The following is a 49,363-nucleotide window of genomic DNA, read 5'->3' as shown; positions in this document are numbered from 1 at the left end:
TGCCATGCCGCCCACCGGCGGCAGCGGGCGCACCGGATTCCAGGGCACATCCGCGGCGAACAGCTTCACCAGCGGCCGACCGGCAGTATGGCGCTCCAGCCGGTTCTCCAGCTCACGGGCCAGGCGGTAGGCCGGCCCCGGGCGCAGATAGCGCTGCACGTGGGGCTGCTGGCTCTCATGCAGCCGCTGGGTGTGGCGCGCCTCCCACTTGAAGCCCTTGCCCATCCACAGCAGCCGCTGGCTAACCGGAATCTGCCGGCTGCGCAGCGCGAAGCGCGGCAGGCGCTTCATGTTGCGACGGTAGCGCAGCACCATCCAGGCCTGCCGAGCCCGCCACAGCCCGAAGGCGGCAAAGCCCGCCGCCATGCCGTAGCCCACGCTGGGCGACAGGGCTAGGGACCAGGGCGCCATGATGCAGAGTACCGCACAGGCCAGGCAGACCAGGGCGGTGTTGAGCTCTACCGCCGGGCGCAGCAGCGCCTCCAGGGGGTGTGTCTGGTTCATTGCGCGCTCCTATTGCTCCAGCCCCTGAGCCGACACCAGCACCGGGTAGTGGGCCAGGCCCAGCCGCTGGGCAAGGTCGTCACCCGGCGTGGGGCGCAGCTCGAGCCCCGGTGCCGCCTCGCGCAGGCGCTCAAGCCCCTCGGGCGTGGCCACCTCGACGATCAATCCCACCGCGTTGAGCTCACGCAGGGTCTCCCCGCGGGCCTCCAGCCAGCGCAGCGACAGCGCATCGTCACCGACCAGGAAGAAGGGCGTCATGCGGCTAGGCAGCTCCAGTGGACGAAAGCGCACCTCGCCGGGCGATAACCGCTCGCTGGTCACCGGCAGCATATCCGCCTCGCTGAACGGCACCGGCGCACGCGTATCCGGGGTATAGCCCTCCTCCTCCGGCACGTCGGCCATGCCGATGGCCACGAAGTAGGGGCGGGCCGGCTCGCCGCCATGATCGGCGAGCACCTCCAGGGCAGGCCGCTCGGCCGGGGACATGCTCGGCATCTTTTCCGCCTGGGCGCCGGCGGCAAGCAACGCGAAGAGCCCACTGACCAAGGCGGGTAAAGCTCGGCAGCGACGGTCACGCATCAGGCACCTCCCCCGACGTATCTTCACCGCACTCCCCCAGGTACTCCTCCCAGGAGCCATGGGCCTCTTCATGGCAGTAGTCCATTGGCGGCTCGATCTCGCGGGGCTCGCGCCAGGCCGGTGCCCCGCAGTAAGGGCAACGATAGGGGGCAGAGTGAATCATCGATGGAACCTCCCTTAGTTAGCCGCCAGCTGCCGCTGGCGAGACGTTTTCAGCCGCTCGAGCTCAGTGGCAACGATGCGGCGGTAGCGGGCCGCCGGCTCTCCCCCAGCAGGACGGTGGTAGCGCCCGGCCGCCTGCACCCAGTCGCCGGTGGCATCGAAGTGGCCGCGCAGCAGGCGGGCCGCCTCCTCCAGGTTGGCGTAGGGATTCAGGGCATCACAGGGATGGGAAAAGCGCTTGCCGGCGCCGAACAGCTGCGGCTGCCAGCGCACGTTAAGCTGGGTGATCCCCACGTCTACGAGGCGGATCTCCTCGAGAGCCAGCAGCAAGGCGTCGCAGGCGGCCTCACGGGTCGCGAACTGGAAGCCCTCCCCCGCCACGTTCAGGGTCCAGGGCCAGGGCCGGCGCCCCACCTTCAAGCTGACTACCGATTCCGCCGTGGCCACTGCATAGAGCACTTCTGGCGGGACCTGGTGCAGGCTTGCGGCGTCGAAGTACGCAGGCGGTACTACGGTGGCATTCGCCAGCGATGACAACACCGCCAGGCTGCAGCCGAAGGCACAGCCCATCACCATGCGCCGATACGCTTTCAGCCCCCATATCGTCGCCCTCATCTCGGGTAGACCTGAGGCAGCGACCCCACGGCGATGCCACGCTCGGGGTCCGACTGTCCGTGATTCAGGGTAATGTCGCGTGCGCGCACGCGGTCGGCCGGCACACCCACACGTCGCGCCCAATCACGTATCACCGAATCGTCGCCGTCACTGTCGAGCACGAAGATGTCCATCTGCGTGCCCTGGGCCAACAGCTCGCGGACGGTGCTGTCACAACGCTCGCAGTCGTTCACTGCCACATGCACCGTCAAGCGCGCCTGAAGTGCACCTTCATCGGTGAAGTGAAAGGCATTGCGTGGCCTAAGCGTGAACTCATCCACCGGCATCTCGTTGGGGTAGAGGCGCTGCCAAGCCGCGTCATAGGCCCGCTGGAACGCCAGCTCGCGCTCGGTGCGGGCGCGTTCCACCTGTACCAGCAGCTCCGCATAGCGGCGGCGCTCCTCGGCGCTGCGCGCCTCGACGCCGAGTGCGGTGATGGGATCCAGGTTGGGCGACCAGACGCCCCGTGGCCCCTCCATCAGCGCCTCGTAGCGCTCCCAATCGCGCTCGGTCAGCCTCCAGGCCTCGGCCTGCTCCGTGCGCGTGCGAGTCCGCTCGCTCTCGAGCATCCGCTGCGCCTCCTGAATCACGGCGGAGGCATCGAGGCGGCTCTCCGGGGTGGTCTGGGCAGCGGCCTGGCTGGCCAGCAGCGTCATGGCAAGGGTCATTGTCACAACCGGCAAGACAGCAGGTTTCTTGGTGATCATCGCGAGATCTCCGGTGGCCTCAAGGAATCTGGACGTCGACCGAACGGCCATGGCGACTGAAGACGGCATGGGTGCCTCGGATCCTCGTCAGTTCCCAGCCATCCTGACGATCCCCGACTCCCAGCAGATGGACATCACGCAGGCTGGACTGACCGTTGGGCGAAACGCCCACGTAGGGGCGCCCGCCCCGGGACTCGACGCCAGTAACCTGGAACGGGGGCGACGGCGGAGCCGCTGGCCGCGGTGCCTGGCGGGCAGGTGCGGGGCGTGACGCCGCCTGTCGGCTCTGCTCTAGGCGCTCCTCCAGCATCTGGATCTGCTCGTTCTGGGCGGTAACACGCAGGTTGAGCTCGCCATCCAGGTGGCTCAGCGCCTTGGCCAGCTCGGCCAGGCGGAGCTCAAGCGGATCCCGCTGTTCCAGCTGCGCCTGTACGGCGGTGATGGCGGCGGCATTCTCCTGCTCTCGCTGCTCGGCTCGCTCGAGACGCTGATCCAGCTCCGTTAGGCGCTGCTCCAGCGCCCCCTGCTTTGATTCCACTCGTGACAGGCTCTCATCCAGGGGCCGCAACGCCTGCTGAATCTGGGACTGCACTAAGGATTCCACCGGAACCTCGTCGGGAACCGGTCTCACCAGCAGGGCCCCTGACACCACGGCGCCGACCAGGCTGACCGCCAGCAGGCCATAGAGGGCCTTCCTGCTGCCCTTCCCTGCTCCTCGCTTACCGCGGTGCTTCGCAGAGGAGGCAGGACCAATCGGCTTTTGGTCTGGCGACAGCTCGGTGGGCTCACTCATCGCTCACCTCCGCCACCGTCACGCTGCTCTCGTCACGGCTGTCGTCGCCGTGCCCCGGCGCATAGCGGATATCCCGCACCTGGTAGCAGACCTCTCTGGCCACCGGGTCGACCTCCAGCTCCCAGGCGTCTCCGCCCAGCACCTGGAGGGCTTCGCGCAGCGGCATGGGGCCCAACCGGTAGTGGGCCGCCGGCAGCGGCTTGCGGTAGAGGGTGCGCTGGGCGGGACCTGGCGCGGGGCAGAGCGAATAGCCGGTATGACGCAGGGTGTGATGGAGCGCATCCTCCACGGTGGTGGTCATGGATGCCGGAATGCGCACGTCGATGGTCTGCTCCAGGAGGTAGCGCTGACCCAGCGAGGCCTGAGTGGCCACCAGCTGGTAACGCCCGGTGCGAATGACCTCAACGGAGGGCAGTTCGTCGCTGTAAATGTCCGGAGTCACGGCCTCGGTCATCGGCGGGTTGGGGCCGGTGACCACGGCCCGATGCCGCTCGCCGTCTACGTCGAAGTACGGCAGCGAAAGCACCAGAGAGTCGGCGTTCGAGGGTTCGGGAGCTTGTTGCGGCTGATGCGCACAGCCCGCCAGCAGCGTGGTGGCGATCAGCGCAGCGGTCGAGAGGGTGGAAAGGTTGAGCATGCGTTGCCTCAAGGGGTCCATTCAATGGCGTTGAGGCAGGAGGTTCTCGGGTTTGCGGGGGCGGGTCGATTGGAAAGCGTAATCAGGCGGGGAAACGAAAAACGCCCCGGAATGGGGCGTTCTTCGCAGGTTGGGAATCGTCAGTGCCGAGGCATGACGTGGCGGGGTCACTCCCCGCCAGGGTAGGGTCGATCGAAGCGCTGTGGATCAGTGCATGGCCGGCGAATCGAAGGAGCCGGCCGCTTCTCCCGCGTGGGCAGCAGCGTAGCTGTTGTCGGCTTCAGGCGGCTCCGCTGAGGCAGCGGATCTGACGTTGCTGGCACCCGGCTCGTCGCGGGGGGGCGCCTGGTAAACCATCTCGCCGTTCACCTTGATCCAGCTGATGAACAGCAGGCGGGCCTTGAGACTAACGCCGGTCTGGCCAGCCTTGTCGCCCTTGGAGTAGACGAAGGTGTCCGTCCAGAGGTCGCCCAGCTTGAAGCCCACCAGCACCTTGCGGCCCTGGTACACCGCCTGACGGCAGCGTTTGACGAGCACTTCGGCATCGCGGCCGCTGATTCGGCAGTCGAAGCGAGTGTAGCCTACATCGTCTGCGGGGCCATTCAGGGCCGCGATATCGCATGCCCAGAACGCTTCCCCACGCTTCGGTTTCACCTGCCGGATTCGGTTGAGGTAGCCCAGGCCGGTGATATGCAGGTCGAAGAAGCCAGTGGTGGCACTTTGGTGAGTAGTGGTCTTCATGTGTGTCTCCTCGGTGGATACAAATGAGCCCCAGGGAAACACTTCGCCCCCTCAGGGAAGTCGAATGGCTTCCCCGGTGGGCGGTAGATTCAGGCGTTGGCTCAGGTCATCAGCACGCAGTGGTGCCGAGAGCCGGCCAGAGTAGTTTTGCAGCAGTCGCAGGACGCCGTTGAGAACTCTTCGTCTCGCTCGCTATCGCCGACGGCTATGTAACTCTCGTCGCGCTGCGCTGCCGCAATGGAGAGACGCACCTCCCGCTCGCGGGCGGCTGCGCTCTCTTCATCCAGGAAGTGATCCAGCCCGGTGGCATCGTCATTAGCGATGATCATCAGGCAGTCGGCGCAGACCATGAAGTGGTCGTCAACAATCGTGGCCATGGGGCATTCCTCCAGATTCCAGGGGTCCGCCCCCCTGGGGAGGCATCTCCCCGAATGGGTGGTAGCAGTGGCATCCAGCCCTGGCGGGCGGCCTCGTCTCGGGATGCTCGAGGCCTTGGGAAATGGCGTGCCGCCAAGCGGCGCACCCTTGAAACGCCTGGGTGCCTGTGGTGTCTCGGTTGGAGCCGGTCGAGACCACCGGGCCGCCAGCGGCGGCACTTGCACACTGGGAGGCTGCCCGTCAGCTCGGCAGCATCTCCTCGATATCCTCACTCGCAAGACGCGGCACGCCACGTCTTGGGATTGAAGACCATAGAGGGCATCAACAGGGTCGTCGCCGTATCGACAAGTATCAGGATGTCCGCCATGCAACTGGAGCCAAGGCATGTCCCTCGTTGCCATGCTTCGCTCACGGTGGCACCCGAATCTCTTCGCGGACGCATTCGGTCGATCAAGCACAGATCCCTGTACAAAGGGCTCCCGTTGGTGATGCGGCGGGCTCCGCAGAAGGGCAGGCGTTTCCAGCATGGAAACGTCAACCGGCCTGCCCACTACCCTGGATCAAGGTAGCCGGCAGGCCGGTCGTCGTATGAGATAGGTGGCCAACCAACCAAGCTGGCCTGGGACTAATGAACCTCGAACCCCGACTGTTGATGATGCAGTGTGAGCCGTATAGGCGGGATGGGGCGTACTCGTCTCGCGAGGTGCGAATACTTTGGGGGATTGAGCGTTGGCGCTCAAAGGGCGTTGCGTGATGACCGTCAGCAACCAACGGGGTACGGCTCTCATTATTGAGCCTACCCCTCTTAGGGTCAAGATGATGACGCCTTGCGCCGGCTACCGACGTCTTTTCCTGGCGTCTTTCTCTTCGGCTGAGGCATCGTCACCGTGGACGCTCGCGCATGCTGCACCAGCTTCTCCACCATGCCGGCCTGACGGCCCATGAACTCCTGCAGCGCCAGGCGTCCTGCCGCAACGTCATCCAGCGCCTGCTCCCAGAGCGCCGTCATGCCGGGGTTGGTGATGACGGAAGGCAGCACATCGATCAGCTGCTGCCCGGTCGGCGTCGAGACCAGGGCACGCTTCTGCCGCTTGATGAAGCCCCGCTTCAGCAGCGTCTCGATGATACCCGCCCGCGTTGCCTCGGTGCCGATCCCGGCCGTCTCCTTGAGACGCACCTTCAGGCGCTCGTCGGTCACGAACCGAGCGGCATGCTTCATGGCAGCGATCAGGGTACCCTCGGTGAAGGGCTTGGGTGGTGTCGTCTGCTTGTCCAGCACTTCAAGCTGCCGGGCCTGGCAGCACTCCCCTTCGCTAAGCGACGGCAGCGGAGGCGCTTCCCGCTCCTCCTCACCCTCCTCTCCAACCGCCGCCCGGGGAAAGAGTTCGCGCCACCCTTCCACACGCACCTGCCGCCCTGAGGCCACAAACGCTTCGCCCTCCAGGTCCACTCGCAGATCGGTCCGATCATACTCGTGATCCGGCAGAAACTGGGCCAGGTAGTGGCGACGAATCAGGTCGTAGACGTTGCGCTCAGCATCATTCAGCTTGGTCAGGTCGCAGGCTGACGTCGGGATGATGCCGTGGTGTGCGGTAATCTTGCTGTCGTTCCAGACACGGCTCTTGCGGCTCGTGTCCAGGCGCTGGCGAAGCGCCGACAGCGCCTCGTCCGAGTGCAGAAGCAACGTCACGATGCGCTCGACATCCTCGTACTGCGACTCCGGCAGATACCGGCAGTCGGTTCGCGGGTAGCTGGTCGCCTTGTGGACTTCGTAGAGCGCCTGGGCGATATCCAGTACCTGCTGGGCACCGTAACCAAAGCGGCGCGAAGCCTCCTGCTGCAGCGATGACAGGTCCATCACCAGTGGCGCCGCCTCCTTCTTGCGGCTCGTCTCGAGGTGGCTGACACGCCCCTGCTGCCCGGTGACTCGCTGAGCCAGCGACCGGGCGGCTTCCTCGCTGATGCAGCGCCCCACGGCGTCCTGGATCGAGGCATCACTCGGCCGCCACCTCGCCTGAAAGGTCCCGCTCGACGCCTGCAGATGCGCCACGACTTCCCAGAAGGGCTGGGGAACGAAGTTGGCAATCTCCCGGTCGCGATCCACAACCAGGCGCAGTGCAGGCGTCTGCACACGTCCCACCGAGAGTACTCCCTGATGGCCCTGTCGCTGGGCCAGTACCGTATAGGCCCGGGTCAGGTTCATCCCGACCAGCCAATCGGCCCGGCTACGCCCAAGGCCAGCCAGATATAGCGGGTAAGTCGCCTCGCCGGGCCTGATGCCGGCCAGGGCCTTGCGGATCGAGGCATCATCTAGGGCCGAGAGCCACAAGCGGGTGACCTTCCCCCGATAGCCGCAGTGATCCAAGATTTCGCGGGCGATGGTTTCCCCTTCCCGGTCGGCATCGGTGGCCACTACCACCTCGGTCGCCTGGCCCAGCAGCTTCTTCACCACCCCGAACTGCTTGCGGCCGCTCTTCTTGATCTCCATCTTCCAAGTCGAAGGCAGAATCGGCAGCGCCTCCAGCGACCAGCGCTTGAGCGCCTGGTCGTACTGCTCCGGCGGGGCCTGCTCGAGCAGATGCCCGAACCCCCAGGTCACGACACACCCCTCGCCCTTCAGAAAGCCCTCACTGCGCTGGCCGGCACCGATCACGCGGGCAATATCTCGGGCCTGCGAAGGCTTCTCGCATAGGAATAGACGCATTGACACACCTCCCTCATAAGCATGGAGGGCAGCATGGCAAGGTAGTGGGAGGGAGCGAAGCAAGAAAGGGAACGATAGTAAAACGGCTTTGCATTGACGCCTTTAAGAGCTGGCCATCAGATCGGCGACGTCAATGACGTCGCCCAGGAGGAGCAACATCTGGGTGCCGTTAGAGCCGGCACCTCTGACGATGGGCTGAGGTAGTGCATGGCCACACAGCGCCCCCTAGCCTTCCTGGCGCTCCTCCGGGGTGCTGGCATGTTGCTCCACAAGCTGCTGATGGCTATGAGGGGCATCCATGATTACCTGAGCCACCCGGTGAGGTAAGATAGCGACCCGGTCTGCCTGTACCTTGAACGCCGTGCGCGTCTCGCCGTTCTGCTCCCAGCTGTCCTGAACCATCTTGCCCACTACTACAATCCGCATGCCCCGCTGGTACAGTCGCGACCAGCGCTCGGCATCACGGTGCCACCACTCCACATCGGCCCAGAAGCCACCACGATCCACGATCTCTCCGTCCTTGGGGACCAGGTTATCGAATCGCACATTGAGCCTGAGCAGCGTGCGGGGCGGCTGGTTCTCACGCACGGGGAAGGTCCGCACCTCCGGATCGCTGCCGATATTCCCCTCACCGTAGAAGCGTGTGCCCATAAGTCTCCTCCTTGGTCGTTATCGCTGAAATGAGACGGCATGCTCGATATCGGCCAGCGCCTTGCCGATTCGCTTGATCGACCAGTTGATCGTGGCCGCCTTGGCATTGAACACGCAGCGCTGCACCTCGAGATCGATGACGGACTGCCGTATCGCCTCTGATATGTCGTCGCGAGCCAGGAACGTTTCCAGCAGCCAAAGCCCCATGCTTCTCTGCCTGTTATCGCGCCACTGCAGTGTTCTGGCAGGGACGCCTGATTTACCCCATGGGGTCAGCCAGAGGTCGGTCGACTTCAGCAAGCCCCCATTCGCCTGCGAGGCTATATCGATCGCCTCTTGCCGCGCCGCTCTTGCCGACTCCTCCAGCTCGTCACGGAGCCTAATCAGCTCCCCCTTACCCTTAAAGGGTTTTAAAAAACCCTTTGCGTAGCTCTTGAATGCGTCGTTGCCATAGCTATTAGATGCGGTATCCAAGCTGCCCCCTCACGCACTTGCCGTGATGCCACTGGCATCACCTCGAAGTCCTCTTCGACATCGCCGCCCAAGTGATGCCACTGGCATCACCTCGAAATCCTCTCCGGCATCGCCGCCCAAGTGATGCCACTGGCATCACCTCGAAGACCTCCTCGGCACCGCCGCCCAAGTGATGCCACTGGCATCACCTCGAAGACCTCCTCGGCACCGCCGCCCAAGTGATGCCACTGGCATCACCTCGAAATCCTCTCCGGCATCGCCGCCCAAGTGATGCCACTGGCATCACCTCGAAGACCTCCTCGGCACCGCCGCCCAAGTGATGCCACTGGCATCACCTCGAAGACCTCCTCGGCATCGCCGGCCAAGTGATGCCACTGGCATCACCCCAGAGGACTCCTCGGCACCGCTGCCCAGGTGATTCCAGTGGAATCACGTCGAGGGAGCGTCTCCTGGCTCCCCAGCGGAAGGCGGTGAGTCTCCTTTCGACTCGCCTTCGCCACTGGCCACCCGGGAATCCGCCGGCTTGGCAATCGGCGGTGCAAACTCGCTGCGCCGTTTGCCGGAGAGCACATCGTCAGGCAGTGCACCGAACTTCTCGATGGCATTTCGGGCCTTGGCATTGTTGGCGGCAAAGTCGTCCCTGGTGGCGCCGCTGAAGCCGGGGTACTTCTGGGTGCTCGCGCAAAGGCTGCGCAGGAGGTGACCACCCACCCGGACGTACTCCTCCATCTGTCGACGGCCAATCAGGGCAATATGGTGGGCGAGCATGACGCGCCTGACGAACCGGTCGAAGTCGATCAGCAGGCGCAGGGCGAGCCAGCCGTGCTGGCCGCCGGTATAGACGGGAATCTTGAGGGGCTGCTGGTTGAGGTTCTCTTCCACGTCCAGCTCTGGCGGCAGCTGAGCCAGCAGGCTATCCAACTCCTGGAGGCGCTGGTCCAGCTGAGTTCGCGTCTCGGCAAGCTTGGCATCCAGCTGCAGCAGCCAGTGATCCGCGTATGGGTCATCCTTGGCGGCGTTCTGCTTGATCGCGCCGCAGATCAGCAGGAACTGCCGCATACCGATTATCTGCGGACGTCCTGTCTCGACGCCTCGTCCCTTCCAGATCCGTGCGGCGTGGTGGGTATGAAGCGTCAGCTCGATCTTGCTGCGCAGTGCTCCCAAGCGATCAACGGCCATGTCGCGTTGCCCTCATGCTGATGTGTGTCCGCGGTACGGCAGGCACTGTCAATCAGTTGAGGTGGGCAAGACAGGGGAATCGTTAATGGCCGCTGAGTGGGTTTTCCCCGCCTTATGGCCACAAACCCAGCGAGCGCAGACACTGCTCTCGGGCTGCTTGGGCTACCTCGGGCGAGGTGGTACTCGGCTCGGCACTCGACGGCTCCGCTGTCTGGTAAGAGGACGGTGACACGCTTCGAGCTGCCGGCCGCTTGGTGGCAGGGGGAATCCCCTGTGGTGCCCTTCCCGCCCGACGCTCCGCCTGAGCCTGGGCATAGCCGGTCGCCACGAACTCGCCGCCGATGGCTCGCTTGACCAGCCCTCGCAGGAAGCCCTTGGGGTTTCGCACCGAGCCACCGCTCATGCGCCCTGCCGCTTCGTCGAGAATCGCCTGCTGGGTGTCTCCGGCCAGGTCCGCCATGAGGAGCTGAGTGGCCTGACGCTCGCTCTCATCCATCGCGAGACATGCCGGCCAGTGCAGGTTCACGGCTGGGTTACCTGTAGGTTTTACACAGTGTGAAGTACGTACTGTACGGGAAGAACTGCCCGAGTTTTCATCGAGAACCGCCTCGACAGCCCGGTAAGCCTTTGATTCCATACTTAGTTCTCTCTGGAAACCAGGGCAGTTCTCTCGGCTCACTCGGCCGGGTTCTCGCTGAGAACTCGGCTGCCTGCCCTGGTTTTTGCCCTGGTTCTTCTGCTCAATCGCGGCGGAGAACTGGGCAGAATCATACCTGGCAGGCGACCGGCGCTGGGCCTGCCTGGACCGAGAGGCCATGGTATCGAGACGCGTCGGCAGCTCATGCAGGGCCCCGGCTTCCTGGAGCTCCTCGAGCACCATGGTAGCGACGGCCTTAACCACCTTGTTCTGATGATCCAGGCAACGACACACGTACTCCACGTAGTCTGCATCCAGCACCGAAGCTTCTGCGGGCGAGAGCGGCTCGTCGTGCAAGATATAGACGTTGCCGATAATGCGGCCGTTCTGCGCGTTGCGCGCCCGGTGACCGAGACTGACCCAGCGGGTCAGACGAAGCACAGCGATAACGCGGGCGACCGTGGCCCTCGACGCCTTCTGGCCCGGCGCCCCCCGCAGCAAGGGCTGCAGTTCGTCGTAGGTCGGCACCGCGGTGGTTCGGTCCGGATTGACCAGCATGCGCATCATCTGCCAGCCAAGCTTGTCGACGTGCCCGAGGCGCGGATCCAGCAGCAGAGACCGCGGCACGGTCTCATGGGGGTTCCCGAAAAACAGCAATCCATCAAGGTCCGAATGTGCGGCCTCGCCGTTCTCAACGGCAGGCGCCGGTGGGTCACCCCGGCGCTGGGTCATCTCGGAAGCCGCCTGGCCAATCAAGCGATCCAGCCCCTGCCGCGTGGCATCGCGCAGCTGCACCATCACCGCTCTCCTTCAGGTGACGCCCACTCTTCGGCCGGTGGCGCCGTGCGCGGCTGGCCGGGGTCGACCCACTGCTTGACCAGGTGCCACACCACCGCCAACGGAATGTCGGTTTCCTCGGCGAGGGTAACCATGCCCTGCAGGTCGTCGGTTGCCTTGGGGTCCAGGGCGATATGCTGCCAGCGCTCCCAGGCATCATGCTCTGCCTGCTCCGACGGCATCGCCAGCCGCCCCTGGCGCGGTGCAATGCCCAGCAGCTGACGGCGCGTCGAGCAGTCGTTGCCGGTCAGGCCGAAGAACGCTCCCATCATGCTGACGCTGGCCCCCAACCTCAGGCAGCGATCGATCAGGGTCTCGCGATCCTGGTCACGATCGATGCGCGCCAGAACGCCGCGTAGTGCGGCGTGATCCACCGAGAAACGCGCTACCACTGGCCCTGCACAGGCCAGCGAGTCGATATCGCTCGCTCTCAGCCGCCGCAGGGTACGCAGCTCATCCTCACTGAAGCCGAGAGCCAGCGCACGACGCATGTTGCCCTCACGAAGAAACCCCATGACCTGGCTGAGCAGCGCCTGATTCAGGTTGGCGGAAGAAGAGCTCATGACTGGGCCTCCTGTTGTCCCTGCAGGTGTTCACGAAGGCGGCGAATCAGCCGCACCAGACGGAAAAAACGAAGCAGTACCGCATCGTCCCAGGCACTCTCAGTGCCCTCTTCCCGATGGGTGCCCAGCAGCGCTCCCCACAGGGTGGCATCGGCGGGGTACTCGGGATTGAGCTCGCCGCGCAGGCTGGCCAGCGCCTGCCAGGCGAAGCGGGCACGGCGGTCGGACGCCTCGGGCAGCGGGTTGAGGTCGAAACCGATGCCGTCATCGTCGGCGATCACCACGTCGCTGCCGCCGAAGCCGCCCCAGCGGGCGATGACCTGCACCAGTTCCCGGATACGAATACGCAGTGAGCGAGGCTCATCCTCGACGCCTTCGATAAACCAGACGTCGGCAATGGGCGGGGTGGTCTCACCGGAGAGCACCGGTGCTGCCAGGGGGGCCAGCTGCTCGAAGTCGAAGCTGGGCACGCCGAGCTCGCTGGCCAGATGGTGACGGTAGCCGCGCTTCCCTGGAGTCTCTTCCCAGCGGGACTGGGTCAGCCCTTCAAGGCGGGCAGCACGCTCGGCCTCCGTCCGCGCTGCGCCCTCTGGCCAGTCACCCTCCTCTTCTGCGGGTGCAACCATGGGCTCTGGACCCGCCTCAGATGCCGACTCGCTGAATACCGGCACCGAGGGAGACGGTGACTCGCTCAGCTGCTGCTTTTCGCGCTCCAGCGCGGCAACCTGCTCACGTAGCCGAAGCAGCTCGGCGCTCTCTGCTCTCTCATCGTCGGTAGGCGCGTCTCTGCTGAGGGTCCGAGGCGATGGCAGCTGCTCGGCCTGGGGGGCGGGTTGAGGCTGAGATTGAGGTTCACGGCCAGGATCTGAAGCGGGCACCTTCGCCACCGGCGCGCCGCCCGTGGCGGGCTCGGGCAACGGCGGATAAAGCGAGGGCGGCTGGGCGTCAGGGTCGCGCATCTGCTGCAGCTCCACATCCAGGGCCTCGAAGGCCTGATGCTCTTCCAGGTCCCAGCGTCGCTTGCGGTAGGTGACGATGTTATCGAGGGTCAGCTCGCAGACGTTGAAGTGCACGCCGGTGTGGTCCGCCAGCATGCCGCACAGCCGATCCACCACCATGCTCCAGTTCATCTCGGTCTGGCCCTCATCATCGAACCAGGCCATGGTCTGGTGCCAGGCCTCGCCAAAGCCCTCGGGAGTGACCTCCTCGGTGCAGCGCTCCCAGAGCAGCCGGCAGGCTTCCCGGTAGCTGATCAGCTTCTCGACCTGAGAGCGGCCCAGTCCGCTGTAGAGGCTGTTGGGCAGGGTGGGCAGCAGGTGCTCGACGGTATAGAGCATCCTGCTGATATGGCTCTGGGCGACCTGGTAGCCATCCTCGGCCAGGCGCTTGACCAGCTCGCGCTGCGAGAGCGTGTTGCCGCTCGCCTCTTCATACATTGCCCTGGCGTCCACCACACCCTTGGCGCGCTCGATCCAGAGCAGCTGGCCGCGGTTGTCGTTCTCGCTGAGGTGTCCCGTCAGCATCTTCACTTCCGACTGCCAGGGTCGGTACAGGGCATAGAAGGCGTGGAAGCGCGACTCGCCGGTCTCTTCATAGAGCTCGCGCAGGATCTGCAGGCGGGTATTGCCACCGTCGCAGATGGTGTAGTGCTTCTCGCCCGGCCGTTGGGTGACCGGGGGCTTGTGCTTGAGGCCCGCGGCACGGATCGACGCCTTGATCTCCTCGTACTTGGGGTTCTGGACCTGCCGGGGGTTGTGCTCGTAGGGCTTGAGCACGTCCAGGGTGACCCAGACGGCCATCTCCTGATCGGGCGGAGTCACTGCATCCACAGGCTGCCCCTGACGCTTGGGGCCGGGCTGCATCAGGCGCTCGCGAAGCTGCTGGTCGGTCGGGCGTTTCATCGGCGGTATTCCTCGGTGACGAAGCGGGCAGAGAGAGCGTCGGCTAGCGGCGCCTGGGTGCTGATGACAGTGGCATCACTCGTCATGGCGGAACCTCTGCTGCCACTCCGCGCGGCGCAGCTGGGCGCGTGCATTGAGCTCGGCGCGGCGGTCCTTGGTGGTGAATGAGGTGAAGACCGGCGCACAGCCGGGCTTACTGAACCTCAGGTGCCCGCCGCTGGTTCGCTGCACCTCCCACCCCCGGGTGGCGGCATAGCGCACCAGGCGCTGCATCCCCTTGCACCCTCGTGCTGCCGACAGCGACTTACTCATCGTTGGCCTCCTCGATCTCCCAGAAGCGTGTCAGCAAGGCATCACCACCCTCGATGAAGGTGTGGATCTCGTGGCCGCTATAGGTGGCCATCTGGATCACCGCGAGAGCATCCGCTTGTAGCGACGCGTCGAGCCCTCGCAGCCGCTGCATCTCGAAGGGCCAGCGGTAGCCGTTGTAGAGCGCGAGGAGGAGACGGCGCAGGTGGTGGGACTGGCCGCTGTGGCCCTGTGCCACACGGATCAGATGCTCGAGGGATGAGAGCCCCTGCTGCTCAGCCTCAAGCTGACGCTGGCGAGTCTCGTTCATGACCTGAGCCAGCGCCTTTGAAAGTCGGGAGGGGGGCTCGGGTGTGCGCACGCGATACTGGCTCATGGGGTCACCTCCTGATGCTGCCAGGCCAACGGCTTGAAGCGCGCCGACGCTCCCTGGAACGCCAGGTGCACGGTGCCGGTGGGCCCATTGCGCTGCTTGCCCAGAATCAGCTCGGCCAGGCCGTGGCTATCTTCGTTATCGGGGTGATAGACCTCGTCGCGGTAGATGAAGGCGATGAGGTCGGCATCCTGTTCCAGCGCGCCGCTGTCGCGCAGATCAGCCATGCAGGGGCGCTTGTTGGGACGGGTCTCCAGGGAGCGGTTGAGCTGCGACAGCGCAATCACTGGGGTGCGCAACTCCTTGGCGGTCTCCTTGAGGATGCGGCTGACCTTGCCCACCTCGAGGGTGCGGTTCTCGCTGCCCGGCTCCTGCAGCAGCTGCAGGTAGTCCACCAGGATCATGGAGGGGCGGCCGAAGTGGCGGGTCATGCGGCGAGCGCGGGCCTTCAGGCTGGAAGCGGTGATGCCCGAGGCATCATCGATCAAGAGCTTCCCATCCAGCTGGGTGAGTCGACTGACCGCGGCGGTTACCTTGGGCCAATCCTCGTCTTCCATCTTTCCGGTGCGCAGCTTCTGCAGGGAGACATTGCCCAGGCTGGCGATCAGCCGCAGCATCAGCTGCGACTCGGGCATCTCCAGGGAGAAGATAAAGACCGGACCGGTAGCCTCCTCTGCCGTCAGGGCATGCTCCGCGAAGCCGAGCCCCATGGCGGTCTTGCCCATGGAGGGGCGGCCGGCCAGGATGATGAGGTCTCCGGGCTGCCAGCCCGCGGTCATGGCGTCCAGCTCGCTCAGGCCACTCGGGACCCCTGTCACCCCACCCTGTGCATTGAAGGCCTGATCGATGACGTTGATGGCCTCCCCCAGCATCTCCTTCATGGAGCTCAGCCGGTCGTGGCGTTCCTCCGTCAGGGCGAAGAGCTTCTGCTCGGCCTCCTCGATCAGCTCGGCGGCCGTGCGGCCCTGGGCGTTCAGGGCCTGCTGGTTCAGCGTGAAGCAGGTGTGGATCAGCTGCCGCAGTGCATGGCGGTCCTTCACGATCTCGGCATAGGCCGCCACATTGGCCGCGCTGGGCGTATTGCGAGCCAGCTCGGCCAGGAAAGCGAGCCCTCCCGCCTGCTCCAGCTGGTGGGCTTCCTCCAGTGCTTCGGAGACGGTCACCACATCCATCGGCTGGTCGCGCTCGGCCAGCGCCTTGATCGCCTGAAACACCAGGCGATGGCCCTGCTGGTAGAACATCGCCGGCGCCAGGCGGTCGGCGACCTCGTCCCACATGGCGTTATCCAGCAAGAGACCGCCCAGCACCGACTGCTCCGCCTCCAGGCTGTGCGGCGGCAGATAGCCGGCTTCCGGGCGCTCCTCGGCCACCCGGAGCTCGACCAGGTTCTCAATGACACTCATCGTGGCAGCCTCCCTGCATGGCGGTGGTACTGACCATGGCGTCGATCAGCGGCTGCCACTCGGGGTTGAGCTCACGGGCCATCGCCTTGACCTGGTCGGCAGCAGAAGGAGACTTGCGGCCGGCAGGCTTGCGCGGCTCGAACTGGTGAGCCGGCAGTCCGGCGCTGGCCGCCTGTCGGAAGGCGACACCGGCGCGGATGGTGCTCTGCATGACGGTGACGCCCTGCTCGCCGGCAGCGAACATCTCTGCCAGGGTCTGGTGGATGCCCCGCGCATCGGCGGTTTCATCCAGGCGGTTCACGAGTACGGAAACGGGGGGAACAGAGAGGTGCGTGAACTGGCTAAGCGCCTCAAGGTCGCGCAGCAGGCCAACGGTGCCGCGCACGAACTCACGGGCTGAGAGCAGCTCGGGGGTGATGGGAGAGAGAGCGTAATCGGAGGCGAGGACCGCCATCTCCAGGGTGATGGAGCGCGCCCCCTGGGTGTCGATCAGGATTAGGTCATAGTCCGACAGGTTGGAGAGCAGCTGGGCAAGCCGGAAGCGGCCGTCCGGGGCATTGAGCAGCAACTGAGGGAGCTGGCCGGCGTGATCGTTGGAGATCACCACATCCAGATTGGGATGGGCCGTCTGCGATATGACGCGATCGGGCGCCGTGTCGCTGAGCGCGATCAGCTCATAGGTGCCGCCAGGGGCTTCGGTGCGAAGGGGGTAGTAGCTGGAGAGGGTCGGCTGGCTGTCCAGATCAATGAACAGGACCCTGAGGCCCGCATCGGCCAGGAGGCCGCCCAGATTGGCAGTGACGGTGGTCTTGCCGACCCCGCCCTTGGTCGAAATAACAGATACAACGCGCATAACCTCACCTCGGTTCCAGATGGAAACAAGTGTGAGGCTGATGATCTGTCTCTATTTCACGAAGCTGTCAGGTCTACTGACACGCCAGGTGGGGATTCCACTCTTGCTCGTAAGTAGCTGATTTTGCACTGCTTGAGATGGTGCCGGCACCAGGAGTCGAACCCGGGACCTACTGATTACAAGATCTCAACACTAAGCGGGAAAATCAGTGCGTTACGTATTCTATCTCTACGCAAGCCGACGGAAGCAAGCCAAACGAATCAACAAGTTATGAGCCAGACCTACGCCATCTCTGCGCTCATCATGCCACATCGACCGGCTGTGCATAAGTAGTGCCGAAAAGCGCATAGATCCGCATAAGCCGGCCCAACCCTGTTACCCCTCCGGAGCCCAGCATCGGCGCGGCCTGATGCCGGGACGCATGAGTGCATAAAAACCGGCACGTTTAGCGCGCAGGCGGGGCGGGGTGTCGACGGCGCGCGGCGGGGCGCTGCCGGGGTGGGGAGGGGCCAGGCTGGCAGCCTGCGGCGCGTTCGCGGCTCGAGCCGCATGATGGATCGGCCGAGCGACAGCGGCCGGCAGGCGAGCGCACAGAGCGATGAATGCACTACGACGAGCGAATGCGTCTCGGCCAAGTTTTCCACGCGGTCGAAACGAAAAGGCCGCCCGGTCGGGCGGCCTGGTGATGAGGTCCTGGCTGGCCGGGGCGTTCGGCAGTGCTATTTGGTCGGGTCTAGCCGCGGCCCGCCGGCGTCGCCCTCGAGGGAGTAGGGGCGGAAGCGCACGATCTCTTCGCCGGCCCACTCGTTGATCTCCATCATCGTGGCCTGGAGGGGCTCGAGCTCGTTGGCGACGAACACCCGAGCGGCCTTCTCCACGTCGCCGAAGCCGCCGGTGTTCTGCGGGATGATGCCCATCAGTTGCGGGGGGATCCGGTGGCCGGCGAGCTGGTCGTCGCGGGTGATGTTCTTGATGTTCCAGAACTCGTCCTTCGCCGCGACCTCGGAGATGGGGATGATCTGCACGCCGTCCTTCTTGCCCCCGGGGCTGTACAGGAAGAGGTTGCGGAAGTTGCCCACCCCCTTCGACTCCTTGAGCGCCTGGCGCATGGCATCGATGTCCTGGGAGTCGTGCGCGGCGTCGCTGACGTACATCACGAAGCCGGCGTGGCTGCCGTTCAGATAGTAGCGCCGGCGGAACAGGGTGGCGTTCTCGTTGAGCCAGGCGGACTGCAGGCTGCCCAGGTAGTCCGGCACGCCATAGATGCCCTGGTCGATGTCCGGCTCCAGGAGGTGCACCACCCTGCCCTTCGGCAGCTCGGTACGGTCGAGGTAGTTGGGCACCCACCAGTAACGGTCGGCGTGCTTGCCCCCGCGCCGCATGTACTTGGCGGCGAGATGGCGGAACGCCAGGCGCTTGCCCAGCCGGCCCCGCACCTCTTCGAGGTAGGCGTTGCCGAACACCAGGTAATCCAAGGCCAGCGCCGAGAAGGTCCGCCGGCCGAGCAGCGGGTGCGGCTGGAAGGTGCGCAGCAGGATGTTGCGCTTCACTTGGAGCGCCGAGCCGTGATGCGCCGTGGCCCGGTACGACTTGGCCAGGATCGGCAGCGGCACCGGCGGCTCGTACCACTCGTTCGCCGACAGCCACAGCCCCTCGTAGAGCATGTCGCGCATGCTGGTCACCGGCTCGGGATCGCCGAAGCCGAAGGCCTCGGCCCGGGGCGGCGAGGCCTTCGCCGCGGCCGGCGCGGAATAGCCCGCCGGCAGGCGGATGCGGGGTTTGCTGGCGGTGGCGGTCATTCGTACATCTCCATGATGGCGCGGCCCGCACCCTCGGCGGGGCCGTCGATCGGTTCGTGACTGAGGGCGTGCATGGTGGCCCAGGCCAGGTCGGCGTGGCCGGTGGCACGGCTGCGGCCCGAGGTGTAGGTGTACTGGCGGCCGGACGCGGTGAGCTCGCGCTTGATGGCCATGAACGACTGGGCGAGATCCGCCCAGCCGGCGTCGAACTCCAGCCGCCCCTTGCGCATGATCTGCTGCGCCTGCATCACCAGCCGGCCCTTGACCGCCGGGTCGTAACGGAAGCGGGTGAGCGTCGGGAACCACTTCTCGACGTGCTCGGCCACCGCCTCGCCCAAGCCGCTGACGTCGATGCCGATGTGCTCGATGCGGTACTTGGTGCGGAACGACTCGATGAAGTCGGCCTGGGCCGCGTAGTCCTCGCCCTTGAGCCGGTGGCGCTCCAGGATGCGGTGCCGCTCGCCGGCGGTGCGCGCCGGCAGCACCACCACCAGGCCGGCACCGTCGCCGTCCTCGCCGGTACCGGTGGGGTCGTAGCCGATCCACACCCCGCGGTCGCCAACCGGGCGCGGGGCGAACGGCCGGTAGTCGTCCCACACCTCCCAAGCATCCACCATGCAGGGGTGCACCATCGCCAAGGGGAACGCCGACTGGCTGTCGTCGACGAACTGGCACATCAACAGGTTGGCGAACTCGTCCGGGCTGTATTCCAGGCGCAGCTGCTCGAGGTCGAAGAGATCGCAGCCGCCCGCGATGGCGTCCTCCACGGTGACGATCTGCCGCCAGTGGCCATCCGGGCAGACTGCGCCCTCGGCCAGGGCGGCGTGGCTGACGTCGAACTCCCGGCGTTCGCTCTTCTTGCGCCGCTGGTTGAACAGCTCACCGCTCCAGAACGGGTAGGCCTCGTGGCCCAGCGAGCTCGGCGTCGAGAAGTAGGTCTGGCGCCACTTCTTGTGCATCGCCATGCCGCTGGTGACCTTGCGGAACTCCTGGAAGCGGTGGATCCAGAAGTACTCGTCCAGGTAGACGTCGCCGTGGTAGCCCTGGGCCGTCTTGCTGTTCGTGCCCAGGAAGTGCAACTCGGCACCGTTGTCGAGCACCAGGGGATCGCCCTTGAGGTCGACGTCGCAGGTTTCCTTCACGAACTGGACGATGTAGTTGCGGAAGATGTGCGCCTGGGCCTTGGAAGCGCTCAGGAATATCTTGTTGCGGCCGTGCTCGAAGGCGTCGACGATCGCCTCCCGGGCGAAGAAGAAGGTCGCGCCGATCTGGCGGCTCTTGAGGATGTTGCGGATGCGGTGCTTCTGGCCAGCCTCGTACCAGGTGAGCTGGTACTGGAAACAGGTCTCCAGGAACGCCGCCTTCAGCTGCTCGACCTGCTCCTCGGTGAGGGCGTTGCGCCGCGGCTTCTTCTTGGGCCCGGCGTTGCGGGCCTCGATGTTCGGATTGAGGTCGGCCTCGTTGCCGCTCTCCCGGTAGCGGTGCACCCGGGCCAGCCGCTCGATCTGCCGGCCCAGCAGGTCGATCTCCTTGAAGTCCCGCGGCTCCTTAGGCTCCTTGCCGATCAGCTGCACGAGGCGCGCCTCCAGCGCGCCCTCCACCCGCTCGGTGGGCGAGGCCTCTTCCCAGCCATCCCGCTGTTTCCAGCTATGCACCGTGGCGGGCTTCTCGCCCACGAACTCGGCAATGCGCGCCACTCGCCAGCCCTGCCAGTACAGATGGCGGGCCGTCAGGCGTGGGGATTCGGGGGTATCGGGGGCCGTGGTCGTCATGCGGCCAGCCTACCCGCGCGAGCGGGGCGGCCATGCCCGCAAGCGTTGTAGATGGCTGATTCACAACGCCCCCGCGTTGAGGTGGCGGGCGGGGGCGCGGAACCTGACCGCAACGCCCGACCCGCAACCCAACGAGGCACCCATGGCCAAGTTTCGCGTCGCCACCGAAGGCGCCACTACCGACGGCCGCACGATCTCACGTCAGTGGATCGAGCAGATGGCCAAGAACTTCGACCCCGCGACCTACGGCGCCCGCGTGTGGATGGAGCACATGCGCGGCATGTTCCACGACGGCCCCTTCCCCGCCCTGGGCGACGTCACCGCCGTGGAAGCCAAGGAGGTCGAAGACGGCAAGCTCGCCCTGTTCGCCGAGATCGATCCCACCGACCGCCTCAAGCAGATCAACGAACAGCGCCAGAAGATCTACACCAGCATCGAGGTCGACCCCGACTTCGCCGGCACCGGCGAAGCCTACCTGGTCGGCCTGGCTGTCACCGACACCCCGGCCAGTCTGGGCACCGAAATGCTGCAATTCAGCGCCCAGCAGGGCGACGCCTCGCCCCTGGCCGCCCGCAAGCAGAAGCCCGGCAACGTCTTCACCGCCGCCGTGGAGACCCAGCTCGACTTCACCCAGCCGCCCGCCGAGCCCGAGAAAGGCCCCGGCCTGCTCGACACCGTCAAGGCCCTGTTCAAGCGCCACGACGCCAAGACCGACCGGGGCTTCGCCGCCTTCCGCACCGACCTCGAGCGGACCCTCGAGCTGTTCGTGCAGAAGCACGGCGAGCTGGCCGCCGAGCTCGACAAGCGGCCCGACGCCGCTGCGTTCGCCGAGCTGAAGGACGCCCACGCGGAAACCCAGCGCCGCCTCGATGCGCTCTACACCCAGCTCGACGACACCCCCGACACCCCGAACCGCGCGCCCGCCCTGGGCGGCGACGGCGGCGCCGAGAAAACCGACATCTGAGGAACCCTCCCCCATGCGCAACGACACCCGCACGGTCTTCAACCAGTTCGCCGCCCAGGTGGCCAGCCTCAACGGCGTGCCCGACGCCACCCAGATGTTCACCGTCGAGCCGACCATTCAGCAGCGGCTCGAAAAACGCATTCAGGAGTCCAGCGACTTCCTCAACCGCGTCAACGTGATCGGGGTCGACGAACTCAAGGGCGAGAAGCTGGCCCTCGGTATCTCCGGGCCGATCGCCTCGCGCACCGACGTGAGCCAGAACGATCGTCAGACCCGCGACCTCACCACCCTGGACGCCCAGGGCTACGAGTGCCGCCTGACCGAGTTCGACACCCACATCGGCTACGCCAAGCTCGACGCCTGGGCCAAGTTCCGCAACTTCCAGACTTTGGTGCGCGATGCCATCGTGCGGCAACAGGCCCTGGACCGGATCATGATCGGCTTCAACGGCACCAGTGCCGCCGCCGCCACCGACAAGGCCGCCAACCCGCTGCTGCAGGACGTCAACATCGGCTGGCTGCAGCACTACCGCACCCAGGCCCCGGCGCGCGTGCTTAAGGACGGCAAGACCGACGGCAAGATCGTCATCGACCCGACCAAGACCAAGGACGCCGACGGCAACATCACCGGCATCGCCGGCGACTACGCCACCCTGGACGCCCTGGTCTACGACGCCGTGAACAGCCTGATCGAGCCCTGGTACCGGCGCGCCCCGGGCATGGTGGTCATCGTCGGCCGCAACCTCATGGCCGACAAGTACTTCCCGCTGCTCAACCAGCTGCCGCCCAGCGAACAGCAAGCGGCCGACCTGGTGATCAGCCAGAAGCGCATCGGCGGCCTGCAGGGCATGGACGTGCCCTACTTCCCCGACGACGCCATCTTCGTCACCCCGCTGGATAACCTCTCGATCTACTGGCAGAACGGCGCCCGCCGCCGCCACGTGGCCGAGAACCCCAAGCGCAACCGCATCGAGAACTACGAGAGCTCGAACGACGCCTACGTCGTGGAAGACTTCGGCGCCGGCTGCCTGATCGAAAACGTCGAGCTCTCCGAAGCCGCCCTGAACGGTTGAAGGAACCCCACATGAGCACACTCGCCCGCCGACACTTCCAGCGCGTCTCCGCCGCCCAGGCGGCGGGGGCCGCCGACCCCGGCCAGCCCCAGAACGGCGAGCAGTACGAGCTGCACGCCGCCGCCCTCTGGGAAGCCCGGCGCACGCTCAAGGCTATCAAGTCCACCCAGGCCAAGATCGCCAAGAAGCGCGAGCTATTGCCGGCGTTCGACGCCTACGTGACCGGCGTGCTCGAGGCCGGCACCGGCGCCCAGGACGACGTGCTGGTCACGGTGATGCTGTGGCGGCTCGACGTGGGCGACCTGGCCGGCGGCCTGGCCATCGCCGAGTACGCCCTGCGCCACGGCCTGGACACCCCCGACCGCTTCGAGCGCGACACGCCCGCCATCGTCGCCGAGCAGCTCGCCGAAGAAGCCATGCGGCAGCTCGATGCCGCCGCCCGAGAGGACGCCGGGGTCGAGTTGGGGCATGTCGCCGCCGACCTGGTGATGCATCTCAGCCGTGCCGAAGCCCTGACCCGCGACGCCGACATGCACGACCCGGTGCGCGCCAAGCTGCACAAGGCCCTCGGCTACGCCTACCGCGACACCGGCCACCACGCCGCCGAGGCGGTGGAACACCTGCGCCGCGCCCTGCAGCTCAACGAGCGCGCCGGCGTGAAGAAGGACATCGAGAAGCTCGAGCGCGAGCTGAAGAACGCCGGCGGCCAGGCCAACGCCTGACCGCCGCCACCGAGTCGCACGCCGACGCCAAGGGGGCACCGGCCGATGAGCGGCCCCGGCACAGCTCACCGAACCGGTCCACCCCCTTCTTACACGAGACGCCGCCATGTCACTCATCGCCGCCGGCACCGGCACCGCCCCGGAAGACCCGGAAAGCCTGACCAACAACGGTTTCTGGCCGGCCATCGAACCGGCGGACTTCCGCGAAGCCAGCCGGCTGGACGGCAACGTCACCGCGGCCCGGCTCACCCAGGCGCTGCAGGTGGCCATGGCCGACGTCAACCGCCAGCTCGCGGCCTGGCAGCAGGCCCGCCAGGACGAAGGCGCCGCCACCCTGAACGACGTGACCGCCCCGGTCTGGGCCGTGGCCGGCCACTACGCCCTGCTCTACCGCCGCGCCGTCTACGCCACCGCCCACGCCAGCCTGCTCGAGCGCTACCGCGACGTCTCCGCCACCGGCGAAGGCGACGAGCGCGGCCAGGCCAAGGACGAAGCCGCCGACGACCTGCGCCGCGACGCCCGCTGGGCCGTGGCCGAGATCGAAGGCCGCCGGCACGCCACCGTGGAGCTGATCTGATGCCCGAAGCCCGTGCCCACCAAGGCGAGACCCTGGACCGGCTCTGCCACCGGGTGCTCGGCCGCACCGCCGGCGTCACCGAACGGGCGCTGGCCATGAACCCCGGCCTGGCCGAGCTCGGCCCGGTGCTGCCCCAGGGCACTCTCGTCACCCTGCCCGACGCACCGGCCGACGAGCCCGCCATCGCCGACACCATCCAACTCTGGACCTGAAGGACGTTATGGCCCAGCGAGAGCCCAGCATGTTCGAACGCCACTTGCAGACTGCCATACAGCTCACCCTGGTCGCCCTGCTCGCATGGGCCGGCCTGAAGCTGGTCACGCTGGGCGAGCATACCGCCGTATTGCGCGAACGCCTCGTCTACCAGGGCGAACAGATCGAAAGCTTGCGACGCGAGCTGCGCGAGTGGAGCGAGCTCTACTACCGCAAGACCGACGCCGACCGCGAGATCGGCAGCCTCAGGGACAACGTGCGCCGAACGAATGAGCACGTCACCGAGTTGGATGACCGCGTCGCCGAGCTGAATGACCGCATCACCGACCTGGAGAAAACGCCATGAACTCCCCCTTCTTTCAGCGTGCCGAGTTCGCGTGCTCGTGCGGCTGCGGATTCGACACCGTCGATGCCGAAACCCTGGCGGTACTGGAACGCGTGCGCCGGCACTTCGATGCCCCGGTGATCGTCACCAGCGGCTGTCGCTGCCCCGCCTACAACGCCCAGATCGGCGGAGCCGAGCACAGCCAGCACACGCTCGGGCGTGCCGCCGACATCCAGGTGCGCGGCGTCGAACCGGCAGCGGTCCAGGCGTTCCTTCACGCCAGCTACCCCGACGCCTACGGCATCGGCCGCTACGCCACCTTCACCCACCTGGATACCCGCACCCACGGACCCGCCAGGTGGTGACACCCTGAACGCTCAACGAGAGGCCATCGCATGAACCTGATCGGCAATATCCTCGGCACCGTCGCCGGCCCCGTGATGGAGGTGATCGACCAAGCCGTGGAAGACAAGGACCAGGCCAACCGGCTCAAGGCCGAACTGCGCAGCCGGCTGATCGAACAGCAGGACGCCGCCCTGCAGGCCAAGATGAAGATCGTCCTCGCCGAAGCCGGCGGCGAATCCTGGCTGCAGCGCAACTGGCGGCCGCTGCTGATGACCGTGATCGTGGCCATCGTCGGCAACAACTACCTGCTCGCGCCCTACCTCGGCGCCATGTTCGGCATCGGCCTGCAGCTGGATCTCCCCGAACAGCTATGGAATCTGATGACCCTCGGCGTGGGCGGCTACATCGCCGGGCGCAGCGGCGAGAAGATCGTCGGCACCCTGCGCGGACGCCGCGGGCGGCTGATGGATGAGGTCGCTGGCGAATGAACAAACTCCAATCCCTGCGCGCTCATCTGATCAAAGCCATCCCTGGGCTGGCCCGCGACCCAGATCGACTGCGCACCTACGTGCCCGAAGGCACCATTCGCTTCCACCGGGGACAACACCTCAGCCACGAGTACCGCTTCACCGCCGAGGTCATACTGCTCGACCACGACGGCAGCACCGATGCCGTCGTGCTGCCGCTACTGCAGTGGCTCTCTCACTACCAGCCGGATCTCGACCCCGAGACGGCGCTGCGCTTCTCTTCCGAGGTGCAGCGTCACGACGCCGTCGATCTCATCTTCTCCATGGATCTCACCGAGCGAGTCGTCGCCCTGGTGAACTGCGAGGCCGGCCGGATCGACAGCGAGCACCGCATGCCCGAATACCCCATCGAAACCTGCCCGGCCACCCGCTGGAAGCTCTACACAAAAGGGCCGGAGGATGACGAGCACGAACTCGAAAGCGAGTGGGCCTCACCGTGACCCAGGACGATCTCGACCTACTCGAAGGCTGGGTCGCGCCGCTGCTGAAGCGTCTCACCGCCAAGCAGCGAAAGACCCTGGCCCGCGAGATGGGGGTCGCACTCCGGCGCAGCCAGCGCGAACGCATCAAGGCCCAACGCAACGTCGACGGCACCCCCTATACCCCACGCAAAGGCAAGAAGCGGGAGCGTCGAGCCCGGCGCCGGCTGCGCTTCATCTACGAGAAGCCCGGCCACAAGCCGGAAGAGCGGGAGATCGTCAACTGGATCGCCACCCCGGAGACCTACTTCGGCTTCGACGAGCAGAAGGCCGGCGCCCTGCGCACCTTCAAGAAGGTGCGAATCGTGCGTTATCTCGAGCGCGACCTGACGCCGGTGGCCCGCCCCGGCGCTCGGGGCCAACGCAGCCCCGACAACAAGATGTTCCAGAAGCTGATGACCGCGAAGTACATGAGGGTCGACGCCAAGGCATCGGGCGTCGCAGTCGGCTATGAGGGACGCATCGCCCGTATCGCCCGCATCCACCACGAGGGGCTGACCGACCAGGTCAACGCCTACGTCCGCCACGACTACCCCGAGCGCGAACTGCTCGGCGCAACGCCGGACGACATCGATATGCTCGTTGAAACGATCCTACGCCACCTGGACGTACCGGAGGGCTGACGCCGATCACGTCAGGTCGCTCAGCTCCACGTCCAACGCGTCGGCAATGCGCTTCAAAACGCCCAGGGAGCCGGTTTTCTTGCTGGCCTCGATCTCCGACAGATAGCCCTGACTGATGCCCGCCCTCTCGGCGAGTTCGCCCGCACGCAGCCCGCGATACTCGCGGAACACCCGCACCGGCGCCGTGCCTTCGAGCAACGCCTCGACGACGCGGGACGGAAAGGTCTCCTCGCCCGCATCGACGCGGGCGCGAACCGCATCCGCCGCCTGGATATCGTGATGGTCTTCCGCCTGCTCGAGCAGCGTGGCGTAGTCCTGCTCGCTGAGCACCACCAGGCGCTCGCCGGCCGGCGTTTGGATGAACTGTGGTGTACCCATGATCCGTTTCCTCGTGATTCATCACCGATAGACATCGCCGCGGGCGCCGATCTTGAGTACCAGAAGCACCGTGCCCCGGTCGTCCATGATCACCCGCCAGTCTCCGACCCGTAGGCGGATGTACTCGCTACCCACCAGTGCCTTGACGTTATTGCGCTGAGCCGTTGGGTCTTCGGCATAGGCCGAGATCTTGCGCTGAATGCGCTGCGCATCCGGACGCGGCATGCGCTTCAACGTCTTCAGGGCGTCCTTGCTGTAGGAGATCGTCGTCATGGCTAGAATTATAGCTCAAAGCTAAAAACGAGCAACGGATTTTAGCCGATAGCTAACACTGCTTCCACCGTTCACACCCGGTTGTAAACCCAGCATCCACAACGCCCCCCACTCGCCACTCGCCCAGGGCCGCGCAACCATCGGCGGCATGAGCCAACGCCCCCTGCACGGCGCCGCCGAGCTGCTGCGCCTGATCCACAACCTGGTCCGCCTGGGCACTATCGCCGAGGTGGATCACGCCGCCGCGCGCGTCCGCGTGAAGGCCGGCGAGCTGCTGACCGCCTGGCGGCCCTGGATCGAGTGCCGCGCTGGCACCACCCGCACCTGGAACCCGCCCACCGTCGGCGAGCAGGTGGTGCTGTTCTCCCCCGGGGGCGACCCGGCAGCCGCCGTGGTGCTCACCGGCCTATACCGCGACGCCCACCCGGCCCCGGCCGACCGCGCCGACCTGTGGCGCGCCGTGATGCCTGACGGCGCGGTGATCGAGTACGACCACGCCGCCAGTCACCTGCGCGCCAACCTACCCGGCAGTGCCGAGATTACCGCTCCCTCGGGCCTGGTCATCAACGCCGACACCACCATCAACGGTGCGGTCGCAATAAACGGCGACAGCCTAACCCACAACGGCGTGAACGTCGGCCACGACCACCCCCACAGCGGCGTGGTGCCCGGCAGCGGCCAGAGCGGAGGGCCCGTGCAATGACCGGCATGAACGCCAGCACCGGCCGCCGCCTCGAGCGCCTCGAGCACATCCGCCAGTCCGTGCGCGACATCCTCACCACGCCCATCGGCTCGCGCGTCATGCGCCGCGAGTACGGCAGCCTGCTGCCCGAGCTGATCGACCAGCCCCTGAGCGACGCTCTGCTGCTGCAAGCCTACGCCGCCACCGTCATGGCGCTGCTGCGCTGGGAACCGCGCCTTCGCATCACCGCCGTGCGACGTAGCGTCTCGGCCAGCCAGCCCGGCCGCGCCACGCTCGAGATCGACGGCCAAACCGTCGAGGGCCAGCCCATCCGCGTGGAGGCGCCCATCGCATGAGCGGCACCATCGATCTTTCCCAGCTCCCCGCGCCTCGGGTCGTCGAAGAACTCGACTTCGAGAGCGTGCTGGCCGAGCGCAAGGCGCGCCTGCTCGATCTGGTACCGGCCAGCCAGCGCACTGAGGTCGAAGCCACCCTCGAGCTGGAAAGCGAGCCGCTGACCAAGCTGCTCGAAGAGTCGGCCTATCGCGAGCTCGTCTGGCGGCAGCGCGTCAACGAAGCCGCCAAGGCCGTCATGCTCGCGTTTTCAGAAGACCAGGATCTCGACAACCTCGTCGCGAATTTCGAAGTCGAGCGTCTCATGATCGACCCGGGCGACCCCGACGCCACGCCGCCGGTACCGCCCACCTACGAGAGCAATACCGACCTGCGCCTGCGCGCCCAGCGCGCTTTCGAGGGGCTCAGCGTGGCCGGCCCCCGCGCCGCCTACGAATACCACGCCCTCAGCGCCGACGGCCGGGTGGCCGACGCCACCGCCACCAGCCCGGCACCCGCCGAGGCGCTGGTCACCCTGCTCAGCACCGAAGGCAACGGCACCGCCAGCGCCGAGCTGATCGGCATCGTCGACGCCGCTCTCTCCGCGGAACACGTGCGCCCGGTGGGCGACCGCCTCACCGTGCAATCGGCCGAGATCGTCGACTACCGCGTCGAGGCCACGCTCTACGTCTACCCCGGCCCCGAGCAAGAACCGATCCTCGCCGCGGCGCAAGCGGCCCTGGAGCGCTACATCACCGAGCAGCGCCGCCTCGGCCGCGACATCCGCCTCTCGGCCATCCACGCCGCCCTGCACGTGGAAGGGGTGCAGCGCGTCGAACTCGCCGCGCCCGCCGAAGACGTAGTGCTCGACCGCACCCAGGCCGCCCACTGCACCGGCGTCGAAATCGAGATCGGGGGCAGCGATGAGTGACACGCCCCTGCTGGCGCCCAGCAGCACGCCCCTGGAGCGCGCCGCCGCCGAGGCCCTGGCCGAGATCCAGCGCGTGCCGGTACCGCTGCGCGATCTGTGGCGCCCGGCCACCTGCCCGGCCCACCTGCTGCCCTACCTTGCCTGGGCCTTCTCGGTGGACCGCTGGGATCCCGCCTGGTCCGAGGCCGCCAAGCGCGACGTCATCGCCTCGGCGTTCTACGTGCACGAGCGCAAGGGCACCATCTCGGCGCTGCGCCGGGTGGTCGAGCCCCTGGGCTACCTGCTGGAAGTGGTCGAGTGGTGGGAGACCGAGCCGGCCGGCACGCCCGGCACCTTCTCGCTGCGCATCGGCGTGCTCGACACCGGCATCACCGAAGCCATGTACGGCGAGCTCGAGCGGCTGATCGACGACGCCAAGCCGGTCAGCCGCCATATCACCGGCCTGGACATCACGCTCAGCACTGACCTCACCACCTACGTCGGCGTCGCCATCAACGACGGCGACGAGCTCGACGTACTGCCCTGGGACACCCCCGACATCGACGTCGCATGCCACATCGGGCACGCCTTGGCCGTCACCACCACCGACACACTGGACGTCTACCTCTATGATTGACGAAAACTCCACCTTCGGCGGCTTCCTCACCGAGATCGGCGAGGCCAAGCAAAGCAACGCCAACGCCCTCGAGATCCCCTGGAAGCTGACCCACATGCTACTGGGCGACGCCAACGGCACCGACCCGGTACCTCAGCACGACCAAACTCAGCTGATCCACCAGGTACACCGCGCCGCCATCAACCAGCTCTTCGTGGATCCGAACAACCCCGCGATCCTGATTGCCGAGATCGTGCTACCACCCAACGTCGGCGGCTGGTGGATCCGCGAGCTAGGCATCGAGGACGAAGACGGCGACTTCGTCGCAGTGGCCAACTGCGCGCCCAGCTACAAGCCACTGCTGGCACAAGGTTCCGGCCGCAACCAGGTGGTGCGCATGCACCTCATCCTCAGCAACACCGCCAACGTCGAGCTCAAGATCGACCCCTCGGTGGTGCTCGCCACCCGCAAGTACGCCGACGACGGCGACCATGCCACCGCCCAAGGCGCCGCCGAGGCGTTACAGCAGCACGCCGAGAGCCGAGATCACCCGCTAGCCACCGCAGACGACCGCGGCATGGTCATCAAGGCCAGCCAGCCGGAGGTCGATGCCGGCAACGACGATGGCAAGTTCGTCACCGCGAAGAAGCTCAAGAACTGGGCAGCCAACTGGGTGAAGCAAGCGACGGAAACCGTCGCCGGTATGCTCAAGGTGGCGACCCAGGAGCAAGTAGACACCGGAGAGGATGACGCCACCGCGGTGACGCCGAAGAAGCTGCGGTGGGGGTTCAACGTCCACTATGGATACAACGGTTATGTCGAGTTCCCATCTTGGATGGGCGGCTTGATCATACAATGGATAAGGGCGGATTTCTCCGGGAACATAACATACACATTGCCGACAACGTTCCCTAACGCGCTATGGGGAGGTGCTTCATCTGATCACGGAAGTCCTGAAAGAATAGCCACCTTCTCAGCAGAGACAAACGGACCTGTCACAACGGTAGAACTCGCTACCGACGCTCCCGAATCCAGCGTTCATCCATCCTATTTCCTATTCATTGGCCACTGAGGAAATGTCCCATGTACTACAGCAAGACGCTTGGCGGATTTGCATCAAAGGCCATGCATGATGACGCTGTTCGACTATCCAAACAGCGGTACTCGGAGTTACTTGAAGGCCAGGCAAAGGGGCAGCGAATCGTACCCGATGGCCAGGGAAGACCGACACTCGCGGATCCCCCAGCACCAGGGATCGACACACTCGCCGCCCGCAAGCGCCGCGAAATCGCCACCGCCCTGGCCGATGCCCTCGCCGCCGGCATGCCCTACACCATGCCCGATGGCACCGAAGACGTGGTGCAGATGCGCGCCGAAGACCGGCAGAACCTCATGGGGCTGGCCATCGAGGCCCGCGACCTCAAGGCCGCTGGCGTAACGGATGCCGTCCAGGAATTCCGCGCCGCCTCCAACACCCGCTACCCGATGACACCCGACCAGGTCATCGCCATGACCGACGACGCCATGGCCCACTACAAGCAGCTGCTGCAGCGCAGCTGGGATCGGAAGGATGCGATCGACGAGATCCTCGCCGATGAGGCAATGAGCGAGGACGAGAAGCGGGAGGGGGTTGAAGGAATAACCTGGTAGGCAATTGCTACTCTATAAAGAAGAACTCACATGCCCGCCACCGAGCGGGCTTTGTGCACTGTGGGGCAGAAAGCAAATCATACAACGCCGCTGACGATGAGCTTGATTTCGCACTCGTTTACCTGATCTAGCTCAACCTCGATCCGGCTGGGATCAACATGTACCAGCCTTGGTGTTTCCTGGCCGACAAAAGTGACAGAACACACCCCTTTGACAAGCGAAGGAAGGTAGTAGGACTTTCTACCCAGCAAATCGCCAGCAGCAATCGTGATTTCCTGAATGGTTTGTCCGTTATTATATAGCGTGTGACTGCCATCGCTGTTGCTGCCGGATTCCACTTCCGTGGCGCGCTCCTTTACTACAGCCATAGCGCTGCGGTACAACCGGTCCATCTTGTCGTGCAGCTCATCTGCCTCTTTTGACGTTATGCCGCCCATCTTATTGATTAATTTTTCGAGGTCTTTCTTTGAATCTTTCAAATTCCTTGTGACGACCTTGAACTCTGTACCATTGTGCTTTATAAGCACTTCTTTGATGTGATCTTTAAGAAAATAAGCTAAAACCAAGATAAGAAGTGGCCAAGCGACCACTTTAATTATTTCAACCGCGAAGTGTAGGTAGTGAAAGAGAATTTCCATGCCATGAAGTCCCATCAAGTGTGTTTCTGCGCCGAGTATACCTTTCACCAAGGTAGCGGCGCGTAGCATACCCCACTCGGCCATTGCGCTCCCACAGCCCCTGAGGCTGACCAGAACCACCGCCAGCGGAGCCTTTCGCGTGCGCCAATCATACTGTGCCTACCGTCAGCAGTTCATCACCTGATCAGGCGAGAGGCACACCGCAATGGCGAAATTCCTGCACGGGGTCGAGATCCTCGAGATCGCAACCGGCCCCGGCCCATCCAGACCGTGCGCTCGGGCGTGACCGGCATCGTCGGAACCGCACCGGATGCCGAAGGAGCCACGGCCGCCACGCTCACCGTCGAATTCTCCGCCTCCAACACCCGCTACCCGATTACGCCCAACTGGGTCATCGCCATGACCCACTACAAACTGCTTCTGCAGCGCAGCTGGGATCGGAAGGACGCGATCAATGCCGCACTGGCGGATGAGACGATGGGCCAGGCCGCGAAGCGCGAGGGGATTGAGTCCATGCATTGGTGGCTTTGACTGAGCATAAAGACTACCTGCCTCCCAGCGGGCTTACTCCACCAACCGCCTAGCCAAGTTGATATAAAAAAACAGTTCACGTGCTAACGGGGACAGACTGTTCGAGTTAGGGACTGGCCCACTCAGCGCAGCAGTCTCATTTGTTACCAAGCTAGTACGAACAAGACCGTTTATGATCGGCGACAACATGTAACTATCGATACCTAGAGAGGTCTTGCACTCGAGGATAAATGACTCACGAATCTTCTCGTGGTCAAGGCGAAAATCGGCGTCGTAATAGATCTGGTAGCGATGCATCGCTGCCAATATATCAAGCTCTAACTTTGTCAAACCATTCAGCGAACCGATTGCCATTTGGACAAAGTCAGGTTTTTCCTCAACGTCTCCCGACTTGATGCTTCCGATCAAGGCGTCAGCCAAATAATCCACTACGTCTGTATTCGAGCTATGCTCAAAGGCCCTCGCCACCCTCATGAAGGTGGCGAACCGCTCATCGCTAGCAATCAAATCATCGACACTCAATCCCCCCTGGCGCGCTCTCTCTTCCAGCCTCTCGAACTTCCATTCCATGTGCTTGGAGTAGGCCCCTTTGAGTAAGAGCGACACCATTCTTGCACCTACCGTGGCGGGTTCCACCGTATCGTTCTCCTTGGCTTCCGACTGCAAAGTAGAGCTTCCAGTTGTAGAAGGTTGATACACAACCCCCATTGCTAGAGCCTCACCCCCTCCCGCGCAAGCATGACGGCACAGTCATGCTCACCTGCGCAGGAGCCCAACATGGCCCAGGACTACCATCACGGCGTGCGCGTCGTGGAGAAGAACGACGGCACCCGGCCGATCCGCACCGTGGCCACGGCCGTGGTCGGCCTGGTGGCTACCGCCCCCGAGGCCACGCCCGGCGTGACCGCCTCGCTCACCGTCGAATTCGCCGCCGCCAACAGCGGCGTCACCTACACCGCCGCCAATACGGGCACCGACGGCAACGCCATCCGCGTGCGCTACCTCGACCCCGGCAGCACCTCCGCCACCTTGGCAGTCACCGTCAGCGGCAACGACATCACCGTCACCCTGGCGACCGATGCCGAAGGCGAGATCGTCAGCACCGCCGCCGAAGTGGCCACGGCGGTGAACGGCGAGGCGGATGCCGCCGCCCTGGTCAGCGCCGCCGAGGCCGGCTCGGGTGCCGGCGTGGTGGCCGCCACCGGCTGGCAGCGCCTTTCCGGCGGCGAAGACGAACCCTTCCCGCTGGATACCCCGGTGCTGATCACCGATCCGCTGGGCGCCCAGGGCGACGCCGGCGAGGAAGGCACCCTCGCCGGCTCGCTGGACGCCATCGCCGACCAGGTCGAAACGCTGATCGTCGCGGTGCGCGTGGCCGAGGGCGAGACCGACGAGGAGACCAAGACCCACGTCATCGGCGGCGTCGACGAGAACGGCAAGCGCACCGGCCTGCAGGCGCTGCTCGCCGCCGAGCAGCGCTTCGGCGTCAAGCCCAGGATTCTCGGCGTGCCCGAGCTGGACGACGCCGACGTCACCGCGGAGCTGATCGGTGTGGCCCAGAAGCTGCGCGGCTTCGTCTACGCCTCCGCCGGCGGCAGTGCCACCAAGGAAGAGGCTGCGATGTACCGCGAGAACTTCGGCGCGCGGGAAGTGATGATCGTCTGGCCCGACTTCACCGGCTGGGACACCGCCACTTCCAGCACCCGCAAGCACAGCGCCGTGGCCCGCGCCCTGGGCCTGCGCGCCAAGGCCGACCAGCAGATCGGCTGGCACAAGACGCTCTCCAACATGCCGGTCAACGGCGTCAGCGGCATCAGCAAGGACGTCTTCTGGGATCTCCAGGATCCGAACACCGATGCCGGCTACCTCAACAGCCACGAGGTCACCACGCTCATCAACCGCGGCGGCTACCGCTTCTGGGGCTCGCGCACCTGCAGCGTCGACCCGCTGTTCGCCTTCGAGAACTACACCCGCACCGCCCAGGTGATCGCCGACACCATGGCCGAAGCCCACCTCTGGGCCGTCGACAAGCCCATGCATCCCTCGCTGGTGAAGGACATCGTCGAGGGCATCAACGCCAAGTTCCGCGAGTGGAAGCGCCTGGGCTACATCATCGACGGCCAGGCCTGGTTCGACGCCAAGATCAACACACCCGAGGTGCTCAAGGCCGGCAAGCTCTACATCGACTACGACTACACCCCGGTGCCCCCGCTCGAAAACCTGATGCTGCAGCAGCGCATCACCGACCGCTACCTGGTCGACTTCGCCGACCGCGTCGCCGCCGCCTGAGCCGGTTCGGCATCGGGAACCCCGTAAGGAGAACCACGCATGGCACTTCCCAAGATCCTGAAGGACTTCAACCTCTTCGGCGACGGCAACGACTGGCAGGGGCAGATCCAGAGCCTCACCCTGCCCGAGCTCGCCCGGCGCATGGTCGAGTACGAAGGCGGCGGCATGGACGGCCCCATCGAAGTCGACATGGGCAGCCAGCTCCAGGAGATGACCTGGAGCCCGGGCGGCCTGATCATCGACGGCCTGTTCGACACCTTCGGCTCGCCGATCCACGACGCCGCCCAGTTGCGCTTCGCCGGCAGCTACGAGAGCGACGAAACCGGCCAGGTCGTGCCGGTGGAGATCACCGTGCGCGGCCGCCACAAGACCATCGGCATGGGCGAAGCCCAGAAGGGCGACAACTCCCCCGGCGAGGTCACCACCACGCTCAGCTACTACAAGCTCGTCGTCGACGGCGAAACCGTCATCGAGATGGACAAGCCCGGCCTGGTGTTCAAGGTCCGCGGCGAAGACCGCCTGGCCGAGCGCCGCCGGGCCCTGGGCTTGTAAACGCGAACGCCCCGCCGGTAGGGGCCGGCGGGGCGTTCTGGATTCACTCCCTATCTAGGGGCTAGGGGGAACCTGTGGAACAGCTTAGCAAGTTCATGAAGGAGCTGCGAGCCATGACCGAAGGCCTCTCTCCCGGGCGCTTTTACGCCCTCTGGTCCATCGCATTCACCGTCGCCCTTGGCTACCTCATCGGCAATATCCCCTGGGATCTGCTGCTGAACCAATGACACACCACCACCGGAGCCACACCCATGACCGACAAACAAACCGCCGAGCTGCCCCAGCCGCTGACCGAAACCGTCGAGCTCGACGTGCCGATTCAGCGCGGCAGCCAAACCGTCACCGAACTCACCATCCGCAAGCCCAAGTCCGGCGCGCTGCGCGGCGTGGCCCTCACCGACGTGCTGCAGATGGACGTCACCGCCCTCACCACCGTGCTGCCGCGCATCACCCAGCCCAGCCTGAGCAAGGCCGAGATCGGCGACATGGACCCCGCCGACCTCGTCCAGTGCGGCGGCGTGGTGGCCGGTTTTTTGCTGCCCAGGAAGGCGCGGGAGGGCAGCGAGTAAGCCTGCCGGAGCGCGTCGACGACGCCATGGCGGATCTCGCCATGGTGTTCCACTGGACCCCGGCGGACATGGACGCCATGCCCCTCGAGGAACTCATGGACTGGCGCGAACGCGCCCGCCGCCGCGCCGAGCCACCCAAGCCCGCTCGCTAACCTCACCCTTGCTGACAAGGACCGCCGATGGCCCGCGACCTCAAGCTCCAAGTCATCCTGGATGCCGTGGACCGGGCCACCCGGCCGCTCAAGCAGATCTCCCAGGGCAGCAGCCGAACGGCCGAAGCCCTCAAGGCCAGCCGCGAGCAGCTCAAGACCCTGGAGCGCGCCCAGCGCGACCTGCGCGGCTTCCGTCAGCTCAAGGAACAGTCCGACAAGACCTCCCGCGCCCTGGGCGAACAGCAGGGCAAGATCCGCGCCCTCTCGCGCCAGATGCAAAACGCCGAGGGCGACACCGCCTCCCTCGCCCGCCAGCGCGAACGCGCCATCCGCCAGGCCCGGCAGCTCAAGGACCGGTACCAGCAGGAACAGCGCAAGCTGCACGACCTGCGCCGCGGCATGACCCAGGTGGACGGCGTCACCGGCCGCTACAGCGACCAGCAGCGCGAGCTCACCCGGCGCATCCGCGAGGCCAACGGCCAGCTCGAGGCCCAGCAACGCCAGCTACGCAAAACGGCACAAAAGCAACGCCGGGCCGCGGACGCCGCCCGCCGCTACCACCGCGACACCGGCCGCGCCGCGAGAATGGCCGGCGCCGGTGCCGCCGGCATGGCCACCGGCAGCACCGCCCTCTACGCCGGCGCGCGAATGCTCGCCCCCGGCGTCGCCTACGGCGAGCAGATGAGCGCCGTGCAGGCCGTGGGCCGCTTCAACGCCGACGACGAACACTTCCAGGCGCTCAAGGCGCAATCCCGCGATCTGGGCGCCTCCACCGCCTTCAGCGCCACCGAGGTGGGCGCCGGGCAGGAATTCCTGCTGCGCGCCGGCATGAGCGCCGAGGCCATTCGCCGCTCGATGCGCGACGTGCTAGACCTGGCCATCGCCAACAACACCGAGCTCGGCCAAACGGCCGACATCGCCTCCAACATCGCCGGTGCCTTCAAGATCGACCTCGAGCAGGAAGGCGCCATGGGGCGCGTCGCCGACATCCTCTCCGGCACCGCCAGCCGCGCCAACGTGGATCTCCAAAAGCTCGGCGACACCATGAAGTACCTGGGCGGCGCCGAAGATCTCGAGCTCACCATGGAGCAAGCCGCCTCGATGGCCGGCCTGCTCGGCAACATCGGCATTCAGGGCAGCCAGGCCGGCACCACCCTGCGCGCCATGATGAACCGGCTCACCAACCCCGCCGACAAGGGGGCCGCCGCCATCGAATCCATCGGCCTGGAGATCGCCGACGCCCAGGGCAACATGCGCGCCCTGCCCGAGATCCTGCGCGACATCAACACCGCCACCGCCGAGCTCGGCAACGTCGAGCGCAAGGCCATCCTGCAGGACATCTTCGGGGCCGAGGCCGGCTCCGGCATGGCCGAACTGGTCGACGCCATGGGCGAGGGGCAGCTCGACGAGATCGTCCAGGCCCTGGGCGAGAATTACGGCGAGAACGCCCGCATGGCCCGTACCATGGCCGACAACATCGGCGGTGATCTCAAGGCGCTCAACAGCGCCTGGCAGGAAGTGGGCATCACCCTCACCGACACCAACGAAGGCCCGCTGCGCGAGCTGATCCAGAACGTCACCGCCATCACCCGCGCCGTGGGCGACTGGATGAAGGAAAATCCCGAGCTCACCGCCCAGCTGGCCACCGCCGCCGCCGGCATCGCCGCGCTGGTCGCCGTGGGCGGCGCGCTCACCCTCTCGCTCGCCTCGATCCTCGGGCCCATCGCCATGGTGCGCTACGGCCTGAGCATGATCGGCATCATGGGCGGCGGCACCGGCGGCAAGCTGCTCAGCCTGGCCAAGAAGGCCATTCCCGCCGTGGGGCAAGCGCTGGTCTGGCTCGGCCGGCTGGCCATGGGCCACCCCATCCTGGCGCTGATCTCCCTGGTCGCCGCCGGCGCCCTCTACCTCTGGCAGAACTGGGAAACCATCGGCCCCAAGTTCGCCGCCCTGTGGGACGACATGAAGACCTGGCCCAGCCAGGCCTGGGCAGCGATCGAGGCCGCCTTCGACGAGGGCATCGGCGGCATCACCCGCCTGCTGCTCGACTGGTCGCCGCTGGGCCTGCTGTGGCGCGGCATCCGCACCGCCCTCGAGCTGCTCGGTGTGGAGATCCCCAAGGGCTTCACCTCGCTGGGCACCTTCATCGTCGACGGCCTGATCGGCGGCATCGATGCCAAGTGGCAAGCGCTCAAGGACAAGATCGGCAGCATGGCCAGCGGCGTCACCGGCTGGTTCAAGGAAAAGCTCGGCATCGCCTCGCCCTCCAAGGTCTTCGAAGACTTCGGCGGCAACCTGCTCGAGGGGCTCGTCAACGGCATCGACGAGAAGTGGAACGCGCTGAAAGACGCCATCGGCGGTACCGCCGACGCGGTCACGAACTGGTTCAAGGACAAGCTCGGCATCAACAGCCCCTCGCGCGTGTTCGCCGAGCTGGGCGGCCACACCATGGACGGCTACCGGCAGGGCCTGCAGCGCCGCGAGGCCGGCCCCCTGCGCCAGATCGGCGAGTTCGGCAACCGCCTCAAGCGTGCCGGCGCCGGCCTGGCCATCGGCGCCGCCACCCTGCCTGCCGCGGCGGACGTACCGATCGACAACCGCCCGCCGCTACAGGCCGCCGGCGGCGGTGACGTGAATATCACCATCGGCGACATCAACGTTCACCCCTCACCGGGCATGGACGAGCAGGCTCTGGCCCGCTACGTCGCCGCCGAAGTGCAGCGCGCCCTGGCCGAGGCCGAGCGGGATGCCGCCGCCCGCAGAAGAAGTGCTCTATATGATACTGATTAGTCCATTTACTCACGGATATCGTTGTAGCCTTTAATGCAAAAAAAAGCAGTCAGCGCAGCAGTTCCATAGAAGATAATCGAGAGAAAAGTCAGGATAAATTCATGAAATTTACCAAGCTCACTCATATCAACTGGCAAAGGAGCACCAGAAACAAAGAATTGCATAACAGAGGCAACAATACCTGATATCAGCGCACCACCAAGATAAGGCGACCTCGCTTTTGAAAGCCCTATAACAACACCAACAAGCAGCATAAAACCTTGGATATCAGCACTTCTTACGACCATGAATATCCCCCTTCTATCATCAAGAGTGAAGACAGAAAAAACTGCGACCACCACAGTAAGAAGAGTAAAGCCAAAACCGATGTTCAAACCAACATTTTTCATGTGGATTAATCCCTGATGATGATGACATTCGGAATGTTCGTCTTCGGACTCTCCACCGCCGCCTACCAGGAACTGCAAAGGCAGACCGCCTGGCGGCACCAGGCACAGGGCCGAGTCGGCCGACGTCCAGCCAGACAGTTTCTGGGTATCGGCGAAGAGAGCATCACCTTGAACGGCACCCTGCTGCCGCAATTCACCGGTGGGCAGCAGAGCCTCGACCAGCTGCGCGAGATGGCCAACCAAGGTGCCGCCTGGCCGCTGATCGAAGGCACGGGCACCTACTACGGCCTCTACGTCATCGCCTCGCTCAACGAGCGCAAAAGCAATTTCATGCGCGACGGCGCCGCCCAGCAGATCGAGTTCGATCTCACCCTGGAGCGCATCGACGAAGACGACGCCAGCCACCTTGCCAGCACTGCTGCCATGCGCGCCCTGGTGCCCGCTCTCAATGGAGCCCTGGCATGAGCCTATTCAGCGAGCCGGGCCGCCCTGCCCGCACCCCGGATTACCGCCTGACCCTGGCCGGCCAGCGCATCAGCCCCCAGCTCGGCGCGCGCCTGCAGCGCCTGCGCCTGACCGATCGCCGCGGCCTCGAGGCCGACCAGCTCGACCTCACCCTGGAAGACCACGACGGCCGCCTCGCCCTACCGCCCCGCGGCGCCGAGCTGCACCTGGCCATGGGCTGGAAGGGCGAGCCGCTGGTCGACCGCGGCACCTACATCGTCGACGAAGTGGAGCACTCGGGCGCCCCGGACGTGCTAACGATCCGCGCGAGATCCGCCGACATGCGCCAGGGGCTGCCCGGCAAGCGCACCCAGAGCTGGGACGACATCGCCCTGGGCGACATCATCGCCACCATCGCCGAACGGCACGACCTGGAGCCCAAGACCGGCCAGCACCTCCAGGGCATCTACCTCGAGCACATCGACCAGACCGAAGAGAGCGACTTGCACTTCCTGACGCGGCTGGCCGAACGCTACGACGCCATCGCCACCGTGAAGGCCGGCCGGCTGCTGTTCATTCCCGAAGGCACTGGCACCACCGCCGGCGGCACCGAGATCCCACCCATCCGCCTCACCCGCCAGGCCGGCGACCGCCACCGCTACAGCGTGACCGACCGCGACGCCTACACCGGCGTGGTGGCCGAATGGCACGACCCCGATGCCGCCGAACCGCGCGAGGTCATCGCCGGCAGCGCCGGCGAACCCAAACGCCTGCGCCCCACCTACGCCACCGAAGCCGACGCCCTGGCCGCCGCAGAGAGCGAATGGCAGCGCCTGCAGCGCGGCGGCGCCGCCTTCACCCTGGACCTCGCCGAAGGCCGCCCCGAGCTCAACCCCGAAACACCGGTAACGCTGGCCGGCTGGAAGCGCGAGATAGACGCCACGGCATGGCTGATCACCGAGATCGGCCACGAGCTCAGCGACAGCGCGCTGACCAGCTCGCTGCAGATGGAGCTGGCTAGTCGACCCGATGCTGATTGACACTTGTCCTACAGACCAAAATACACTATATATTGTAGCTATAGGGTAATAGCGATCTATATATGGAATCAGAGGTGTACCATGGGCTCGGTCAACAAGAGCGCTGTCACCGGACGGTTCGTTAAGGAAAGCACCGTCAAGAGCAACCCGAAAACCACCTACAAGCAGACGACCAGCAAAGGTGGGTGCGGTCCGAAAGGAAAGAAGGGAAAGTAAACCCTGGGCCGACAGCGAAAGCCCCTCACCATCCCTGGTGAGGGGCCGATTACCTGTGCCGCGTGCCTTCATCCATGGCGGCCGTTACGGCTCGCGCTTCCTCGGCGACACACCCTCATGATTGCCCCTGGCACGCGCCCGCTCCATCATCAATCTTCACCGGCTCATGTAAGCCAAAACTGACATCACCACGCATACCGCCTCGCCTGGCTGACCACCACGCCCCGCAGATCCGACTGCCGGGCCCAGACCGACTCCCGCGGCCCGACGGTGGGTATCAACCGGATCCGCCCACCGATCCGGTGCCCCTTGAACAACCGCTGCTCGCCCTCGCGCTCGACCACCACCAGGTCGGCATGCTGGGCCGGGCGGGCTTCATCCACTACCAGCAAATCGCCCTCGATCACCGGGCCGCACACCCCGGCGTCTTCCCCCACTTCCACCAAGTAGCAACTCGGCGCGAACTGCGAAAGGTCATACCCGGCCAGCGCCGGATGCTTCATGCCCGCCACCAGCGGGCCCAGGTAGATCACGCGCATTGCCCTGCCTCGCTTCTTCTTCTCGCAATCTAGGCCACGGCCAGCTAGCCCAATGACCGCTTGGCATGACCGACGATTCTGTAATACTGTATATAACAACAGTATTAGAGAAAAGCTCACGACCGGGAAATCGTCGATCACAAACGGTATAGTAGGCCGCCGTGGGTACGGGTTCACCAACAGCACCGATGGCACCCAGATGACAGAAAAAAAGTCTACGAAACAAAGACCTATCGGAATCGATCTTTTCGCCGGCGCAGGTGGCATGTCCCTCGGCTTCGAGCAAGCCGGCTTCGACGTAGCCGCTGCGATCGAGATCGACCCCATTCACTGCGCAACCCACGAGTACAACTTCCCCCACTCGAAGGCGATCTGCTCCAGTGTCGTCGACGTGACCGGCGACGAAATCAGACAGCGAGCCGGAATCGGCGGCCGAGAGGTCGATGTGGTGTTCGGCGGTGCACCCTGCCAGGGCTTCTCCTTGATTGGTAAACGGGTTCTCGACGATCCTCGCAATCGGCTGGCATCGCACTACGTTCGACTGGTCGAGGAGCTCGAGCCGAAATACTGCGTCTTCGAGAACGTCAAAGGGCTGACGCTGGGAAAGCACCGCAAATTCCTCGATGAAATGATATCGGCGCTGGACGCTGCCGGTTACGACGTCGTCATGCCTTATCGGGTGCTGAACGCAGCGGATTACGGCGTTCCCCAATCCCGTCAACGCCTGTTCCTGATTGGAGCGCGGAAAGGGCTACCCGCACCGGCATACCCGGAACCGCTGAAGGAGGGCGCTACCGTCTGGGATGCCATCGGCGATCTGCCCGATGCCAACACTTTCGAAGAGCTGAAGACGACCGATGCCGTGCGTACCGAATGGACTACCGAGTCGACATACGCACGGCGGCTGAGAGGTCTCGAGCGCGACCCAGGCGACTACAGCTACCCTCGAATCCACGACCCCGACCTCCTGTCGTCGAGCCTACGCACGGAGCACACCGACCTTTCGAAGAGCCGCTTCGCTTCGACGGAACCCGGTAAAACCGAGCCCGTAAGCCGCTTTCGCAAGCTGGATCCGGAAGGACTGTGCAATACCCTGCGTGCCGGCACCGATAGCGCTCGTGGCGCCTTCACCTCGCCGCGGCCGATTCACCCGAGCCTGGCTCGCGTGATCACGGTTCGCGAAGCGGCTCGCCTCCACTCGTTTCCGGACTGGTTCCGTCTGCACTCGACCAAGTGGCACGGCTTCAGGCAGATCGGCAACAGCGTTCCGCCCTTGCTCGGCAGAGCGGTGGCCGGCCAGATCATGCAGGCCCTGGGTGCGACGCCGAAGAAGCCGAGGAGAAAGCTCGAGCTCAACGAAGCCGAATTTCTCTACATGGACATGGGCGATGCCGCCGGATACTTCGGCGTACCGCACGACACCATCGCCCAAAGAACGCGAAAAAACGCACCGAAAAAGGTGGTAAGGGATAAAGCCGATGTCGGGTGAAAAGAAGGGCCGCAAGCCCAATCGCTATACGGCTATCATCCAGCGCATATTCGACGACCATTACGTGCCCGGCGACATGGAATTCGAATTCGCAAGGGATGAAGCCGAGGCCATCGCCGCTGAGCTGGAGATCGAGTTGCCGAAGAACATCGGCGACATTTTCTATTCGTTCCGCTACAGAAACGAGCTCCCGGAAGCGATCACATCGACCGCAGAACCGGACCTGGAGTGGATCATCGAAGGTGCCGGACGTGCAAGGTATCGGTTCAAACAAGTAAAGCTTAGCCGAATCGTACCCCGCGACGATCTCGTCACTGTCAAGATTCCCGACGCCACGCCGGAAATCATCGGCACCAACGCCCTGGGCGATGAGCAGGGTCTGCTGGCCAAGGTGCGTTACAACCGGTTGATCGACGTATTCCTAGGTATCGCCGCCTACTCGCTCCAGAACCACCTGAGAACGACCGTCAAAGGGTTGGGCCAAATCGAAATCGACGAGATCTATGTCGGAGTGAACAGTAACGGCCAGCAGTACGTCGTCCCCGTTCAAGCCAAAGGCGGCAAAGACAAACACGGGGTCACCCAGACCGAGCAAGACATTCGCTGCTGCGAACAGAAGTTCCCGGACCTGATCTGCCGCGCCGTCTCCGCACAGTTCATGGAAGATGATCGCATCGCTATGTTCGAGCTGACCGTAGAAGACAGCGAGATCAAGGTCGTTCGCGAGAAGCACTACAAGCTCGTGCCCTCGAGCGAGATCTCCTCCACCGATCTCGACGTCTACGCCAGAATGGAGTGATCGCTACCGCCGACCGCCACCTAACGAGCGAGGAGGCCACATTGATCGACCACGTCGACACCAAGACTCGCTCCAGGATAATGGCCTCGGTCGGCGGTAAAAACACCGGCCCCGAAATGGCGCTGCGCCGCTACCTGCACAAGCGTGGCTATCGCTTTCGCCTCCACCGCAAAGACTTACCGGGCACGCCGGACCTGGTGCTGCCGAAATACCGCCTCGCCATCTTTGTGCACGGTTGCTACTGGCATAGGCACGCCGGCTGCTTCTACGCTTCGACACCGAAAACGAACGAGCTCTTTTGGAAAGAAAAATTCGACAAGAACATCGCTAGGGATCGCAGGCAGCAGGCCGAACTGCAGCGTCTGGGCTGGCGAGTGCTGATCGTATGGCAGTGCGGCTTGCGTTTCTCCTTGGACAGGTTGGGAGAAACGACCGAACGCATCGAGAGCGGCACGGAGCTTGCCGAGTGGCCAAGCGCTCCTCCGCGGCCACGCCTCTAAACGATCGAGACAGGGCATACCACACCGCCTGGCACCTGCGCTGCGCGCACCGCACCCCACGCTGGACCACGCGGTGGGAAGAGATCCCTGCAGTTGAGGCTGGCCAGAAACATCAACGCCCCGGTAAGGACCGAGGCGCATAGAAGGCGAGAAGGAAGGAAGAATCAGCCCCCTGCAAAGCGGATGATGGCAAAAACCAAAGCCGCCACCGCGATGATGGTGCCAACATTCCACTTGATGATGTTGGCCTCGGTGCGTGCAAGCGACTCCTTGGTGGCCATCGTCTCCTTGACGACCGCCACTTCCTGCTCCAGATGCCGTAAGCGCTGGTCCATATCCGGTGGCTCCCCGCCGCCATCCAGCGGCCTCAAGTGACGAACGTTTCTGTCAACCATTGTCACCCTCATCTTCCATGAACGCCAATACTTCGATGTCACGGATGTAGTGGATATAGCCGCAGTTTAAACAAACCCGCAAAAACTCACCGTAACCACGGCGGGAACCATCCTCCAGCTCATGCAACACTCTAACAGCAGGGGCTTGGCCTTCACCTAAAAGATCTCCGTGAGGCTCGAAAACCGAGATACTCATCTGGCCAGACCGGCACATCGGACAATTGTCGCCGATGCCCTTGGCCTCCAAAAAGCGTTTGATCACGCCACCGGTGACCCGATAATCGAAGCTGATCATCCCATCGGCGCCCTCTGAAGTAGGAGTAAAAGATAGCACAGAGTAAGGGTAATCTCCCGCCGTACTGAAGCAACCAAATCCGCATCATCATTCATCGGCCGACTCACTCGCACGCTCACCGGCTCGTGCGGCCGGTAGCCCCACCACACCTAGTCCATCACCAGCGACGCGTCATCGCTGGGATGGCGAACCGCTGTGATCCAGGTGCCCAGATTCAGGATGTGGGGTGGCGCCTGCTCTCGGGCCCCGGCGGCTGACGGAGGACAGGTGAAGTGTTGAGCTTTAGGGATATTTAAATAAGTTCATCTTGTAACTCTCTTTATACAAACCCCCCAAGCGGCGACCACCTCACTTAGCCATCTCCACTCCTTATTTTCATCTAGATTGAATAATTTATATGACTTGTGAGGCGAGCATTCAGCCATGGTATTATAGCAATGTCTCGCAATATTCTCACTTATACCTTCACAAACCCACACTTCACCCTCGAACTCACTGACTAAACCAGTCCAATAGCTTTCACCAACTCGTGCATCAATATTCAACGCATCCTCAATTTTAAGGCCTTTCTTATGGTCAAAAAAATCTCTGAAACCTTTATCATCCAAATATTCAAACCTTGCTAAGCAACTTCGTCTTTCATGAGGAATAGATTTACAAACTATCTCCTTGGGGATTATGTTCTCTATCTCTCTACAGTTCAAAACCTCCAGAAAGTATAACTCATTAAGTCCTTTCGAATAACCATTAAACCTCTTGGCCGTCCCACCAATCGAACCTTCGGGGTGAGATTTATCACTATCTAAAACACATAGGACAGGATTACCATCGTTTAAGAGCCTGACAAACTGATCGAACGTGGTAGCACCGCCCCCATGATAGCATGCAAACCTGATATCGTGCTGACCATAAAGCCCTTTATGAATGAGATTAAAAATTGCACCGTAATAATAAATATCTGAATCGTCAGTGTTCTCTACAACAAACCTAGACTTTTGCCAGAATGAACTATCAAGAAGCCTACGATAGCCAACTACAATCTTTTTACCATCCACGCAATTTAAAGCATCCTTATCCTCAAAGCTCACCTCGAGATGAAAGAGGAAATTTTCATGAAAGCTTTTCGCGCCCCTTACAAACTCATTAAGTTTAGACAACACTCGTTGAACATATGGCCCGAGGCAATTTTCTTGTATCAAATAACGCACTAGACTCTTCGGCATCCAAAGTACATTTTTCCCTTCGCCAAATGAGTTAACTGCATGCCCAATTACTCTGAGCTTGTTCTCCTCATCCTCTGAGAAGTCAGGAAAATCGGGGATTCTAACAATCATAACGCCCCCGACTATGCTGAAAGAAAGCCGGCCGGCCAATCAATCAAGTAGCCGTCCTCATCAAAACCGGACGACTTTGTCTCAGTCAAACCTTCATCAGTTTTGTTGAATATTGTTATCCCTAGGTTTTTGCTTTCAATTTCCTCGCGTTCAATGGCATCGCCAAAAGCTTCAATAATATGATTACTATGGGTCTCAAAAACAAACCTGATCTTTCTTTTAGATTTCAACGAAGAAAGCTTGGCTATTGCAGCAGCAAATTTATACTGCAACAATGGATGCAAGTGAAGTTCAGGTTGCTCAATCACAATAAGAGAATCAAAGGGCCGAAGTGAAAAATTAAACTTCCTACTCCCAACAATATTTTCTTTTTCTAGCCAAATAGAGACTACGATTGGCAAAACTTGAGAGTAGCCAAATCCCATGTCACTGATATTAAAATACTTGCCCTCGCCCTCCTCTTTTATTAGCAATGCGTAATGCGACCCCTTGCCCGACATCTCCAAGGAGAATCCAAAATTCTCTTCCATCCAATTTTTAAGCAAGCTCTTTTGCCTACTATCTAAAGAATTTATGACCATTGGCAAGTTAGAGCCTAAATGGTCAATCTCATCAACTTGGAGATCTTGATACCTATAAAATCTTTCTGCAGATGCACGAACCGGACCTAAATATCTAACACCCAGAAAAAAAGAATTCAGAGTTGAATTCGCTTCTTGCACCACGTCTGTGATATGCAAGCACAAATTATACATCTGAATAACTTCGCCAACCTCATCTTCGTACCCTTCCACATTCTTTTGAAACTGACTGTTAGAATAAAAGGCCTTTTTAAAATAAGAAAAACCTTCTTCCTTACCCATCAGCCCCATAGACTTTATTGCACTTAGCACTGAATCTGGCTGCTTTGTTTTATGATGCCAAGACATTAGGTAATCTTTCATCTTTTCCACAATCTCTGGGAATATTTGTCTTGACAAAAACACACGCTTCCCAGAGCTCCTTTCTTTAAAAATCACCCGAGGTATAAGACTACCTGCAATTACACGATAAGATTTTTCAAATTCAACTTCATACCCAACTTTATCATTTCTAGCCACAAAGCTATAAACATCATTGTTTTTTATCTTTAAATCAACTACCGTATTATCAAGCTCAATCTTTAACGAGCTTGCAGAGGTGGTATTGTTGTAATTAGAAACACCTATACTAATATTCGGAGATATCGAAAATCTCTCTTTCTGAATAACGATATCAATTAGATTATCTTCATCATCAAAAGTTTCTGATATATAATCCTCCGATCTCGAAATACTTAAATCAAAATCAAAAAAAATCTCATCACAATTTCTTAAAGCATTTATTGCGGCATCAAAGTCCCCGAAGTCCACATAGTTACCAAACCATAAAATAGGCCCTTTTGTCTTCTCCTCCATTGACTGCCTCAACAAAGGAAATAGCCTAGCAAATGTGCTCTTCCCAGAGCTATTCTTTCCCACAAAAACATTAATATCACGTATAGGGATATATTCTGATTTCATCGGAAAGCTACGTAGATTTCTAACTCTAATAGAATTAACAGAGCTCAAAATAAACACCCCGCATAGATAAAATTCATACGACTTAAAATGAATGTCTAGCTCAACTCACTCTACCAATCCGAATCTCACACCGCCCCAGGATCTCCACGTCCTTCATATCCTGCGGCTTGATCAATTCCGGCTGGTAGTGCTCGTTATCGCTGATCAGCAGCCAGGCGCCGCCGGCCACCCGCTGCACGCGCTTGATGCGCCGCTCTCCATGCACGAGCAGCAGAAACACCCCTTCCGGCTTCGGCTCGCGGCGGCTGCGGTCCACCAGCACCCAGTCGCCGTCGGCGAGGGTGCCGTCCATCGAATCGCCGCGCACCTTGATGCCGACCACCTGGGCCGGGTCCAGCCCCTGGGCGGCCAGTTGGTCAGTGGGGAAGTAGAGCGTGGTCTCGACCTCTTCCTGCTCCAGCGAGCGGCCATCACCGGCGGCGGCCTCGATGTCGTACATGGCCACCGGTGAAAGCCCTTCCTCTGCAGGCTCAACCCCCTCAGCATCGTTGGTCGAACGAATACCACTGACCACGTACTGAATGTCCACGCCGATCTTCGCAAGGCTCTCCAGGTAGAGGGCATCAGGATGCCTTTTGCCCGTTTCGTAGTTCGATTGGGCAAATTTCTTGACCCCTCCAACCTCGCCAAAAGCCGTCTGTGACAAGCCTAGCCGGGTTCGCTCTTCTCTGAGCCGCTCGCCAATGTTGCTCAATGTCACACATTTCACCCTTGACAGTTGCTCGTTTGAACAACATGCTTAGAAAACAGTCTTTCAAATCACATCACAAGGGAGTCACTGCCATGACCGCCCCGCAACCCATCACAGCCACGCTGCCGATGCGCCCGCTGGTCAACAAAGCGGCAACGTCAGGCCCAACCTGGTTTATGGCCCAGGCGCAGAGCTTCCTGGAGCTCGAGCAGTTTGTGCTGCTCTTCCCTCACGAGCGCGTCTTGCTCGGGATCGTCCGCCTGGTAAAGCGCCTGCTCAGCCCGCTCGGCCTGGGCGATATAGCGGTCCACCATCTTACGGCGACCACTCCGAGCCAGGTTCTTGCGGACGTTGCCAAGGACTTCGCCTTTGGTGTGGCCATCCGCATCGGCCAGAAAAGCAATTTTGTTAAGCCGCATCCCCTGGGGGCGGGGCGTGATGTCCATCAGGACGCCTTCCGGGTCACGCCAGACGGCGTGCCACTCCGCCTCGATCATCACTTGATCTTACCCAGCAATCGTGGACACCGATCTAAGCGATCACTCGGGCCTCGAAGGCCTCTGGGCTGATCATCCCAATCGCACTGTGCCGGCGCTGCCGGTTGTAGTCCATCTCGATGTACTCGAACACTTGCCGCCGCATGGCGTCCCGGGTCTCGAAACGCTCGCCATGGATCGCCTCGACCTTCAGGCTATGGAAGAAGCTCTCGGCGCACGCGTTGTCGTAGCAATTGCCCTTGGCACTCATGCTGCACTTCAGCTCGTGCTGGATCACCAGTGACTGGTACAGGGTCGAACAATACTGGCTGCCG

62 protein-coding genes, 1 tRNA gene and 1 pseudogene are annotated in these 49,363 nt (G+C 63.4%); 28 read left to right on the top strand and 36 right to left on the bottom strand.

Annotated elements, in window-relative coordinates; genetic code table 11:
* The 23 genes and pseudogenes from BLP96_RS18795 to BLP96_RS18695 all read right to left on the bottom strand — a co-directional run.
* A pseudogene (locus BLP96_RS18795) lies at nt 1-504 on the bottom strand (type IV conjugative transfer system coupling protein TraD); the annotation flags it as partial.
* 9 nt (nt 505-513) lie between these two features.
* The gene (locus tag BLP96_RS18790) at nt 514-1,083 is read right to left on the bottom strand and encodes an integrating conjugative element protein (RefSeq protein WP_089689074.1); all 570 of its coding nucleotides are present in this window, start codon (nt 1,081-1,083) and stop codon (nt 514-516) included.
* Complete coding sequence (locus tag BLP96_RS20190) at nt 1,076-1,246, bottom strand: hypothetical protein (RefSeq protein WP_176761577.1); 171 nt, start codon at nt 1,244-1,246, stop codon at nt 1,076-1,078. Before BLP96_RS20190 ends, BLP96_RS18790 begins: the two co-directional genes overlap by 8 nt.
* Before the next feature lie 14 nt (nt 1,247-1,260).
* Nucleotides 1,261-1,860 carry a lysozyme family protein gene (locus BLP96_RS18785; RefSeq protein ID WP_218118636.1) on the bottom strand — a complete coding sequence of 200 codons (600 nt, stop codon included), beginning with the start codon at nt 1,858-1,860 and terminating at the stop codon, nt 1,261-1,263.
* On the bottom strand, nt 1,857-2,567 hold the full coding sequence (locus tag BLP96_RS18780; protein ID WP_176761576.1) for a TIGR03759 family integrating conjugative element protein: 711 nt from the start codon (nt 2,565-2,567) through the stop codon (nt 1,857-1,859). The genes BLP96_RS18785 and BLP96_RS18780 overlap by 4 nt, the downstream gene beginning before the upstream one ends.
* A 58-nt stretch (nt 2,568-2,625) precedes the next feature.
* The gene (locus BLP96_RS18775) at nt 2,626-3,399 is read right to left on the bottom strand and encodes a hypothetical protein (protein ID WP_089689072.1); all 774 of its coding nucleotides are present in this window, start codon (nt 3,397-3,399) and stop codon (nt 2,626-2,628) included.
* Nucleotides 3,392-4,036 carry a PFGI-1 class ICE element type IV pilus protein PilL2 gene (gene pilL2 / locus BLP96_RS18770; protein ID WP_176761575.1) on the bottom strand — a complete coding sequence of 215 codons (645 nt, stop codon included), beginning with the start codon at nt 4,034-4,036 and terminating at the stop codon, nt 3,392-3,394. Before pilL2 ends, BLP96_RS18775 begins: the two co-directional genes overlap by 8 nt.
* Before the next feature lie 207 nt (nt 4,037-4,243).
* Nucleotides 4,244-4,777 carry an STY4534 family ICE replication protein gene (locus BLP96_RS18765; RefSeq protein ID WP_089689070.1) on the bottom strand — a complete coding sequence of 178 codons (534 nt, stop codon included), beginning with the start codon at nt 4,775-4,777 and terminating at the stop codon, nt 4,244-4,246.
* Nucleotides 4,778-4,878: 101 nt separating this feature from the next.
* The gene (locus BLP96_RS18760; protein WP_089689069.1) at nt 4,879-5,154 is read right to left on the bottom strand and encodes a hypothetical protein; all 276 of its coding nucleotides are present in this window, start codon (nt 5,152-5,154) and stop codon (nt 4,879-4,881) included.
* An 812-nt stretch (nt 5,155-5,966) separates the two neighbouring features.
* Nucleotides 5,967-7,859, bottom strand: a complete 1,893-nt coding sequence (locus tag BLP96_RS18755) for a DNA topoisomerase III (RefSeq protein WP_089689068.1) — start codon at nt 7,857-7,859, stop codon at nt 5,967-5,969.
* A gap of 225 nt (nt 7,860-8,084) precedes the next feature.
* On the bottom strand, nt 8,085-8,510 hold the full coding sequence (locus BLP96_RS18750) for a single-stranded DNA-binding protein (protein WP_089689067.1): 426 nt from the start codon (nt 8,508-8,510) through the stop codon (nt 8,085-8,087).
* 18 nt (nt 8,511-8,528) lie between these two features.
* A complete protein-coding gene (locus tag BLP96_RS18745) occupies nt 8,529-8,984 on the bottom strand; it encodes a DUF3158 family protein (protein ID WP_089689066.1) in 456 nt (151 codons plus the stop codon).
* Between the two features lie 429 nt (nt 8,985-9,413).
* Nucleotides 9,414-10,163 carry a PFL_4669 family integrating conjugative element protein gene (locus BLP96_RS18740; RefSeq protein WP_089689065.1) on the bottom strand — a complete coding sequence of 250 codons (750 nt, stop codon included), beginning with the start codon at nt 10,161-10,163 and terminating at the stop codon, nt 9,414-9,416.
* A 112-nt stretch (nt 10,164-10,275) separates the two neighbouring features.
* Nucleotides 10,276-11,598, bottom strand: a complete 1,323-nt coding sequence (locus BLP96_RS18735; protein ID WP_089689064.1) for an STY4528 family pathogenicity island replication protein — start codon at nt 11,596-11,598, stop codon at nt 10,276-10,278.
* Complete coding sequence (locus BLP96_RS18730; protein WP_023004696.1) at nt 11,598-12,200, bottom strand: DUF2857 domain-containing protein; 603 nt, start codon at nt 12,198-12,200, stop codon at nt 11,598-11,600. Before BLP96_RS18730 ends, BLP96_RS18735 begins: the two co-directional genes overlap by 1 nt.
* A complete protein-coding gene (locus BLP96_RS18725; RefSeq protein WP_089689063.1) occupies nt 12,197-14,101 on the bottom strand; it encodes a ParB family protein in 1,905 nt (634 codons plus the stop codon). The genes BLP96_RS18730 and BLP96_RS18725 overlap by 4 nt, the downstream gene beginning before the upstream one ends.
* A 75-nt stretch (nt 14,102-14,176) precedes the next feature.
* On the bottom strand, nt 14,177-14,413 hold the full coding sequence (locus tag BLP96_RS18720) for a hypothetical protein (protein WP_031217487.1): 237 nt from the start codon (nt 14,411-14,413) through the stop codon (nt 14,177-14,179).
* Nucleotides 14,406-14,786: a DUF7673 family protein gene (locus BLP96_RS18715; RefSeq protein WP_089689062.1), complete on the bottom strand. Its 381-nt coding sequence runs from the start codon at nt 14,784-14,786 to the stop codon at nt 14,406-14,408. The genes BLP96_RS18720 and BLP96_RS18715 overlap by 8 nt, the downstream gene beginning before the upstream one ends.
* Nucleotides 14,783-16,186: a replicative DNA helicase gene (gene dnaB / locus BLP96_RS18710; protein ID WP_089689061.1), complete on the bottom strand. Its 1,404-nt coding sequence runs from the start codon at nt 16,184-16,186 to the stop codon at nt 14,783-14,785. The genes BLP96_RS18715 and dnaB overlap by 4 nt, the downstream gene beginning before the upstream one ends.
* Nucleotides 16,173-17,039, bottom strand: a complete 867-nt coding sequence (locus BLP96_RS18705; protein WP_089689060.1) for a ParA family protein — start codon at nt 17,037-17,039, stop codon at nt 16,173-16,175. Before BLP96_RS18705 ends, dnaB begins: the two co-directional genes overlap by 14 nt.
* A gap of 138 nt (nt 17,040-17,177) precedes the next feature.
* Nucleotides 17,178-17,281, bottom strand: a tRNA-OTHER gene (locus BLP96_RS20185).
* Between the two features lie 477 nt (nt 17,282-17,758).
* A complete protein-coding gene (locus tag BLP96_RS18700) occupies nt 17,759-18,838 on the bottom strand; it encodes a phage portal protein (RefSeq protein WP_089689059.1) in 1,080 nt (359 codons plus the stop codon).
* Entirely contained in the window at nt 18,835-20,610 is a 1,776-nt protein-coding gene (locus BLP96_RS18695; protein ID WP_089689058.1) for a terminase large subunit domain-containing protein, read from the bottom strand. The genes BLP96_RS18700 and BLP96_RS18695 overlap by 4 nt, the downstream gene beginning before the upstream one ends.
* Nucleotides 20,611-20,752: 142 nt before the next feature.
* Here BLP96_RS18695 and BLP96_RS18690 point away from each other — a divergent pair, with 142 nt between their 5' ends.
* From BLP96_RS18690 to BLP96_RS18645, 10 genes are all read left to right on the top strand, one after another.
* A complete protein-coding gene (locus tag BLP96_RS18690; protein ID WP_089689057.1) occupies nt 20,753-21,574 on the top strand; it encodes a GPO family capsid scaffolding protein in 822 nt (273 codons plus the stop codon).
* A 13-nt stretch (nt 21,575-21,587) separates the two neighbouring features.
* A complete protein-coding gene (locus BLP96_RS18685) occupies nt 21,588-22,646 on the top strand; it encodes a phage major capsid protein, P2 family (protein WP_089689056.1) in 1,059 nt (352 codons plus the stop codon).
* Between the two features lie 11 nt (nt 22,647-22,657).
* Nucleotides 22,658-23,368, top strand: a complete 711-nt coding sequence (gpM, locus tag BLP96_RS18680; protein WP_089689055.1) for a phage terminase small subunit — start codon at nt 22,658-22,660, stop codon at nt 23,366-23,368.
* A gap of 106 nt (nt 23,369-23,474) precedes the next feature.
* On the top strand, nt 23,475-23,945 hold the full coding sequence (locus BLP96_RS18675; protein ID WP_089689054.1) for a head completion/stabilization protein: 471 nt from the start codon (nt 23,475-23,477) through the stop codon (nt 23,943-23,945).
* Entirely contained in the window at nt 23,945-24,157 is a 213-nt protein-coding gene (locus BLP96_RS18670) for a tail protein X (protein WP_089689053.1), read from the top strand. The genes BLP96_RS18675 and BLP96_RS18670 overlap by 1 nt, the downstream gene beginning before the upstream one ends.
* 29 nt (nt 24,158-24,186) lie before the next feature.
* Nucleotides 24,187-24,504, top strand: coding sequence for a hypothetical protein (locus tag BLP96_RS18665; protein ID WP_089689052.1), 318 nt, complete (start codon nt 24,187-24,189; stop codon nt 24,502-24,504).
* The gene (locus BLP96_RS18660; protein WP_089689051.1) at nt 24,501-24,848 is read left to right on the top strand and encodes a D-Ala-D-Ala carboxypeptidase family metallohydrolase; all 348 of its coding nucleotides are present in this window, start codon (nt 24,501-24,503) and stop codon (nt 24,846-24,848) included. The genes BLP96_RS18665 and BLP96_RS18660 overlap by 4 nt, the downstream gene beginning before the upstream one ends.
* Nucleotides 24,849-24,878: 30 nt before the next feature.
* Nucleotides 24,879-25,316, top strand: coding sequence for a 3TM-type holin (locus BLP96_RS18655; RefSeq protein ID WP_089689050.1), 438 nt, complete (start codon nt 24,879-24,881; stop codon nt 25,314-25,316).
* Nucleotides 25,313-25,795 carry a phage tail protein gene (locus BLP96_RS18650; RefSeq protein ID WP_089689049.1) on the top strand — a complete coding sequence of 161 codons (483 nt, stop codon included), beginning with the start codon at nt 25,313-25,315 and terminating at the stop codon, nt 25,793-25,795. Before BLP96_RS18655 ends, BLP96_RS18650 begins: the two co-directional genes overlap by 4 nt.
* Nucleotides 25,792-26,457 carry a phage virion morphogenesis protein gene (locus tag BLP96_RS18645; protein WP_176761574.1) on the top strand — a complete coding sequence of 222 codons (666 nt, stop codon included), beginning with the start codon at nt 25,792-25,794 and terminating at the stop codon, nt 26,455-26,457. Before BLP96_RS18650 ends, BLP96_RS18645 begins: the two co-directional genes overlap by 4 nt.
* Nucleotides 26,458-26,463: 6 nt before the next feature.
* Here the strand turns inward: BLP96_RS18645 and BLP96_RS18640 are convergent, their stop codons facing one another.
* A complete protein-coding gene (locus BLP96_RS18640; protein WP_089689047.1) occupies nt 26,464-26,835 on the bottom strand; it encodes a helix-turn-helix domain-containing protein in 372 nt (123 codons plus the stop codon).
* Between the two features lie 21 nt (nt 26,836-26,856).
* A complete protein-coding gene (locus BLP96_RS18635; RefSeq protein ID WP_089689046.1) occupies nt 26,857-27,108 on the bottom strand; it encodes a type II toxin-antitoxin system RelE family toxin in 252 nt (83 codons plus the stop codon).
* 148 nt (nt 27,109-27,256) lie between these two features.
* Here BLP96_RS18635 and BLP96_RS18630 point away from each other — a divergent pair, with 148 nt between their 5' ends.
* From BLP96_RS18630 to BLP96_RS18605, 6 genes are read left to right on the top strand one after another with little or no spacing between them, the layout of a single operon-like run.
* Nucleotides 27,257-27,811, top strand: coding sequence for a phage baseplate assembly protein V (locus BLP96_RS18630; protein WP_089689045.1), 555 nt, complete (start codon nt 27,257-27,259; stop codon nt 27,809-27,811).
* Nucleotides 27,808-28,146 (top strand): GPW/gp25 family protein, encoded by a 339-nt coding sequence (locus tag BLP96_RS18625; protein ID WP_089689044.1) that lies wholly within the window; start codon nt 27,808-27,810, stop codon nt 28,144-28,146. The genes BLP96_RS18630 and BLP96_RS18625 overlap by 4 nt, the downstream gene beginning before the upstream one ends.
* Nucleotides 28,143-29,054 carry a baseplate assembly protein gene (locus tag BLP96_RS18620; RefSeq protein ID WP_089689043.1) on the top strand — a complete coding sequence of 304 codons (912 nt, stop codon included), beginning with the start codon at nt 28,143-28,145 and terminating at the stop codon, nt 29,052-29,054. Before BLP96_RS18625 ends, BLP96_RS18620 begins: the two co-directional genes overlap by 4 nt.
* On the top strand, nt 29,047-29,670 hold the full coding sequence (locus tag BLP96_RS18615; protein WP_089689042.1) for a phage tail protein I: 624 nt from the start codon (nt 29,047-29,049) through the stop codon (nt 29,668-29,670). The genes BLP96_RS18620 and BLP96_RS18615 overlap by 8 nt, the downstream gene beginning before the upstream one ends.
* Complete coding sequence (locus BLP96_RS18610) at nt 29,663-30,721, top strand: phage tail protein (protein ID WP_089689041.1); 1,059 nt, start codon at nt 29,663-29,665, stop codon at nt 30,719-30,721. Before BLP96_RS18615 ends, BLP96_RS18610 begins: the two co-directional genes overlap by 8 nt.
* An 11-nt stretch (nt 30,722-30,732) precedes the next feature.
* On the top strand, nt 30,733-31,299 hold the full coding sequence (locus tag BLP96_RS18605) for a DUF4376 domain-containing protein (RefSeq protein WP_089689040.1): 567 nt from the start codon (nt 30,733-30,735) through the stop codon (nt 31,297-31,299).
* A 77-nt stretch (nt 31,300-31,376) separates the two neighbouring features.
* On the opposite strand, the gene BLP96_RS18600 is transcribed toward BLP96_RS18605, so the two are convergent.
* On the bottom strand, nt 31,377-32,021 hold the full coding sequence (locus BLP96_RS18600) for a hypothetical protein (protein ID WP_089689039.1): 645 nt from the start codon (nt 32,019-32,021) through the stop codon (nt 31,377-31,379).
* A 198-nt stretch (nt 32,022-32,219) separates the two neighbouring features.
* Between BLP96_RS18600 and BLP96_RS20260 the strand changes: the two genes are divergently transcribed.
* Nucleotides 32,220-32,468 carry a hypothetical protein gene (locus BLP96_RS20260; protein WP_218118635.1) on the top strand — a complete coding sequence of 83 codons (249 nt, stop codon included), beginning with the start codon at nt 32,220-32,222 and terminating at the stop codon, nt 32,466-32,468.
* A gap of 33 nt (nt 32,469-32,501) precedes the next feature.
* Here the strand turns inward: BLP96_RS20260 and BLP96_RS18590 are convergent, their stop codons facing one another.
* On the bottom strand, nt 32,502-33,104 hold the full coding sequence (locus BLP96_RS18590; RefSeq protein WP_143005145.1) for a hypothetical protein: 603 nt from the start codon (nt 33,102-33,104) through the stop codon (nt 32,502-32,504).
* A gap of 141 nt (nt 33,105-33,245) precedes the next feature.
* Here BLP96_RS18590 and BLP96_RS18585 point away from each other — a divergent pair, with 141 nt between their 5' ends.
* The 5 genes from BLP96_RS18585 to BLP96_RS18565 all read left to right on the top strand — a co-directional run bounded on the left by BLP96_RS18585 (nt 33,246) and on the right by BLP96_RS18565 (nt 38,820).
* Nucleotides 33,246-34,757 carry a phage tail sheath protein gene (locus tag BLP96_RS18585; RefSeq protein WP_089689036.1) on the top strand — a complete coding sequence of 504 codons (1,512 nt, stop codon included), beginning with the start codon at nt 33,246-33,248 and terminating at the stop codon, nt 34,755-34,757.
* Between the two features lie 39 nt (nt 34,758-34,796).
* A complete protein-coding gene (locus tag BLP96_RS18580; protein ID WP_089689035.1) occupies nt 34,797-35,309 on the top strand; it encodes a phage major tail tube protein in 513 nt (170 codons plus the stop codon).
* 251 nt (nt 35,310-35,560) lie between these two features.
* Entirely contained in the window at nt 35,561-35,878 is a 318-nt protein-coding gene (locus tag BLP96_RS18575) for a phage tail assembly protein (protein ID WP_089689034.1), read from the top strand.
* Between the two features lie 26 nt (nt 35,879-35,904).
* Nucleotides 35,905-36,030 carry a GpE family phage tail protein gene (locus BLP96_RS18570; protein WP_089689033.1) on the top strand — a complete coding sequence of 42 codons (126 nt, stop codon included), beginning with the start codon at nt 35,905-35,907 and terminating at the stop codon, nt 36,028-36,030.
* Between the two features lie 27 nt (nt 36,031-36,057).
* Nucleotides 36,058-38,820, top strand: a complete 2,763-nt coding sequence (locus BLP96_RS18565; RefSeq protein WP_089689032.1) for a phage tail tape measure protein — start codon at nt 36,058-36,060, stop codon at nt 38,818-38,820.
* A gap of 5 nt (nt 38,821-38,825) precedes the next feature.
* Here the strand turns inward: BLP96_RS18565 and BLP96_RS19980 are convergent, their stop codons facing one another.
* Nucleotides 38,826-39,209, bottom strand: coding sequence for a hypothetical protein (locus BLP96_RS19980; protein WP_143005144.1), 384 nt, complete (start codon nt 39,207-39,209; stop codon nt 38,826-38,828).
* A 15-nt stretch (nt 39,210-39,224) separates the two neighbouring features.
* Between BLP96_RS19980 and BLP96_RS18560 the strand changes: the two genes are divergently transcribed.
* On the top strand, nt 39,225-39,674 hold the full coding sequence (locus BLP96_RS18560; protein WP_089689031.1) for a phage tail protein: 450 nt from the start codon (nt 39,225-39,227) through the stop codon (nt 39,672-39,674).
* Nucleotides 39,671-40,693, top strand: a complete 1,023-nt coding sequence (locus tag BLP96_RS18555; protein ID WP_089689030.1) for a contractile injection system protein, VgrG/Pvc8 family — start codon at nt 39,671-39,673, stop codon at nt 40,691-40,693. The genes BLP96_RS18560 and BLP96_RS18555 overlap by 4 nt, the downstream gene beginning before the upstream one ends.
* Nucleotides 40,694-41,094: 401 nt before the next feature.
* Here BLP96_RS18555 and BLP96_RS18550 read toward each other — a convergent pair whose 3' ends face one another.
* Nucleotides 41,095-41,448: a S24/S26 family peptidase gene (locus BLP96_RS18550; protein ID WP_089689029.1), complete on the bottom strand. Its 354-nt coding sequence runs from the start codon at nt 41,446-41,448 to the stop codon at nt 41,095-41,097.
* 52 nt (nt 41,449-41,500) lie between these two features.
* Between BLP96_RS18550 and BLP96_RS18545 the strand changes: the two genes are divergently transcribed.
* The 4 genes from BLP96_RS18545 to BLP96_RS20605 are packed head-to-tail and all read left to right on the top strand — an operon-like array spanning nt 41,501 to nt 44,379.
* Nucleotides 41,501-42,937, top strand: a complete 1,437-nt coding sequence (locus tag BLP96_RS18545) for a DNA cytosine methyltransferase (protein ID WP_218118634.1) — start codon at nt 41,501-41,503, stop codon at nt 42,935-42,937.
* The gene (locus BLP96_RS18540) at nt 42,927-43,736 is read left to right on the top strand and encodes an endonuclease (RefSeq protein ID WP_089689027.1); all 810 of its coding nucleotides are present in this window, start codon (nt 42,927-42,929) and stop codon (nt 43,734-43,736) included. Before BLP96_RS18545 ends, BLP96_RS18540 begins: the two co-directional genes overlap by 11 nt.
* Before the next feature lie 41 nt (nt 43,737-43,777).
* Nucleotides 43,778-44,236 carry a very short patch repair endonuclease gene (locus tag BLP96_RS18535; RefSeq protein WP_176761573.1) on the top strand — a complete coding sequence of 153 codons (459 nt, stop codon included), beginning with the start codon at nt 43,778-43,780 and terminating at the stop codon, nt 44,234-44,236.
* Nucleotides 44,122-44,379: a DUF4113 domain-containing protein gene (locus BLP96_RS20605; RefSeq protein ID WP_089689026.1), complete on the top strand. Its 258-nt coding sequence runs from the start codon at nt 44,122-44,124 to the stop codon at nt 44,377-44,379. The genes BLP96_RS18535 and BLP96_RS20605 overlap by 115 nt, the downstream gene beginning before the upstream one ends.
* A gap of 21 nt (nt 44,380-44,400) precedes the next feature.
* On the opposite strand, the gene BLP96_RS20180 is transcribed toward BLP96_RS20605, so the two are convergent.
* From BLP96_RS20180 to BLP96_RS18505, 7 genes are all read right to left on the bottom strand, one after another.
* Complete coding sequence (locus BLP96_RS20180) at nt 44,401-44,571, bottom strand: hypothetical protein (RefSeq protein ID WP_176761572.1); 171 nt, start codon at nt 44,569-44,571, stop codon at nt 44,401-44,403.
* Nucleotides 44,572-44,623: 52 nt separating this feature from the next.
* Nucleotides 44,624-44,926, bottom strand: coding sequence for a hypothetical protein (locus BLP96_RS18525; protein ID WP_089689025.1), 303 nt, complete (start codon nt 44,924-44,926; stop codon nt 44,624-44,626).
* A 302-nt stretch (nt 44,927-45,228) separates the two neighbouring features.
* Complete coding sequence (locus BLP96_RS19970; protein WP_143005143.1) at nt 45,229-46,260, bottom strand: hypothetical protein; 1,032 nt, start codon at nt 46,258-46,260, stop codon at nt 45,229-45,231.
* An 11-nt stretch (nt 46,261-46,271) separates the two neighbouring features.
* Nucleotides 46,272-47,858 carry an AAA family ATPase gene (locus BLP96_RS18520; protein ID WP_281182952.1) on the bottom strand — a complete coding sequence of 529 codons (1,587 nt, stop codon included), beginning with the start codon at nt 47,856-47,858 and terminating at the stop codon, nt 46,272-46,274.
* Nucleotides 47,859-47,901: 43 nt separating this feature from the next.
* The gene (locus BLP96_RS18515; RefSeq protein ID WP_143005142.1) at nt 47,902-48,561 is read right to left on the bottom strand and encodes an XRE family transcriptional regulator; all 660 of its coding nucleotides are present in this window, start codon (nt 48,559-48,561) and stop codon (nt 47,902-47,904) included.
* Nucleotides 48,562-48,710: 149 nt separating this feature from the next.
* Nucleotides 48,711-49,049: a hypothetical protein gene (locus tag BLP96_RS18510; protein WP_089689022.1), complete on the bottom strand. Its 339-nt coding sequence runs from the start codon at nt 49,047-49,049 to the stop codon at nt 48,711-48,713.
* A gap of 34 nt (nt 49,050-49,083) precedes the next feature.
* Nucleotides 49,084-49,363: IS3 family transposase (locus BLP96_RS18505; protein ID WP_143005141.1), on the bottom strand; the 280-nt coding region annotated here is incomplete at its 5' end.

Source organism: Billgrantia gudaonensis (genome assembly GCF_900100195.1).
Taxonomy (GTDB): Bacteria; Pseudomonadota; Gammaproteobacteria; order Pseudomonadales; family Halomonadaceae; genus Halomonas; species Halomonas gudaonensis.
The sequence above is the reverse complement of the archived record's forward strand: the minus strand, read 5'-3'. Positions and strand labels throughout refer to the sequence as shown.

Excerpts from the sequence above, each read along its gene's own strand:
- BLP96_RS18790 (WP_089689074.1), bottom strand. The coding sequence starts at position 1,083 with ATGCGTGACCGTCGCTGCCGAGCTTTACCCGCCTTGGTCAGTGGGCTC.
- BLP96_RS20190 (WP_176761577.1), bottom strand. The coding sequence starts at position 1,246 with ATGATTCACTCTGCCCCCTATCGTTGCCCTTACTGCGGGGCACCGGCC.
- BLP96_RS18785 (WP_218118636.1), bottom strand. The coding sequence starts at position 1,860 with ATGAGGGCGACGATATGGGGGCTGAAAGCGTATCGGCGCATGGTGATG.
- BLP96_RS18780 (WP_176761576.1), bottom strand. The coding sequence starts at position 2,567 with ATGACCCTTGCCATGACGCTGCTGGCCAGCCAGGCCGCTGCCCAGACC.
- BLP96_RS18775 (WP_089689072.1), bottom strand. The coding sequence starts at position 3,399 with ATGAGTGAGCCCACCGAGCTGTCGCCAGACCAAAAGCCGATTGGTCCT.
- pilL2 (WP_176761575.1), bottom strand. The coding sequence starts at position 4,036 with ATGCTCAACCTTTCCACCCTCTCGACCGCTGCGCTGATCGCCACCACG.
- BLP96_RS18765 (WP_089689070.1), bottom strand. The coding sequence starts at position 4,777 with ATGAAGACCACTACTCACCAAAGTGCCACCACTGGCTTCTTCGACCTG.
- BLP96_RS18760 (WP_089689069.1), bottom strand. The coding sequence starts at position 5,154 with ATGGCCACGATTGTTGACGACCACTTCATGGTCTGCGCCGACTGCCTG.
- BLP96_RS18755 (WP_089689068.1), bottom strand. The coding sequence starts at position 7,859 with ATGCGTCTATTCCTATGCGAGAAGCCTTCGCAGGCCCGAGATATTGCC.
- BLP96_RS18750 (WP_089689067.1), bottom strand. The coding sequence starts at position 8,510 with ATGGGCACACGCTTCTACGGTGAGGGGAATATCGGCAGCGATCCGGAG.
- BLP96_RS18740 (WP_089689065.1), bottom strand. The coding sequence starts at position 10,163 with ATGGCCGTTGATCGCTTGGGAGCACTGCGCAGCAAGATCGAGCTGACG.
- BLP96_RS18735 (WP_089689064.1), bottom strand. The coding sequence starts at position 11,598 with ATGGTGCAGCTGCGCGATGCCACGCGGCAGGGGCTGGATCGCTTGATT.
- BLP96_RS18730 (WP_023004696.1), bottom strand. The coding sequence starts at position 12,200 with ATGAGCTCTTCTTCCGCCAACCTGAATCAGGCGCTGCTCAGCCAGGTC.
- BLP96_RS18725 (WP_089689063.1), bottom strand. The coding sequence starts at position 14,101 with ATGAAACGCCCGACCGACCAGCAGCTTCGCGAGCGCCTGATGCAGCCC.
- BLP96_RS18720 (WP_031217487.1), bottom strand. The coding sequence starts at position 14,413 with ATGAGTAAGTCGCTGTCGGCAGCACGAGGGTGCAAGGGGATGCAGCGC.
- BLP96_RS18715 (WP_089689062.1), bottom strand. The coding sequence starts at position 14,786 with ATGAGCCAGTATCGCGTGCGCACACCCGAGCCCCCCTCCCGACTTTCA.
- dnaB (WP_089689061.1), bottom strand. The coding sequence starts at position 16,186 with ATGAGTGTCATTGAGAACCTGGTCGAGCTCCGGGTGGCCGAGGAGCGC.
- BLP96_RS18705 (WP_089689060.1), bottom strand. The coding sequence starts at position 17,039 with ATGCGCGTTGTATCTGTTATTTCGACCAAGGGCGGGGTCGGCAAGACC.
- BLP96_RS18700 (WP_089689059.1), bottom strand. The coding sequence starts at position 18,838 with ATGACCGCCACCGCCAGCAAACCCCGCATCCGCCTGCCGGCGGGCTAT.
- BLP96_RS18695 (WP_089689058.1), bottom strand. The coding sequence starts at position 20,610 with ATGACGACCACGGCCCCCGATACCCCCGAATCCCCACGCCTGACGGCC.
- BLP96_RS18690 (WP_089689057.1), top strand. The coding sequence starts at position 20,753 with ATGGCCAAGTTTCGCGTCGCCACCGAAGGCGCCACTACCGACGGCCGC.
- BLP96_RS18685 (WP_089689056.1), top strand. The coding sequence starts at position 21,588 with ATGCGCAACGACACCCGCACGGTCTTCAACCAGTTCGCCGCCCAGGTG.
- gpM (WP_089689055.1), top strand. The coding sequence starts at position 22,658 with ATGAGCACACTCGCCCGCCGACACTTCCAGCGCGTCTCCGCCGCCCAG.
- BLP96_RS18675 (WP_089689054.1), top strand. The coding sequence starts at position 23,475 with ATGTCACTCATCGCCGCCGGCACCGGCACCGCCCCGGAAGACCCGGAA.
- BLP96_RS18670 (WP_089689053.1), top strand. The coding sequence starts at position 23,945 with ATGCCCGAAGCCCGTGCCCACCAAGGCGAGACCCTGGACCGGCTCTGC.
- BLP96_RS18665 (WP_089689052.1), top strand. The coding sequence starts at position 24,187 with ATGTTCGAACGCCACTTGCAGACTGCCATACAGCTCACCCTGGTCGCC.
- BLP96_RS18660 (WP_089689051.1), top strand. The coding sequence starts at position 24,501 with ATGAACTCCCCCTTCTTTCAGCGTGCCGAGTTCGCGTGCTCGTGCGGC.
- BLP96_RS18655 (WP_089689050.1), top strand. The coding sequence starts at position 24,879 with ATGAACCTGATCGGCAATATCCTCGGCACCGTCGCCGGCCCCGTGATG.
- BLP96_RS18650 (WP_089689049.1), top strand. The coding sequence starts at position 25,313 with ATGAACAAACTCCAATCCCTGCGCGCTCATCTGATCAAAGCCATCCCT.
- BLP96_RS18640 (WP_089689047.1), bottom strand. The coding sequence starts at position 26,835 with ATGGGTACACCACAGTTCATCCAAACGCCGGCCGGCGAGCGCCTGGTG.
- BLP96_RS18635 (WP_089689046.1), bottom strand. The coding sequence starts at position 27,108 with ATGACGACGATCTCCTACAGCAAGGACGCCCTGAAGACGTTGAAGCGC.
- BLP96_RS18630 (WP_089689045.1), top strand. The coding sequence starts at position 27,257 with ATGAGCCAACGCCCCCTGCACGGCGCCGCCGAGCTGCTGCGCCTGATC.
- BLP96_RS18625 (WP_089689044.1), top strand. The coding sequence starts at position 27,808 with ATGACCGGCATGAACGCCAGCACCGGCCGCCGCCTCGAGCGCCTCGAG.
- BLP96_RS18620 (WP_089689043.1), top strand. The coding sequence starts at position 28,143 with ATGAGCGGCACCATCGATCTTTCCCAGCTCCCCGCGCCTCGGGTCGTC.
- BLP96_RS18615 (WP_089689042.1), top strand. The coding sequence starts at position 29,047 with ATGAGTGACACGCCCCTGCTGGCGCCCAGCAGCACGCCCCTGGAGCGC.
- BLP96_RS18610 (WP_089689041.1), top strand. The coding sequence starts at position 29,663 with ATGATTGACGAAAACTCCACCTTCGGCGGCTTCCTCACCGAGATCGGC.
- BLP96_RS18605 (WP_089689040.1), top strand. The coding sequence starts at position 30,733 with ATGTACTACAGCAAGACGCTTGGCGGATTTGCATCAAAGGCCATGCAT.
- BLP96_RS18600 (WP_089689039.1), bottom strand. The coding sequence starts at position 32,021 with ATGGCCGAGTGGGGTATGCTACGCGCCGCTACCTTGGTGAAAGGTATA.
- BLP96_RS18585 (WP_089689036.1), top strand. The coding sequence starts at position 33,246 with ATGGCCCAGGACTACCATCACGGCGTGCGCGTCGTGGAGAAGAACGAC.
- BLP96_RS18580 (WP_089689035.1), top strand. The coding sequence starts at position 34,797 with ATGGCACTTCCCAAGATCCTGAAGGACTTCAACCTCTTCGGCGACGGC.
- BLP96_RS18575 (WP_089689034.1), top strand. The coding sequence starts at position 35,561 with ATGACCGACAAACAAACCGCCGAGCTGCCCCAGCCGCTGACCGAAACC.
- BLP96_RS18570 (WP_089689033.1), top strand. The coding sequence starts at position 35,905 with ATGGCGGATCTCGCCATGGTGTTCCACTGGACCCCGGCGGACATGGAC.
- BLP96_RS18565 (WP_089689032.1), top strand. The coding sequence starts at position 36,058 with ATGGCCCGCGACCTCAAGCTCCAAGTCATCCTGGATGCCGTGGACCGG.
- BLP96_RS19980 (WP_143005144.1), bottom strand. The coding sequence starts at position 39,209 with ATGAAAAATGTTGGTTTGAACATCGGTTTTGGCTTTACTCTTCTTACT.
- BLP96_RS18560 (WP_089689031.1), top strand. The coding sequence starts at position 39,225 with ATGATGATGACATTCGGAATGTTCGTCTTCGGACTCTCCACCGCCGCC.
- BLP96_RS18555 (WP_089689030.1), top strand. The coding sequence starts at position 39,671 with ATGAGCCTATTCAGCGAGCCGGGCCGCCCTGCCCGCACCCCGGATTAC.
- BLP96_RS18550 (WP_089689029.1), bottom strand. The coding sequence starts at position 41,448 with ATGCGCGTGATCTACCTGGGCCCGCTGGTGGCGGGCATGAAGCATCCG.
- BLP96_RS18545 (WP_218118634.1), top strand. The coding sequence starts at position 41,501 with ATGACCGCTTGGCATGACCGACGATTCTGTAATACTGTATATAACAAC.
- BLP96_RS18540 (WP_089689027.1), top strand. The coding sequence starts at position 42,927 with ATGTCGGGTGAAAAGAAGGGCCGCAAGCCCAATCGCTATACGGCTATC.
- BLP96_RS20605 (WP_089689026.1), top strand. The coding sequence starts at position 44,122 with ATGGCAGTGCGGCTTGCGTTTCTCCTTGGACAGGTTGGGAGAAACGAC.
- BLP96_RS20180 (WP_176761572.1), bottom strand. The coding sequence starts at position 44,571 with ATGGACCAGCGCTTACGGCATCTGGAGCAGGAAGTGGCGGTCGTCAAG.
- BLP96_RS18525 (WP_089689025.1), bottom strand. The coding sequence starts at position 44,926 with ATGATCAGCTTCGATTATCGGGTCACCGGTGGCGTGATCAAACGCTTT.
- BLP96_RS19970 (WP_143005143.1), bottom strand. The coding sequence starts at position 46,260 with ATGATTGTTAGAATCCCCGATTTTCCTGACTTCTCAGAGGATGAGGAG.
- BLP96_RS18510 (WP_089689022.1), bottom strand. The coding sequence starts at position 49,049 with ATGATCGAGGCGGAGTGGCACGCCGTCTGGCGTGACCCGGAAGGCGTC.